Here is a 56,319-nt window from a genome sequence, read left to right as displayed (position 1 = left end):
GCGCGGCTCGAGGCGCACGATGCGGGCCAGCGCGTCGTCGCCCCCGCCGACGTCGCCGACCAGCGCCACGCGATCACCGACCGCGACGCCCTTGCGGCCGAGCTCGCGGGCCCGCATCGCGGTCACCTCCGTGCCGGCGCGGTCGTCGAGCACGCAGGTGTAGCGGCCGCGGTCGACCTGGGTGACGAAGGCGGCCGCGGCGCTCTCGTGGCCGGGCCGGTCCTTGGTGCGCGGGCGCGACTTGCCGCGCCCCGGGCGCACCCGGACGTCGTCCTCGTCGAGCTCGCGCGGCACGCCTAGCGCCCGCCGCTCACGAGGCGGTCCCGCCCAGCGCGCTCGCCCACAGGCCAGCGAAGCCGGGGAGCGTCTTGCCGGTCGTCGCGATGTCCTCGACGAGGACGCCCGGCACGGCGAGGCCGAGCACCGCGCCGGCGGTGGCGATCCGGTGGTCGGCGTAGGTGGCGAACGTGCCGCCGTGCAGCGGCCGCGGCCGGATCTCCAGGCCGTCCTCGTCGTCACGGGCGTCGCCGCCGAGCGCGTTGATCTCGTGGGCCAGGGCCGCCAGCCGGTCGGTCTCGTGGCCGCGCAAGTGACCGATGCCGCGCAGCCGCGAGGGGGAGTCGGCCAGCGCCGCGAGGGCGGCGAGCACCGGGGTCAGCTCGCCGACGTCGTGCAGGTCGACGTCGATGCCGGAGATGCGGCCGGTGCCGCTGACGGAGAGGCCGTCGGGGGTGCGCTCGACGGTGCCGCCCATGGCGGTGAGCAGCTCGCGGAGGGCGTCGCCGGCCTGGGTCGTGCTGGCGGGCCAGCCCGGCACGGTGACCCGGCCGCCGGTGACCAGCGCGGCGGCGAGGAAGGGCGCGGCGTTCGACAGGTCGGGCTCGACCTCGACGACGCCGCCCTCGAGCGGCCCGGGGGACACCACCCACCGGTCGGGCGTGCTGTCGTCGACCTCGGCCCCGCGCTGGCGCAGCATGGCGACGCTCATCGCGATGTGCGGCTGCGAGGGCACGGGGCGCCCGACGTGGCGGACGACGACGCCGCGCTCGAAGCGGGCGGCCGACAGCAGCAGCCCGCTGACGAACTGGCTCGAGGCGCTGGCGTCGACGGTGACCTCGCCACCGCGCAGCGCCCCGGTGCCCCGCACCGTGAAGGGCAGGGCGCCGCGCCCGTCGTCGTCGACCTGCGCGCCGAGCGCCCGGAGCGCGTCGAGCACGGTGGCCATGGGGCGCACCCGCGCGTGCGGATCCCCGTCGAAGCGCACGTCCCCGTCGGCCAGGGTCGCCACCGGCGGCAGGAAGCGCATGACCGTGCCCGCGAGGCCGCAGTCGATGTCAGTGGGTCCGTGCAGGATGCCGGGCATGACCTCCCAGCCACCGCCCGGCCCGTCGGCGACGCCTGTCCCGAGCGCGCGCAGGGCCCCGGCCATCAGCTCGGTGTCGCGCGCCCGCAGGGGCCGCAGGACCCGGGTGGGGGAGCCGGCCAGCGCCGCGAGCACCAGCGCGCGGTTGGTCACCGACTTCGACCCGGGCAGCTCGACGCGGGCGTCGACCGGCCGGTCGGCGACAGGGGCCGGCCACAGGTCCGGGGGTGCGGTGCGCGTGCTCACGGCGGACAACATTAGAGCCCGGGCCCGCGGCCGGAGCCCCCGCTCAGGCGACGGCCTTGAGCACCCGGGTCGGGGCTGCGGCGGTCGCGCGGCGGGCGCTGCGCGTGGCGCGCGAGACGTCCTTCGCCGCGTGCTTGGCGCGCCAGGCCAGCGACGGGTCGCCGGCGGTGTCGACGGCCGCGAGCAGCAGGCCCCCCAGGATCGAGAGGTTCTTGAGGAACTGCGTGCGCTGCGCTGCGCGCGTGGCGCCGTCCGGGGCCGACCAGAAGGCGTGGCCGGCGGCGGTGGTGGGCACCAGCGAGGCGGCGAGGGCCAGCGCCGAGAGGCGGGGCAGCTTCCCGAGCGCGAGCAGGGCGCCGGCGCCCACCTGCACCGCGCCGTTGACGCGCACCAGGGTCTCGGTGTCCTCGGGCAGCCACGGCAGCGCCTTGGTGATCGGCTGCGCCACCGGGTCGGCCTTCTCGGACTTGGTCTGCGGGGCGCGGAGCTGGTCGAGCCCCCCGCTGATGAAGATGCCGGCGATGCAGGGGCGCGCGAGGCGTCGTACCAGGGTCATGATCGCCCTCTTCCCGCGCTCCGCCGGTTTATCCGCTTGCGGGCGGCGGTGACGCTCTGCCACACTGCGGGTGTACGACACCGTTTCGTTTCGATGACAACCGCTGCGAGGAGGACGACGACCGTGGAGCCCGTGGCGTCGGTCGAGCCGGAGCGCGAGGCGTCCGAGCCGGAGCGCGAGGCGTCGGTGGCGAGCGAGCCGGTGCGGTCCGAGGGGTCCCGGGACGACGCCATCTGCGACGCGGCGCTCTCCCTGCTCGCCGAGGTCGGCTACGACAACATGAGCATGGACGCGATCGCTTCCCGAGCGCGTGCCAGCAAGGCGACGATCTACCGGCACTGGTCGGGCAAGCGCGAGCTGGTCGTCGAGGCCATGCGCCGCCGGGGTCCTGCCTGCATCGAGGTGCCCGACACCGGCACCCTGCGCGGCGACGCCCTCGCCACGCTGCGACAGGCCGGCAAGGGGCTGCTCGGCACCGAGCAGGAGGTCATCACCGCCGTCCTGCGCGAGCTGCGCGCGTGCCCGGAGATCGCCGACTACGTGCGCGGCGAGATGCACGAGAGCAAGCGGGCCGTGTCCCGCACGCTGACCGAGCGGGCCGTCGCCCGCGGCGAGCTGCCGCCCGACGCCGACCCCGACCTGTTCTTCGAGATCGCCCCCGCCCTCATCTTCTTCCGCGCCACGGTGCTGGCGGAGCCCATCGACGAGGCCTTCCTCACCCACGTCGTCGACGACGTGATCCTCCCGCTGATGCAGCGGCCCAAGACCCCCGCGACCGGGGAACCCATGAAGGAGTCCGCGTGACCAGCAACACCACGTCCGTGGCGCCGGCCCAGACGGCCGACGCACCCGACCCACGCAGGTGGATCGCGCTGGGGGTCATCGCTGTCGCCCAGCTGATGGTCGTCCTCGACGCGTCCATCGTGAACATCGCCCTGCCGAGCGCCCAGAAGGACCTCGGGATCACCGACGCCAACCGCCAGTGGGTCATCACGGCCTACACCCTGGCGTTCGGCGGCCTGCTCCTGCTCGGCGGGCGCATCGCCGACTACGCCGGCCGCAAGCGCGCCTTCATCGTCGGGCTGCTCGGCTTCGCCGGCGCCTCGGCCATCGGCGGCGTGGCCGCCAACCAGGGCATGCTGTTCGCCGCCCGCGGCCTGCAGGGCGCCTTCGCCGCCGTGCTCGCCCCCGCGGCGCTGTCCCTGCTCACGGTGACCTTCACCGAGCCGAAGGAGCGGGCCAAGGCCTTCGGCGTCTTCGGCGCGATCTCCGGTGGCGGCGCGGCCATCGGCCTGATCGTCGGCGGTGTGCTCACCGAGTACGCCTCGTGGCGCTGGTGCCTCGGCGTGAACGTCCCGATCGCCATCGCGACCGCGCTCGCGGCGGTGCCGCTGGTCCACGAGAGCAAGGCGCACGGCGACACCCGCTACGACATCCCCGGCGCCATCCTCGCGACCGCGGGCCTGGTCTCGCTGGTCTACGGCTTCACCGAGGCGGCCAAGCCCGACACCGGCTGGTCCGGCGGCACGACGCTGGCCTTCCTGGGCGCGGCGGTCGTCCTGCTCGCCGCGTTCGTCATCTACGAGAGCCGCATCCAGAACCCGCTGCTCCCGATGCGCATCCTGCTCGACCGCAACCGCGGCGGCTCCTACCTCGTGTTCCTGCTCGTGGGCGCAGGGCTCTTCGCGATGTTCCTCTTCCTCACCTACTACTTCCAGGCCACGCTGGGCTACACCCCGCTGAAGTCCGGCGTCGCGTTCCTGCCCTTCAGCGCCGGCATCATCGTCACGGCGGGCATCGCCGCGCAGCTGCTGCCGCGGGTGGGCCCCCGCCCGCTGCTCATCGTCGGTCTCGTCATGGCGATCGCCGGCATGTTCTGGCTGCTGACGATCGACGCCGACACGGCCTACTGGGCGCACGTCCTGCCCTCCGAGGTCGTCATGAGCGCCGGACTCGCGCTGGTGTTCATCCCTGCCTCCAGCACCGCGCTGGTCGGCGTGGGCGGCCACGACGCCGGCATCGCCTCCGCGGTGCTCAACACCTCGCAGCAGATCGGCGGCTCGCTCGGCACCGCGCTGCTCAACACGCTGTACGCCTCGGCGGTGACCGCCTACATCACCGACCACGCCACCAAGAGCGGGGTGACCGACGCGGTCAAGGGTGCGAGCCTGATCCACGGCTACCACGTCGCGTTCTTCTGGGGCGGGATCCTGCTCCTCGGCGGGCTCGTCTCCGCGGTCCTGTTCATCAACGCCAAGCGCGAGGACGTGCCCACCGAGGGCGCCATGGCCGTCTGAGGCCAGCCTCGCCGCACGTCCCGACCGGGCCGGACCTCCTCGTGGGGTCCGGCCCGGCGCCGTAGGGTGGGTGACCGTGTGTGGGAGGTACGCCGCGAGCCGCGACCCGGACGACCTCGTCGAGGAGTTCGAGGTCGAGCTCGTGCCCGGGCAGCTCCCGCCGCCCAGCTGGAACGTCGCCCCGACCGACGAGGTGTCCGCCGTGCTGGTCCGGCGGCCGCGAGACGGCGGCGGCCCGGCGCAGCGCCTGCTCCGCCCGGTGCGCTGGGGCCTGGTGCCCTCGTGGGCGCGCGACGCCAAGGGCGGTGCCAGGCTCATCAACGCCCGCGCCGAGACCGTGGCCCAGAAGCCGGCGTTCCGCGCCGCCTTCGCCGCGCGGCGCTGCCTGCTGCCGGCCGACGGCTACTTCGAGTGGTACGCCACCGAGACCGGCGGGCGGCAGCCCTACTACATCAGCCGCCCCGACGGTGCGCCCCTCGCGATGGCGGGGCTCTACGAGCTGTGGCGCGACCCGGCCGGCGGTCCCGAGGCGCCGCTCGTCTGGTCGGCCACCGTCATCACCACCACTGCGACCGACGAGCTCGGCCACATCCACGACCGCTCGCCCGTGCTGCTCGAGCGCGCCGACTGGGCCCGCTGGCTCGACCCCGGCGCGGGGGCCGACCCCGGGCTGACCGGCCTGCTCGTGCCGCCGGGCCCGGGCGTCCTGCGCGCGTGGCCGGTCGACGCGGCCGTGGGCAACGTCCGCAACAACCGGCCCGAGCTCGTCGAGCCGCTCGTCCACGATGCCGCCACGCTCTTCTGAGCTCGAGCGCGTGGTCGTCGAGACCTCGCTCGGCACCGCGTACGCGTGGGTGCACCCCGCGCGCCGCCGGCGCGCGACCCTGGTGCTCGGCCACGGCGCCGGGCGGGGGAGCGACACCGCCGACCTGCTCGGCCTGGCCGCCGCGCTGCCCGCGCACGGCGTCGAGGTGGTCCGCGTCGACCAGCCGTGGGTCGTCGCCGGCAGGCGGCTGGCGCCGGCCCCCGCGACGCTCGACCGCGCCTGGCTGGAGGTCGTCGGAGCGCTCCCCGCCGCGCGGCGGCTGCTCCTCGGAGGGCGCTCGGCCGGCGCCCGGGTCGCCTGCCGCACCGGCGCCGGGCTGCGGGCCGCCGGCACCCTGGCGCTCGCGTTCCCGCTGCACCGGCCGGGGCGCCCCGAGCGCTCGCGGGCCGGCGAGCTGGGCCTGGCCGTGGCGCCGCTGCTGGTCGTGCAGGGCGAGCGCGACGCCTTCGGGCGGCCGGACGAGCTGCGGGCGGCGCTCCCCGCCGGCGCCGCGCTGGCAGCCGTGGCGGGCGCCGACCACGCCCTGCGAGCCGGGCTGCCGGCCGAGGTCGTCGAGCGCGTCGCGGTGTGGGCCCGGGGGTGAGCCGGACGTCCCGGACCTCGTGCCCGGGTCGTGGGGAATCGTCGTCACCCTCCCGGGTGTTCACCTGACGCGCCAGCAACGCGAGGCGCGCACCACCCCGACGTCGCCCCGCGCGACACGTCCCAGGAGGCCGGATGCTCGCCGCGAGCTCCCTACGACAGGGCGAGCTGCCCGTGCTCTCGTGGGCCGAGTGGCCGCTGGGCGGCTTGTCGTCGCCCGCGCCGCTAGGCTCGTCCTCGATGAGCCAGGACGTGTCACCCCAGTCAGAGCCGCAGCGCGCAGAGCCGGAGCAGGCCGCGGAGACGGCGGCAGAGCGCACCGCGCGCTTCGAGCGCGACGCGCTGCCCTTCGTCGACCAGCTCTACTCGGCGGCGCTGCGCATGACGCGCAACCCCAGCGACGCCGAGGACCTGGTCCAGGAGACCTTCGCCAAGGCGTACTCCAGCTTCCACCAGTTCCAGGTCGGCACCAACCTCAAGGCCTGGCTCTACCGGATCCTGACCAACACGTTCATCAACACCTACCGCAAGAAGCAGCGCGAGCCCCAGCAGGCCGACAGCCAGGAGATCGAGGACTGGCAGATCGCGGCCGCGGGCGAGCACACCTCGGCCGGGCTCAAGTCGGCCGAGGCGGAGGCGCTCGAGCACCTGCCCGACAGCGACGTCAAGGACGCGCTGCAGTCGATCCCCGAGGACTTCCGCATCGCGGTCTACCTCGCCGACGTCGAGGGGTTCGCCTACAAGGAGATCGCCGACATCATGGGCACGCCGATCGGCACCGTGATGTCCCGCCTGCACCGCGGCCGGCGCCAGCTGCGCAGCCTGCTCGAGGACTACGCCCGCGAGCGCGGGCTCGTCTCGGCCGCCGTCACGTCCGCGTCCGCCGAGGAGGGGTCCGAATGAGCTGCGGCAACCACCACGAGACCCCGTGCGTCGAGGTCCTGGCCCGCGTCTACACCTACATCGACGGCGAGCTGGCCACCGCTGACTGCGCGAGCATCCAGCACCACCTCGAGGAGTGCGGGCCCTGCCTGCGCGAGTTCGGCATCGAGGAGGAGGTCAAGGTGCTGGTCAAGCGCTCGTGCACCGACCCGGCTCCCGCCGCCCTGCGCTCCAAGGTGCTCACCCGCATCCAGCAGATCCAGGTCACGATGGTGGAGACCGAGCGCTAGCTCCTGCGCCGCAGCGCACCGCCCGACCTGAGCGCGCTGAGCAGGAACGCCGCGGCGCCGGCCGCCACCAGCACGTCCCCGGCGCTGACGACCTCCCGCCGCGGCGGGAACGCGAGGGGCAGCGTGTCCGAGAGGACCCGCAGCCTCGTGCCGGAGCCCGCCTCCTCCCGGCCCGGGTCGGCGCCCAGCCCGAGGGCTCGCTCGCTGATCCCGGCCCGGTGGGCCGCGTCGAGCGAGACCGGCATCGCGCCGTTGGCGGCGACGACCGCGGCGTTGAGCAGCAGCCCGGCGCCGATCAGCCAGACCCCGGCCAGTCCGCGGTTCACGACGACGACCACGAGCGCCGCGAGCACCGAGAGCGCGACGAGCGCAGCGCGTACGCCGTCGCCCGCCGGCGCCAGCAGCGCTCCCGCCTGAGCGGCCACGCCCAGCGCCAGCACGGGCAGGCCGAGCACGCGCACGCTCGCGAGCGCCCGCAGTGAGCCGCCGGTCGCCAGGCCCACCAGCACCGCGCCGACCGCGGCGAGCAGGACGAGCCCCATGGCCCCAGTGTGGCTCAGCCCGGGCGCACTGCTGCCGATGGTCCCGCGTGAGCACCCCGCTGTCGGTCGTCCCCTTCCTGCGCGCGCTGTGCGAGCTGCGCGGGTCAGACCTGCACTGCAAGGTCGGCTCGCCGCCGCGGGTACGCATCGACGGTCGCCTGCGCCGCCTCCAGGCACCGAGCCTCGGACCCGACGACACCGAGGCGATGCTCGGCGAGGTGCTGCGCGCCGACCTGCTCGAGTCCTTCGCCCGCACGCAGGAGGCCGACTTCGCCTACTCCGTGCCGGGCTTCGGCCGCTTCCGCGTCAACGCCTTCCGCGCCCGCGGCTCGGTCGGCCTGGTCTTCCGCCGCGTCAGCGTCGGGGCCGTGCCGCTCTCGGAGCTCGGCCTGCCGCCGGTGCTCGAGACGCTCGCGGCCGAGCCGCGCGGCCTGGTGCTGGTGACGGGCCCGACCGGTTCGGGCAAGACCACGACGCTGGCCGGGATGATCGACCACATCAACTCCACGCGCGAGTCGCACATCGTCACCATCGAGGACCCGATCGAGGTCCTGCACACCGACAAGCTCGGCATGGTCAACCAGCGCGAGGTCCACGTCGACACCGAGAGCTTCGCCTCCGCCCTGCGCGGCGCGCTGCGCCAGGATCCCGACGTCATCCTGATCGGCGAGATGCGCGACGCCGAGACGGTGCGCGCGGCGATCTCCGCCGCCGAGACCGGCCACATGGTGCTCTCGACCCTGCACACGACCGACGCGCAGGAGACGGTCAACCGCGTGATCGACGTCTTCCCGCCCCACGAGCGCCAGCAGGTGCGCCACTCGCTGGCGGGGGCCCTCAAGGGCGTCGTGTGCCAGCGGCTCGCGCCGCGCGCCGACGGGCAGGGCCGCTGCGTCGTCATGGAGGTCGCCGTCGGCACTGGGCGGATCCTCGAGGCGATCGTCGACCCCGAGAAGACCGGCTCGATCCGCGACATCATCACCGAGAGCGGCTTCTACGGCATGCAGACCTTCGACCAGCACCTCGTCGCGCTGCTCCGCGACGGCGTCGTGACGCTCGAGGACGCGCTCGCCGTGTCCACCAGCCCGCACGACCTCCAGGTCGAGCTGCGCCGGGTGGGGCTGGTCGCCGCCTAGCCACGACGTCGTGGTCCCTGGTCGCCCTGTGGCGCCCACGGGGACCCACGACGTCGTGGTGCCTGGTCGCCCTGCGCAGCGACTACGCTGCGGAGGTGGACGTCGTGCGCTCGTTCGAGCGCCGCGTACGTCTCGTGCTCCTCGCGACCGTCCGCTCGCTGCGCGGGCACGACCTCGCGCTGACCGGGGCGGGCCTCACCTTCTACGCCGGCATCGCGATCGTCCCGTCGCTGCTGTTCGGCACGTGGACCGCGCGGCTCGTGCTGGGCCGCGACCGGGTGCTCCGGCTGGCCGACTCGGTCGGTGCCGCGCTGCCCGACAGCCTCGGCGCGCCCTCGACCGCCCACCAGCTCGTCGTCGCCGGCGCAGGCCTGGGCGGGCTAGGGGCGCTGGTTGCGCTGTTCCCCGCCTCGGTCTACGGCGAGGGGCTGCGCCGCGCCTTCCTCGCGCTCGAGCGCGACACCGAGCGGATGGCCGGCTGGCGCGGACGGCTGCGGGTGCTGCCCGTGCTCGCGCTCACGCCGATCCTGGTGCCGGCGGTGCTGCTGGTCAGCCCGTGGCTCGCCCAGCTGTTCGACACCGGTCGCGCCGGGCCCACCGCTCTCGGCGTGTTCGTCGCGCTGGTCGTCGACTGGCTGGTGCTGGCCCTGCCGCTGACCTGGACCTACCGGGTCGTGGGGCCCTCGCTCGGATCGTGGGCGGCGGCGGCGTGGGCCGGCTTCACCGCCGCGTCGTTCGTGAGCGGGTTCCTGCAGGGCTTCGTGCTGTTCCTCGCCCTGCCCATCGACCTGGCGGCGCCCTTCGGCGGGCTGCCCGTGGTGGGCGCCGTGGTGGCGCTGGGGCTGTGGCTGTGGGTGCTGCACCTGGTGGTTCTGGTGGGCTACGCCATCGCCCTCGAGGTCGACGCCCTGCTGCGCGCCGAGCTGCACGTCGCGCCCGCGCCGCAGGACTGACGCACGACGGCCTCCCGGGAGCACCCGGGAGGCGGTCGCAGAGCGCGTCGGGGGACTAGGCCGCCTTCTTGGTCTCCCAGAAGATGGCGTCGATCTCGGCGATCTTGTCGAGCAGCTTCTGCGCCTCGGCCGGGTCGACCGTGCCCTTGCCGCCCGCGGCACCGGCCATCTTGGTGGCCTCGTTGAACAGCTGGTGCAGGTTCGGGTACTTCTCGAAGTGCGGCGGCTTGAAGTAGTCGGTCCACAGCACCCAGAGGTGGTGCTTGACCAGGTCGGCCCGCTGCTCCTTGATGATCAGGGCCCGCGTGCGGAACACCGGGTCCTCGTTCTGCTGGTACTTCTCGCAGATCGCCTTGACCGACTCGGCCTCGATGCGAGCCTGGGCCGGGTCGTAGACCCCGCACGGCAGGTCGCAGTGGGCGGACACGCGAGTCTTGGGCGCGAACAGTCGTGCGAACATCGGCACGCAACCTTTCCGCTGCTTGAGGAACTTTCGTTGCGACCCTACCCCCGGCGTTTCCGCCTGCAACAGGGAGTGCGCCCGGTGCCGAGGCAGACGCGGTGGCCGTGGTTCCGGGCCGAGGTCACGGGCCGCTCGATGCTGCCGACGCTGGCACCCGGGCAGCGGATCTGGGTACGCCGCGGCGCCCGACCGCGCGCCGGTGACCTGGTCGTCGTGCGGCTGCCCGACCGGCCGCTCTCGGTGAAGCGCGCCGGCGTGCGCGACGCCGGGGGCTGGTGGGTCGAGAGCGACAACCCGGCCGAGGGCACCGACTCCTGGACGCTGGGCCGACCCGTACCCGACTGCGACGTCGTCGGCGTCGTCGTCAGTCGCCCGTGGGCTCGGCGCTCCTGAGGTGGTGTCCCGGGGCACTTCAGCGGAGGCGCGTACGGGTCGAACCAGGACGGGTGAGCACCACCCGACTGCGCCAAGCCCTCGCCGCCCTCCTCGCCCTGCTCGTCCTCGCCGGCGGTGCGGTCACCGTGCAGCGGGCGCTGACCTCCGCGGCCTTCGACGGGCTCGAGGCATCCCAGGTCGGCCAGGACGCCCAGCGCCTCGTGGTGGCCCTCGACTACGAGCGGCTGGTTCTCACGCGCACCGGCGCCGCCGACTCGCAGTGGGACGATGCCTACGACGACGTGGCCCACGCCGACACCGCGGCACTGGCTGAAGACCTCTCGCCTGACACGCTGCGGGAGTCCTCGGGCGTCGACGGCATCGTCGGGATCGACCTGCGCGGCCGGCTGGTCGGCGGGTCCGGCGGCAGCGACCACTACACCGCCCCGCCGGCCCCCTTCGCCGACCGCGCGCTGCTCGCCCGGATGTGGGACCCGCAGGCCTCGGGCGGCGAGGGGAGCTGCGGACTGCTCGGCGGCGCCACGACGTACATGTACTGCGGGTTCCCGGCCGTGCACAGCTCGGGCGACGGGCCGGCGTCGGGCGGCCTGGTGTTCTTCAAGGCGCTCGACCCCGCCATGCTCCAGTCGCTGGGCACGCACATCGGCATGCCGCTGACGATCGCGCCGGCGACGTGGCCGGGCGCCCGCGCCCAGGAGCAGATCGCGAGCACCTACGGCCCGGTCCAGGTGCACACCGCGACACCGGGCGCGCACCGCATGGTGCTCGACGCGTCCGTGCCCTCGCTGACCGGCGCGCCGGTCGTCTTCCGCGCCGAGCGCCCGCGCCCGATCCACGCTGCCGCAGGGTCGCTCGGCACGCGGATGCTGATCTTCATGGCGCTCGCCGGTCTGCTCGTGCTCGCCGCGCTGGTGGTGGTCGTGCGCCTGGCGATCCGCCGCTCGGTGCGCCCGCTGCGCGAGACCACCGAGCGGGTCATCGAGTCCGGCGACCGTACGCTGCGCGTCGGACGCCACGGCAGCAGCGACATCGGGTCGCTGGCAGCAGCCATCGACTCGATGCTCGACACGCTGGCCGAGCAGGAGGAGAGCCGCGCGCGCGAGGCGGCCGAGCGGCAGGCGGAGCAGGAGAGCGCGGCCGAGGCGGGCGCGCGACGAGCGGCTGGCTGCGGAGCGCGTGCGCGAGGTCGTCGAGAGCACCTCGCGCCTGGTCGGCGACGAGCTGGCGGGTGTCGTGGCGCAGTCGGCGCAGGTACGCGGCGCCGGCGCCGAGATCGTCGCGGGCGTGGGCGCGGTGGAGTCCGCGAGCCGCGGCTTCGTCGAGGACGCGCGCACCGCGGACTCGGCTGCCTCGGAGCTGACCGCGAGCCTGGTGCGCGTGCGCGAGGTGACCGGGCTGATCCGTGCCCTCGCCGAGCAGACGAACCTGCTGGCGCTCAACGCCTCGATCGAGGCGGCGCGGGCGGGGGAGGCGGGCCGCGGGTTCGCCGTCGTCGCCAACGAGGTCAAGTCGCTGGCGCAGGAGTCGGCGAGCTCCACCGAGGAGATCACCGCGACCGTGGCGAAGCTCGAGCGCCAGGCCGGTGCCGTCAGCTCGGTGATCGGCTCGATCGCGGGCGGGCTGGCCGGCATCGACGAGGCCACCGCGCACGTGCGCGCCGTCGTGGGCGACCAGGCGGCTGTCGTCGACGAGCTGGAGGCGAGCCTGACGACCGCGCTGGGCCAGGTGGCGGCGCTCGCCGAGCAGTAGGCGCCTCCCAGCAGGCTCAGGCGGTCGCGGCCAGCTCGGCGCTGTGGCGCATGGTGATGCTCATGCGCGGGCCGACGGCCCTGGCCTCCTTGGGCACCGTGTGCTCCCACTCGTGCTGGCAGGCGCCGCCCATGACGACCAGGTCGCCGAGGCCGGGGCGCAGCTCGTGGGCGGTGCGCCCGCCGCGCGGGCGCAGCAGGAACCGGCGCCGCGCCCCGAGCGAGACGGTGACCACCAGCGGGTTGGTGTGGGTGTGCCGGTTGCGGTCGCCGTGCCAGGCGACGCTGTCTCGGCCGTCGCGGTAGAGGTTGACCCACACGCGGTCGAAGGCGATGCCGTAGCGGGCCGAGACCGCGGCGGAGATGTCGCGCAGGGCGGCGGGCGCCTGGTCGGGCCCGGTGGCGGCGAGCTCAGGGTCGAAGGCGGCGGTGAGCCGCGGCTCTGGCAGCGTCGAGTCCCACATCTTGACGGTGCGCTGCGAGAAGCGGCCGGTCGCGACCATCGCGTCGAACAGCGCGTCGGACCCGCGCAGCCACCCCGGGCACACGTCGACCCAGCTGCGCTCGTCCAGCTGCAGCCGGCGCAGGCCCGAGAAGGCGAGGTCCGGGCCGGTCTCACCGCCGTCGAACAGCGAGCCCTGGAACGCCAGGTCTTCGATCACGCGTTCGAGCGTACGCCGCAGAGCCCCACGATGTCGTGGTGTCTGGTCGCCGGTATAGGGCGATGGGGCACCACGACGTCGTGGAGAGGGAGAGCTAGTCCTCGTCGTCGGCGCGGGCGAGCCAGGTGGCGAGCCGCTCGACGGGCACCTCGAACTCCGGGTTCAGGTCGACGAACAGGCGCAGCCGCTCGGCGAGCCACGCCAGGGTGACCTCCTCGTCACCCCGGCGGGTCTCGAGCTCCTCGAGCCCGCGGTCGCTCGCGTACACCTGCGGCTCAGCGCTCGAACGCCGCGGTGACCAGCGCGCGCTGCTCGGCCTCGTGCGCCCGGTGCGAGCCGACGGCGGGGGAGGCCGACGCGGCGCGGGAGACCCGGCGCAGCGGTCGCCCGCCCAGGTGGCCGGGCAGCGTGAGCAGGATGTGAGCCCACGCGCCCTGGTTCTGCGGCTCGTCCTGCACCCACACCAGCTCCGCGCCGGGGAACGCCGACACCGCGGCGACCATCTCGTCGACCGGCAGGGGAGCGAGCTGCTCGAGCCGGACGATGGCGGTGCGGGTGTCCTCGCGCTTGGTGCGCTCGGCGAGGAGGTCCCAGTAGACCTTGCCCGAGCAGAGCAGGATCCGGTCGACCGAACCCGGGTCGAGCGGCTGCTCCTCGGGGATGACCGGCCGGAACGAGCCGCTGGTCAGGTCGTCGGGGTGCGAGACCGCGGCGCGCAGGCGCAGCATCGACTTCGGCGTCGCGACCACGAGCGGGCGGCGCGGCTCGTGGTAGGCCTGCCAGCGCAGCAGGTGGAAGTAGCTCGCCGGGGTCGAGGGCTGCGCGACCGTCATGTTGTCCTCGGCGCACAGCTGGAGGAACCGCTCGATGCGCGCGGAGGAGTGGTCGGGGCCCTGGCCCTCGTAGCCGTGCGGCAGCAGCAACACGACCGAGGAGCGCTGGCCCCACTTCTGCTCCGAGGACGAGATGAACTCGTCGACGATGGTCTGGGCGCCGTTGACGAAGTCGCCGAACTGCGCCTCCCACAGCACCAGCGCCTCGGGCCGGGCCACCGAGTAGCCGTACTCGAAGCCCATCGCCGCGAACTCCGAGAGCAGCGAGTCGTAGACGAAGAAGCGGCCCTGGCCCTCGCCGAGGTTGGCCAGCGGGGTCCACTCGTCGCCGGTCACCTTGTCGGTGAGCACCGCGTGGCGCTGGACGAAGGTGCCGCGGCGGCTGTCCTGGCCGGCCAGGCGCACGGGCACGCCCTCGAGCAGGAGCGAGCCGAACGCGTAGAGCTCGCCCATGCCCCAGTCGATGCCGCCGTCGGTCGCCATCGCGGCGCGCTTCTCGAGCAGCGACTTGAGCTTCGGGTGCACGGTGAAGCCGTCGGGGATGTTGACGTGGGCGTCGGACACCCGCTTGACGACCTCGGTGGAGACCGCGGTCGCGCGCGGCGCCTCGTGGCTCGGGCGGTGCTGCTCGTCGGGGGCCTCGAGCGCGGCCGGGGTCGAGGACGCCTCGCGGGTCTCGACGAACACGCGCTCGAGCTGCTCCTGGTAGTCGCGCAGCGACTGCTCGGCGTCCTCGACGCTGATGTCGCCGCGCCCGATGAGCGCCTCGGTGTACAGCTTGCGCACCGAGCGCTTCTGCTCGATGAGGGAGTACATCAGCGGCTGGGTCATCGAGGGGTCGTCGCCCTCGTTGTGGCCGCGGCGGCGGTAGCAGACCATGTCGATGACGACGTCCTTGCGGAACTGCTGCCGGAACTCGAACGCGAGCCGGGCGACGCGTACGCACGCCTCCGGGTCGTCGCCGTTGACGTGGAAGATCGGCGCCTGGATCATGCGTGCCACGTCGGTGGAGTAGAACGACGAGCGCGAGGACGCGGGCGAGGTCGTGAAACCGACCTGGTTGTTGACGATCACGTGGATCGAGCCGCCGGTGCGGTAGCCGCGCAGCTGCGAGAGGTTGAGCGTCTCGGCCACGACGCCCTGGCCGGCGAACGCCGCGTCGCCGTGCACGAGCACCGGCAGCACGCTGTAGCCGGCGTCGCCGCCGCCCTTGTTGAGCCGGTCCTGCTTGGCACGGGCGATGCCCTCGACCACCGGGTCGACCGCCTCGAGGTGCGAGGGGTTCGCCGCGAGGTAGACCCCGCACTGCTTGCCGCTGGCGCCGGTGAAGGTGCCCTGGGTGCCCAAGTGGTACTTCACGTCGCCGGAGCCCTGGACGGAGCGGGGGTCCTGGTTGCCCTCGAACTCGCGGAAGATCTGGGCGTAGCTCTTGCCCGCGATGTTGGCGAGCATGTTGAGCCGGCCGCGGTGGGCCATGCCGATGACGGCCTCGTCGATGCCGGCCTCGGCCGCCTCGTCGAGCACGGCGTCGACCAGCGGGATCAGCGACTCGCCGCCCTCGAGCGAGAAGCGCTTCTGGCCCACGAACTTGGTCTGCAGGAACGTCTCGAACGCCTCAGCAGCGTTGAGCCGGCGCAGGATGCGCAGCTGCTCCTCGCGGTCGGGCTTGTCCTGGACGTGCTCGACCTTGGCCTGGATCCAGCGGCGCTGCTCGGGGTCCTGGATGTGCATGTACTCGAGCCCGACGCGCCGGCAGTAGGCGTCGCGCAGGGCGCCGAGGATGTCGCGCAGCGGCGCCATCGGCTTGCCGCCGAAGCCGCCCGTGGCGAACTCGCGGTCGAGGTCCCAGAGCGTGAGCCCGTGGTTGACGACGTCGAGGTCGGGGTGGCTGCGCTGGCGGAACTCCAGCGGGTCGGTGTCGGCCATGAGGTGGCCGCGCACGCGGTAGGCGTGGATCAGCTCCTGGACCCGGGCCTGCTTGGTGATGTCGTCCTCGTGCGAGGCGGGGACGTCCTTGGCCCAGCGGACCGGCTCGTAGGGTATGCGCAGCGCGCGGAAGATCTCGTCGTAGAAGCCGTCCTCGCCCAGCAGCAGGGCGTGGACCCGGCGCAGGAACTCGCCCGAGAGCGCGCCCTGGATGATGCGGTGGTCGTAGGTGCTGGTGAGCGTGAGCACCTTGCTGACCGCGAGGCGCGCCATCGTCTCGGTCGACGCGCCTTGGTACTCGGCCGGGTAGTCCATCGCGCCGACGCCGACGATCGCGCCCTGGTTCTTCATCAGGCGCGGCACGGAGTGCACGGTGCCGATGGTGCCGGGGTTGGTCAGGCTGATCGTCGTGCCGGCGAAGTCGTCGGCCGTCAGCTTGTTGGCGCGCGCCCGGCGCACCACGTCCTCGTAGGCCGCCCAGAACTGCGAGAAGTCCATGGTGCCGGCGTTCTTGATCGCCGGGACGAGCAGCTGGCGGGTGCCGTCGGGCTTGGGCATGTCGATCGCCAGCCCGAGCCCGATCTGGCCGGGGCGGGAGACGGCCGGCTTGCCGTCGACCTCGGTGTAGGCGGCGTTCATGTCGGGCATCGCGGCGACCGCGCGCACGACGGCGAAGCCGATCAGGTGGGTGAAGGAGACCTTGCCGCCGCGGCCGCGCTTGAGGTGGTTGTTGATGACGATGCGGTTGTCGATGAGCAGCTTGGCCGGCACGGCGCGCACGCTGGTCGCGGTGGGGACCTCGAGCGAGGCCTCCATGTTGGTGACGACCCGCGCGCTCGGACCGCGCAGCGGCGTGACCGACGGCTCGACCTTGGCGGGCGCTGCGGGCGCGGGGTCGGCGCCGGGGGTCGCCGGGGTCGGCGAGACGACGGTGGAGACCTGCGCGGGGACCGCCTGCGGGCGGGGTGCCGGTGCCTTCACGGCCTCCGGGGCGGGCGCCTGCGCGGCGGGTACGGCTGCGGCGGCCGCAGGAGCGGCCGGCGGCTGGGCGGCGGGTGCAGGAGCGGCGGGTGCCGGAGCGGCGGGTGCCGGAGCAGCGGGTGCCGGAGCGGCGGGTGCCGGAGCAGCAGGTGCCGGGGCGGCGGGTGCGGCAGCGGGTGCAGGAGCGGGCGAGGCGGCGCCGTCAGCGCCCTTGCCGTAGCCGGCGAAGAAGTCCCACCACGCCTTGTCGACCTTGTTGGGGTCCTGGAGGTACTGCTGGTACATCTCTTCGACCAGCCACTCGTTGGGACCGAAGTCCGCGAGGGGTCCTTGTGAGGACGTGGGCTGTGACACGGCGACGTTCGCCTACTTCCGCAACGATTCGACACGACCGGGTTGACCGGCCCAGGGCAGCCGTGCTCCAGGCTATCCGCACCTCTCGCGCCGCGGGCAGTCGGCACGCGACCAGCACGTGCCGACCCCGCGACGCGCACGGCGAGGGGCGGGGCAGAGGTCCCTCGAGGGGCTCACTCGCCGGGGTCGAGGGCCCGGCGCAGCAGCTCGTCCCACACCTGCGGGTCGCCGCCGGCCCCGGGGTTGAACACCGAGGTCCCGTCGGCCAGGCGCACGTGCGGGCTGCCCTCGATGCCGAGCTCGGGCACCAGCGCCCAGTCGGCGTCGACCGCGGCCGCACCGCGCTCGAGCAGGCCGGCGAGCTCGTCGGCGTCCACGCCCGGCACCGCGCCCGCCGCCTCGAGGACGGCCTCGCGCGAGGTCGCGTCGACGCCCTGGCGCAGCGCCCAGTCGAGCTCCTCGCCGGCCTCGAGCCCGTAGCGCTCCGACGCCGCGCGCACCGCCGCGAGCCCCACCCGGGTCTCGGGGTGGCCCGGCGAGGCGGTCTCCAGCGGGAAGGCCCGGTGCTCGAGGTGGACGTCGAGCTCGAGGCCCAGCGCGGCGCGCGTCTCGCGCAGCGCGGCGACCGCCTCCGTCGCGTAGGGGCACGACAGGTCGCTCCAGACCTGCACCGTGCCGGGCGCCACCGGCGCCGGGTGCGGGGTGCTCACGAGGTCGACGCGTCGGCGTAGCGCAGCAGGGCACCGACCCCGTCGCGGAGGTCCAGCCTGCCGCCGGGCACCACGACCACGCCGGCGTCGCTGCCGACCGCCGCGCGCAGCAGGGCGGCGTCAGCGCGCACCTCGCGCACCTGCTCGACGCCCATGTCCTGCAGCGCCTGCTGCGAGGAGGCCACCTGCACCGGGTCCGGGCCGACCCAGAGAGGCGACTCGTCCTCGAACCCGGCCGTCACGAGCAGGGTGTCGACCTGCGCCTTCTGCAGCGCCTCGACCACGGCCGCGCGGCCGCTGAGCGCCGCGCCGTGGCCGGCACCGGTCTGCTGGCGGTAGCGGGACACCGGGTCCTCGGCGTCGCGCACGACGTGGGCAGCGAGCACCCGCCCGAGCTCCTCCTGCAGCGCCTGCTCGTCGGTGCCCTCGGCGCGCCCGCCGGTCCCGAGCGCCACGAACGCGCGCTGCCCGTGCTGGCCCAGGGAGTCGCGGAAGCGCTCCGCCGCCTTGACGTCGCCCGCGACGGCCAGCACCTCGATGCCGGTGCGGGCGAGGATCGCGTCCACCTCGTGGGCCACGCGTGCGGCGTTGGCGTCCCAGAGGTTGTCGGTGCGGTGCTCGTACTTCAGCGCCGCCCAGTCGCCGGCCCCGGTCTTGTGCAGGTTCTCCTCGCCGCCGGAGACCGTCTCGTGCTCGCGGGTCTCGCCCGTGGGCCCGACCACGTCGATGTCGGCACCCTCGCGGTCGATGCGCACCAGCACGTACGGTGCGGTGCGTCCCAGCGCCACGACCAGCGGCGCGAGGTCGGGGAGGGCGCCGAAGGCGGCCCGCTCGGGCGCCCGCACCGGCAGCACAGAGGTGTAGCGCAGCCCCTGCTCGTCGGCGACCAGCACGAGCGTCGCGTCGCCGGCCAGGCGCGTCGGCGCGAGCGCCACCGGCTCCATCGCCTCGAGGGCACCGGCGGGGGCGCCGGCCGCGCGCAGCTGGTCCTTGATCGCGGCCCAGCGCAGCTCGACCTCGTGAGCCCCGGTCTCGGTGCTGCGGGTCGCGTCGAGGTAGGCGGTGGCGAAGGGCCCCTCCGCCTCGTAGAGCGGGCGCAGTTGGGACAGCCGGGTCATGCGGTCTCCTCATAGGTGTCGGGTACGTGCTCGAGGTGGGGTGCCGCGACGGTGCCGGTCCCCGACGCGCCGTCGGTGATGCCGAGGCCGTCGGTGAGCACCAGGAAGGCGCGGGCGTAGGGCGACGCGGCGGTCGCCGAGACGACGCGGTCCCAGTCGACCTGCTCGCGCAGAGCGCGCGAGACGGCCAGCATCGGGGCGAAGTCGCAGTGGTGGGCGGAGAAGGCGAGCAGCTTGCCGATGACGATGTCGCTCGCGTCGAGCACCGGCATGCGCACGGAGCCGACCTCGACCTCGTCGGCGCGCTCGAGCATCTCGAGGTCGACCGGGCGTCCGTTCATCTGGTGGATGAGGTCCACCAGCCGCGAGTCGTGGAAGACCTTGACCAGCCAGTCCTCGGGGCACTCCTCGTGGCTGAGCCCGGCCTCGGTGAGGGCGGCGACCGCGCGGCTGACGTCCTCCTCGCGCAGGAAGAAGTCGGTGTCGTGGACGCTCGGCGGCCCGCCACGCGCGTAGACGGCGTAGCCGCCCGCCAGGGCGAACGGGATGCCCGCCTTCTTCAGCGTCACCGCGACGAGCTTGGTCGTCTCGATGAGGTCCGGCTCCACCTCGCTCATGGCACGGTCCCTACCCGCGTCGCCCGTCGGGACACCCGGGTGGTCAGCGCAGCAGGCACGTCGTGGTCTGCTCGCCGGGCGCGACCGTGGCGGCGTACCTCTCGGAGTCGAGGATGGGCGCGTAGCCCAGGTCGTGGCGCGCGTTGCCGGCGTCGAAGTGCTGCCGGGTGTTCGCCGAGACGCCGAAGTAGACGCCGAAGTGCACCTGCGTCTCCAGGGAGCGGCGCACCAGCTGCTGCAGGTCGCTCGGGCCCAGCCACGCGGCGAGCTGGCCGGCGTGCACCGGCTCTGGCCGGGTGGCGCCGAGGCGCAGTCCGATGGTGCTGAGCCCGGCGCGCCGCGAGTAGACGCGGGCGAGCGCCTCGTCGAACGCCTTGGTGGCGCCGTAGGCGCAGCACGGGGCCGGCGGCCACAACGGGTTGACCGGCACCTGGCCGTCGCTCTCGTACTGGCCCATCGCGTGGATGGAGCTCGCGTAGACCACGCGGCCGACGTGCGCGCGGCGGGCTCCCTCCAGCAGTGAGCGGAAGGTGTCCACGTTGCTGTGCTCGAGGGAGTCCCACGGCGCGTCGGGCCGCGGGTCGCCCGCGAGGTGGACCACGGCGTGCACGCCGTCCACGGCCTCCTCGAGGACCTCGGGGTCACCGAGGTCGCCGACGACCAGCGGGCCGGGCAGGGCGCGTCCCGTCGGCACCTCGCGGTCGGTCAGCCGCAGGTCGTAGTGGTGGGCGAGGCCGGGGAGCAGCTGGCCGGCGACCGAGCCGCCGGCGCCGGTGACGAGGACGGTGCGCGCGCTCATGGCGAGCGGATGCCCGGAGGGCGGGCTCCCAACCACGCGCCGCGACGGGCCCGCGGGGGGGGGGTTGGGCCGTGGCGGCGGGTGGGTACTCGCTCGGGCATGAGCATCGAACGCGGAAGCGACAAGCACGGCGCCATGCGCGACGACGCCCTCGCCGGCGAGGTCGAGGGCCTGGTGCGCAGCGGGCACTCCACGCACGCCGAGGAGTGGCGCGACCCCGAGCCCTCGGGCGAGGACCAGCGTGGCACCGGCGTGGCGCCCGACGAGGCGCTCACCGGCGGCGTGCCCGACGGCATCACGCCCGACGAGGTCGAGCAGCGCAGCACGCTCGCGCAGTACCTCGGCAAGGAGGTGTGGCCTGCCGCCGCCGCCGACCTGCGCGCCCTCGCGGAGGAGCGCAGCGCACCCGACTCGGTGCTGGCGCAGCTGCGCCGGCTGCCCGACGGCCAGGACTACGAGAACGTCGAGCAGGTCTGGCAGGCGCTGGGCGGCGGGCGCGAGTCCCGCTCCTGACCCCTGACCTCCGCTCCGGGCGGCTTCGTATGCAGTTGCCCGGGGCAGGCGGAGGCTGGGAGACTCGTCGGCTGCACGCCACATCGAGGAGGACGGGCTGATGACAGCCACCGCCGCATCGCACAACCCCTCAGCACCGGGCGGTGAGCGCGGCGGCTTCTCGCACCGCGAGATCGTCACCATCATCGTCGGCCTGATGCTGGGCATGTTCCTCGCCGCGCTCGACCAGACCATCGTGTCGACGGCGATCCGCACCATCGCCGACGACCTGCACGGCTTCTCGATCCAGGCGTGGGCGACCACTGCCTACCTCATCACCTCGACGATCTCGACGCCGCTCTACGGCAAGCTGTCGGACATCTACGGGCGCAAGCAGTTCTTCCTGCTGGCCATCATCGTCTTCATCGTCGGGTCGGCGCTGTGCGGGCTCGCGCAGGACATGTACCAGCTGGCCGGGTTCCGCGCCCTGCAGGGCCTCGGCGCCGGCGGCCTCTTCTCGCTCGCCCTCGCGATCGTCGGCGACATCGTGCCGCCCCGCGAGCGCGCGAAGTACCAGGGCTACTTCCTCGCCGTCTTCGGCACCTCCAGCGTCCTCGGCCCGCTGCTCGGCGGCTTCTTCGCCGGCCAGGGCTCGGTGCTCGGCATCACCGGCTGGCGCTGGGTCTTCTGGATCAACGTGCCGATCGGCCTGGTGGCGACCGCCGTCGTGATCCGCGTCCTGCACCTGCCGGTGCAGCGCAGCACCCACCGCATCGACTGGCCGGGTGCGACCGCGCTCGTCGTCAGCCTCGTCCCGCTGCTCACCGTCGCCGAGCAGGGCCGCACGTGGGGGTGGGGTTCCGGCCGGGCGCTGCTCTGCTACGCGATCGGCGTCGTGGGCCTGGTCGCCTTCCTGCTCGCGGAGCGGGCCTACGGTGACGAGGCGCTGCTGCCGCTGAGGCTGTTCCGCAGCCGCACCTTCTCCGTCGCGAGCCTCAGCAGCGCGATCCTCGGCATGGCGATGTTCGGCGGGCTGCTCGTCCTGCCGCTCTACCTGCAGGTCGTCAAGGGCTCGTCGCCGACCAGGGCGGGTCTCCAGACGCTGCCGCTGGTGCTCGGCATCATGGCGGGCTCGGTGCTCTCCGGCCAGCTGATCGCCCGCACGGGCCGCTACCGCGTCTTCCCGATCGTGGGCAGCGCCCTGATGGTGCTCGCGCTGTTCCTCTTCTCCTTCGTCGGCGCCGACACGCCGATGTGGCGGATCATGCTCGTCATGGTCGTGATGGGCCTCGGCCTGGGCGGCAACATGCAGCCCGTCATCACCGCGGTGCAGAACGCCTCGTCGCCGCGCGAGATCGGCGTCTCGACCTCGGCCGTGACGTTCTTCCGCCAGATGGGCGGCACCGCCGGCGCCGCGATCTTCCTCTCGGTGCTGTTCAGCACCGTGGGCGGCAAGATCGGCTCCGCGCTGAGCAAGGCCCAGCAGACGCCGGCGTTCACGGCGGCGCTGCGCGACCACCCCGACCAGGCGAAGATCCTCAGGCAGAGCGCCGGGGGCGGTTCCTCGCTCGACGACACCTCGTTCCTCAAGCGGCTCGGCACGACGCTCGCCCACCCGTTCAAGACCGGCTTCGCCGACGCGATGGACAACGTCTTCCTGGCTGCCAGCGGCATCATGCTGGTCGGGCTCGTCGTGGTCTGGTTCCTGCCGGAGCTGCCGCTGCGCAACCGCTCCGGCGTGCAGGCCCGCGAGGAGGACGCGGCCGTCGCCGCCGGTCCGGCCTAGCCCGCGACCGCCTCCTCGGCCCTTCGCTGCGCGGTCAGCAGCCCATCTAGCTCGTCCTGCGGGACCGCCGCGCCGAGGTGCGGGCCCTGCGCGGCGTTGAACCCGAGCTCGCGCGCGGCCGCGAACGACGCGGCGTCCTCGACGCCGCCGAGCACCAGCGGCTTGCCGAGGGCGTGCGCGAGCTCGACGACCGCGCCGACCAGGCGCCGGGTCGCGGGCTCGTGCGCCAGCCCCGCCGAGATCGCCGGGTCGAGCTTGATGGCGTCGAACGGCAGCGTCCGCAGCTCCACCAGCGACAACGTGCCGGTGCCGAAGCAGTCGACGGCGACGCGTACGCCTCGGCGCCGCAGCTCCTCGAGCGCTGAGACCGTGCGCGGGTCGCCCAGGGCGTTCTCCGGGAGCTCGAGCACGAGCTCCTGGCCGGGCCGCGCGCCGCGCGCCACGGCCTCGGCGACCACGCCGCGCGCCACGCTGGCCGGCGAGACGTCGATGCCGAGCGGGAGCACCTGCCCGGCGGCCTCCGAGAGCCGGGGAGCTGCCGCGGTCGCGGTCGCCAGCACCCACCGGGTGAGCTCGTCGACCAGGCCGGTCTCCTCGGCCAGCGGCACGAACGCCTCGGGCTCGAGCAGGCCGAGCTGCGGGTGCGCCCAGCGCACGTGGGCCTCGACACCGGCGAGCCGGCCGCTGACCACGCCGACGACCGGCTGGTAGTGGAGCACGAGCTCGCCGCGCGCAGCGGCCCCGCGCAGCTGGTCGCCGAGGACCTGGCGCGAGACCTGCCGGGCGTAGATCTCGGGCGTGCAGACGACCCACTGCGACTTGCCGGCCGACTTGGCTGCGTACATCGCGATGTCGGCCTGGCGGACGAGCTCGGCGGCCGGCGTGCCGTCCGCCGGCTCGGCCACGCCGACGCTGACGCCGACGTGGGCGTCGACCTGCCCGATCGGCACCGACGGGCGAAGGGCGTCGAGGATGCGGGCGGCGACCGCCTCGGCCTCGGCGCGGTCGACCCCCGGCAGCACGACGGCGAACTCGTCGCCGCCCATGCGGCCGAGCGAGTCGTCGGGCCGCAGGCAGCCGCGCAGGCGCCCGGCGACCGTGCGCAGCACCTCGTCGCCGGCGTCGTGGCCCAGCGTGTCGTTGACCTCCTTGAACCCGTCGAGGTCGCAGTAGAGCACGGCCGGGCGGCTCGGCAGCGCGAGCTCCAGGGCGGCCCGGAAGCTGCGGGCGTTCAGCAGCCCGGTGAGCGTGTCGTGGCCGGCGAGCTGCTCGAGCTCGCTGACCTGGCCGACGCGGCGCAGCGACTCGGCGGCCAGCGAGGCCAGCAGGTCGAGGGTGTGGGCGTCGTCAGCGGTGTAGGGCTCGCGGCTGCGCCGCTCACCTGCCACCAGGCTGCCGGCGCCCCCGGCCTCGGGCGCCGGCAGCAGCGCGACCAGTCCGCCGGGGGGCGCTCCGGCCGGCCGGCCGGCGGCCGCGCCCGGCAGGACCAGGCTCACGTCGTGCGTGCGCAGCGCGCCGCGGCCGGCCTCGAGGACGGCCGCGTGGACGTCCTCCGCGGTGCGAGCGCCCTGCAGGCTCGCGGCCCCGTCGAACAGCGCGCGCACGCGCAGCCGCTCCTCGTGCGTACGCGCGTAGGCGTAGCCGGCGAAGACGACCGTCGCGATCGGGACGGTGACGAGCGGGAACGCCCACGGCTCGTGGCGGAGCACCACCGCGCCGAGGTAGCCGAGGGCGGCGACGCCGCCGGCGCAGGCAGCGACCAGGCCGGCCGTCTCGTCCCAGAACGCCTCGCGCAGCGAGACGCGCCCGAGCAGCACCACGCCGAGCGCGGAGCCGGCGTAGTCGGCGGCGAAGTAGGCGAGCCCGGCCAGCGCGGCAGCGGCGACGCCGAGCGGGCCGGCCTCCCGCGAGTGGGGCACCAGCTCGACCGCGGCCAGGGCGCTCGTGCCCGCGACCAGGCAGAGCCCGACGTTGATGACGCGCACGGCGACCGGCCGCCCGGTGACCCAGACCTGCGCCAGCACCGAGCCGAGCGCCCACACGGGCAGGGCGGCGCCGGGTGCGGCGAAGCCGAGGAAGAGCAGCACGACGGAGTCGAGCTGGATGTCGATGCCCGCGGACTGGCGCAGGATCGTCAGCGGGAAGCGCGCGAGCACCGGCACGACGACGACCCCGAGCAGCACCCACAGCGAGGCGAACCGCGGCGGGTGCACGACGAGGGCAGCGGCGCCGACGCCGAGCAGCAGCGCGGCGTAGAGGTGCGCCACCCAGGGCGTGCGGGCGGGCGAGCCGGTGCGCGTCATCGCCCGGGCTCCGGCAGGCGCAGCTCCACGAGGGGCGCGCTCTCGTTGGCGGCGAGCAGCGTCTCGGGCGCGACACCGGTCATCCAGTCGAGCAGCTCGAGCTGCGGCGTGCTCAGCACCCGCTGCGCCACGGCGGCCTCGAGCAGGCGGCCGGGCGAGTACCTCGCCCACTCGGTGACGAAGCGCCCCTCCAGCACGCGGTAGGCCGGCGGCTCGAGCAGGCCCACCACGTAGGCCGCGAGCGCGTCGCCCAGGTGCAGGGTCGCGACCTCGACGACGCCGCTGGCGACCAGCCCGGTCAGGCGCGCGCGCCAGAGGGCGAGGCCGGCGGGGTCGTCGAGGACGCTGCGGAGACCGTGCTGGTGGTCGCGGTCGCGGTAGGCCGCCTCCATCTGCGGGAGGAGCGCCTCGATCGCCGCGGGAGAGGTCTCGAAGGCCGTGCGCACCGCGAGGCCGTCGGAGTCCGCCCGGTTGGCCGACTTGCGCAGCGTCTTGCGCAGCCCGTGCGAGAGGTAGTCGCGCAGGTCGTTGCTCGCGTCCCGGCGCAGCGCGGGCACGGGGTCCACGGCGGTGAGCGGTACGCCGGTGGCGCGCGACAGCTCGCGGGCCACCTCGTCGTCGGTGACGGGTCCGAGCACGACCTCGCCGCCGGCGGCGGCGCGCAGCAGCAGCTCGGGCGCCAGCGCGTCCGCGAGCAGGGCTGCGCTGGGCCCGTCCACGGCCGGCAGGCCGGCGCGGTGGCCGTCGCCGCCGCTGGCCAGGACGGTGCGGGTGCCCTCGGAGGTCGCGCGGTCGAGCAGCACGGCGGCGGCGTCGAGGCGGCCGGTCGCACCGCGTACGACCACGGCCCACGGCTCCTGCGGCTCGGCGGTGAGCACTGCCGCGCGGACCCAGGCACCGCTCGCGCTGGCGGGCAGGTCGCACGCGGTGCGCAGGGCCTCCAGCTCGGCGGCCAGGGCGCTGACGTCGGCCGCGCCGGCGACCAGCCGGACCTCCGACTCGCGCGCGAGCAGCGACCCGGTCGGCTCCAGCGTGGCGGTCACGGGCGCACCGCGGCGGCGGCGTCGGCGGCGGGGGCCGCGACCGCGCCGGAGTAGCCCGCGAGCCAGGTCTCCAGCTCGGCGGCGGGCAGGGCCTTGGCGTAGAGCCAGCCCTGCTCGACGTCGCAGCCGGCTGCGGCCAGCTCGTCGGAGGTCTCGACGTCCTCGACGCCCTCGGCGACCAGCCGCAGGCCGAGCGAGTGGGCCAGCCCGATGGTCGAGCGCACGATGGCGAGGGAGCGCTCGTCGACGACCATGCCCGAGACGAACGAGCGGTCGAGCTTGAGCTCGTCGATCGGCAGCTCCTTGAGGTAGGCCAGGGAGGAGTAGCCCGTGCCGAAGTCGTCGACCGAGATGCGGATGCCGCGGCTGCGCAGCCCGGCGAGGATGAGCTGGGCCCGCGCCCGGTCGGCCATGAGGAAGTCCTCGGTGATCTCGATCTCGAGCAGGGCCGCCGGCAGGTCGCGCTCGGCGAGCATGTCGCCGATGCGCGAGGGCAGGCGGCGGTCGACGAGGCTGGAGGCCGAGAGGTTGACGGCCGCTGCGAGCCGCAGCCCCTGGGCGTGCCACGCCGCGACCTGGTCGAGGGCGAGCGAGAGCACGCAGCCGGTCAGCTGCTCCATGAGGCCGGCGTCCTCGACGAGGGGCAGGAACGCGTCGGGGTAGAGCAGGCCCTTGGTCGGGTGCTGCCAGCGCACCAGGGCCTCGACGCTCGTGACCTGGCGGGTCAGGGTGTCGACCTTGGGCTGGTAGTGCAGGACGATGCCGCCGTCGACGAGCGCCGAGCGCAGCGCCTCGACCATCTCCAGGCGGTCGACGGCGAACTGGTCCTGCTCGGCGGCGTAGGCGAACGCGCCCAGCCGGCGGGTCTTGGCGTGGTACATCGCGACGTCGGCCTGGCGCAGCAGCGTCGGCAGCTCCGCGTCGGCGGCCGGCAGGCTGGCGATGCCGATGCTGGCCTCGACCCGCACGGTGATGCCGTCGAGCACGAGCGGCTCCTTGAGCGCGTCGCGCACCGCGCCGGCGACCTGCTCGGCGTCGTCGGCGGCCGGCCCCACGAGCAGGAAGGCGAACTCGTCGCCACCGAGGCGCACGACGTACTCCGCCTTGTGCCCGAGCACCCGGCGCAGGCGCGCGGCGACGTCGCGCAGCATCGCGTCACCCGCTTGGTGGCCGAGCGAGTCGTTGACCTCCTTGAAGCGGTCGAGGTCGAGCAGCAGCAGGGCGACGCCGGTCGTCCCGGGCAGGGCGCGCAGCCGCGCCGGGGCGCCGTCGTAGAGCGCACGCCGGTTGCCGAGGCCGGTGAGCTCGTCGGTGAGGGCGAGCTCGCGGCTGTTGGCCAGCGAGGCGACCTCGCGGAAGGTGACGACGAGGCGCAGCAGCGCGAGGACGACCGTCGCCGCAGCCAGCACGAAGGCGACGGGGTGCAGCGGGTGCACGTGGTCGAGCACCAGCAGGCTCAGCGCGGTGGTCGTCGCCAGCAGCGGCACCGACAGCAGCGCCCAGGTGGGCAGCCGCAGGCCGGTGGGGCGCGACGGCCACGCGGGCGAGGCGCCCATGACGACCGTCGCGAGCACCCACACGCCGTCGCCGAGGTGGCCGGACTCGTAGGTGCCGTTCGCGGTCGCGAACAGGTACTGCACGTCGGCGAGGACGAACAGCAGCATCCCCGCCGTGAGCAGCCAGAGGCCGAGCGGCGGGCGCCAGCGGTAGACCGACAGGGTCGAGACGATGACGAGCAGGAGGAGCAGGTCGAGCAGGGGGTACGCGGCGGTGGTCGCCACCGCGGCCCAGCTGCCGCCGGAGGTGGAGACGATCGGCCCGACGACGACGGCGGCCGTGACGGCGCCGACGGCCAGGCCGCCGACCAGCCCGTCGAGCCAGAGGCTCGCCGAACGGCGCTCGTCACCGCGGCGCAGCAGCAGCGTCAGGGCGGCGAAGGCGAGCGGGTAGAACGCGAGGAAGCAGGCGTCGGCCACCGACGGGAACGGCTGGTCGGCCAGGGGCCGCAGGAAGATCGTCCAGTAGACGTTGCCGGACCCGTAGACCGCGAGCCCGACGGTGATCAGGTGCGAGAGGCGGCGGCGGCCCGGCAGCTCGCGTCGCGAGCGCAGCCAGCTGATGACCGGCGCCATCGCGTAGGCGACGTTGTTGAGCAGGCCGTCGAGCAGCAGGCTGTAGCCACCGTGCGGGCGGACGCCGGGCACGGTGGACACGACGAAGGCGACCACCGGCAGCAGCGCCAGCAGCGTGGCGCGCCGCTCCCACCGCGTGGCTGCGCGCGGCTGGACGGCTCCCCGGCTTCCCGGCATGTGGCACCTCTCCTCGACTCCCCGGTCTCATCGGCTCCGGCCGCCGCCGTCGGATCAGCCGATCGGGGGACAGGGGCAGGGGAAAGGGCCGCGCCTCAGGCGCTCGCGCCGCCCAGCGCGATGCAGACGGCCGCGACGACCACGACGAGCACGCCGCCCGACTGCGGGCGGGAGAGCCGCTCTCGGTGCACCTGGCGGGCCAGCAGCACGGTGACGGCGGGGTAGAGCGAGGCGAGCACCGCGACCAGGCTCACCAGGCCGCGGCCGGCGGCCACCGCGTACGTCGCGGTGGCGGCGAGGTCGATGAGCCCCAGTCCCGAGAGGGTGAGCAGCGAGCGGGCGTCGAGCCGCAGCGGCCCCTCCTGCGCGGGGCGCGGGCGCACGCGCAGCGCGACGAGGACCGCGCCGAGCGCGGCGGCGCGCATGCCCAGCAGGCTCAGCAGCACCGAGTGCTGCGACGCCTGCGCCAGCCAGGTGATCTCGAGCCCGAACATGGCGGCGGCCAGCAGTGCGAGCAGCAGCGGGAGGCGGGCGCCGGCGCGCTCGCCGCCGAGGTCGGGCCCGGCCGCGCCCACGACCCCGGCCAGCGCGGCGACGACGCCGACCAGCTGGAGCAGCGTGGGTCGCTCGCCGGTGACCAGGGCCACGACGACGGGCACGACCATGCCGCAGGAGGCGACGGGCGCGACGACGCCCATGGTGCCGGTCGCCAGCGCGCGGTAGAACGCGGCCATGGCCAGCGCCCAGGCGAGCCCGGCGAGCAGCGACTCGGGCAGCCAGGCGAGCGAGCCCGCGTGCGGTGCGGACAGCAGTACGCAGGCGACGACGACGGCGGTCGCGGCGGCCTGCCCGACCGCGAGCACGACCAGCGTCGGCACGCGGCGGCTCAGCGTGCCGCCGAGGAAGTCGGAGGTGCCCCAGAGCAGGCTGGACAGCAGGGCGAGCAGGGCGACCATGGGGAGGGTGTCGACGCGCCGGGCCGCCGGCTGGAGCGTCCGGTCCGGATCCCTGCGGGCTGGATCCCTGCGGGCTGGATCCCTGCGGGCTGGATCCCTGCGGGCTGGATCCCTGCGGTCCGGACGGGAGGTGCGTGTGTGCCCCCGGCAGGATTCGAACCTGCGCTTTCGCCTCCGGAGGGCGACGCTCTATCCCCTGAGCTACGGGGGCTCGGGGCGCAGACGAGACTAGCAGCCCGCCTGCGCCCCTCAGACCTGCGTCGAGGTCAGCGCTGCCGTGCTCAGACCGCGTCGAGGGTCGCGAGCTCCTCGGCGCTGAGCACCAGGTCGACGGCCTTCACCGAGTCCTGGATCGTCTCGGGGCGGCTCGAGCCGGGGATCGGGATCACGACCGGCGACTTGGCCAGCTCCCAGGCCAGGCAGACCTGCTGGGCGCTGACGCCGTGCGCCTCGGCGACCTGCTGGAACGCGGCGAACTTGGAGCCGAGGTCGCCCGCGCCGCCGATCCCGCCGAGCGGGCTCCACGGCAGGAACGCGATGCCGAGCTCGTCGCAGAGCTGCAGCTCGGGCTCGCTCGAGCGGAAGGCGGGGGAGTACTGGTTCTGCACCGAGACCAGCCGGCCCCCGAGCAGCTCCTGCGCCTGGCGGATCTGGTCGGGGTTGGCGTTCGAGATGCCGGCGAGGCGGATCTTGCCCTCGTCGAGCAGCTCGCCGAGCACGCCGACCGGCTCGGAGTAGTCCACCTTCGGGTCGGGCCGGTGGTACTGGTAGAGCCCGATCGCGTCGACCCCGAGGCGCTCGAGCGACGCCTCCACCGCCTCGCGGATGTGCTTCGCCGAGCCGTCGACGGTCCACGAGCCGTCGCCGGGGCGCAGGTGGCCGCCCTTGGTGGCGACGAGGACGCTGCTGCTGTCTCCCGACCACGAGGCCAGCGCCTCGGCGATCAGCGACTCGTTGTGGCCGACCTCGTCGGCGCCGATGTGGTAGGCGTCGGCCGTGTCGATGAGCGTCACGCCGGCGTCGAGCGCGGCGTGGATGGTGCGGATCGAGCGGTCGCGGTCGGGGCGTCCCTCGATGGACATGGGCATGCCGCCCAGTCCGATCGCGCTGACCTCGACCCCGCCGATGCGACGTTGCTGCATGTGTCTCCCTCGTGCGGCACCCGGCTTCCGGGGTGCATCGATGAACTGCGTACGACCGCCCCTTACCCACCCAGGCGCGGGGTCTAGCCTTCGGGCATGGCTCCTCATGGCGCTGGCGGCGCTCCGCGGGTGCTGGTGGTCGACGACAGCGCCACCGTGCGCGACCTGATCTCGATGAACCTCTCGCTCGAGGGCTTCGAGGTGGTGACGGCGACCAACGGGCGCGAGGCGCTGCAGAAGGTCCACGACGTCGAGCCGGCCGTCGTGACGCTCGACGTGACGATGCCCGACATGGACGGCTTCCTCACCGCCGAGCAGCTGCGCGCCGACCCGCGCACCGAGTCGCTGCCCATCGCGATCGTCAGCGCCTGCGCTCAGGAGGCCGACTTCCGGCGCGGGCGCGAGATCGGCGTCGACGCCTACGTCACCAAGCCCTTCGACCCCGACGAGCTGGTGCGCATCGTGAGCGATCTCGCCGAGAACGGTCGCGCCGACCACCCCCGGTAGCCTTGTCCGGTGACCCCCGCCGAGCTCGCTGATGCCGTCCTGTCCGCCGTCCGGCACGCCGTCGAGGCCGGTGACCTCGCGGTCGAGGTCCCGGCGACGGTGACGGTGGAGCGACCGCGCCAGAAGGAGCACGGCGACTACGCCACCAACGTCGCCCTGCAGCTCGCCAAGCAGGCCGGCCGTCCGCCGCGTGAGGTCGCCGAGCTGGTGGCCGCCCGGCTGCGCTCGGCCGCGGGCGTCGAGGCCGTCGAGGTCGCGGGGCCCGGGTTCCTCAACGTACGCCTGGAGCGGGCCGCCGCCGGCGAGACCGCCCGCACCGTGGTGCGGGCGGGAGCGGCCTACGGCCGCAACGGCTCCGAGGCGGGCCAGCGCGTGAACCTCGAGTTCGTCTCCGCCAACCCGACCGGCCCCCTGCACCTGGGCCACGTCCGGTGGGCGGCGGTGGGCGACTGCCTCGGCCGGATCATGAGCGCGTCGGGCGCCGAGGTCACCCGCGAGTTCTACATCAACGACGCGGGCTCGCAGATGGACAAGTTCGGCGCGTCGATCCGGGCGCGGGCGCTCGGCGAGCAGCCGCCCGAGGACGGCTACCAGGGCGCCTACGTCGCCGACCTGGCCGCCCTGGTGCTCGAGCAGGAGCCGGGCATCCTCGAGCTGCCCGCCGACGAGCAGGTGCCGGCGTTCCGGGAGGCCGGCTACCGCGTGCAGCTCGCGCTCCAGCAGCAGACGCTGCGCTCGTTCCGCACCGAGTTCGACGTGTGGTTCTCGGAGCGCACCCTGCACGCCGAGGGCGGGGTCGAGAAGGCGGTCGCGACCCTGCGCGAGCAGGGCCACGTCTACGACTCCGAGGGCGCGGTCTGGCTGCGCACCACCGACTTCGGCGACGACAAGGACCGCGTGCTGGTCCGCAGCGACGGCTCGCCGACCTACTTCGCGGCCGACTGCGCCTACTACCTCTCGAAGCGGGGTCGCGGCTTCGAGACCTGCATCATCATGCTGGGGGCCGACCACCACGGCTACGTCAACCGGCTCAAGGCGATCGCTGCCTGCGCGGGCGACGACCCGGCGCGGTTCGAGATGCTGATCGGGCAGTTCGTCAAGGTCGTGCAAGGCGGCGAGGACCTCAAGCTGAGCAAGCGCGCCGGCACGGTGGTGACGCTCGAGGACGTCGTCGACCTCGCGGGCGTCGACGCGGTGCGCTACGCGCTGGCCCGCTCGTCCACCGACTCGACCATGGTGCTCGACATCGACCTGCTCACCAAGCGGGCCAACGAGAACCCCGTCTTCTACGTGCAGTACGCCCACGCGCGCATCAGCGGCGTGCTGCGCAACGCCGCCGAGCTGGGCGTCGAGCGCGGCTCGGTCGACGACTTCGACCCCGCGCTGCTGGCCCACGAGCGCGAGGGCGACCTGCTCGGCGTGCTCGCCGAGTTCCCGGCGGTCGTGGCCACCGCCGCCGAGCTGCGCGAGGTGCACCGGGTGGCGCGCTACCTCGAGACGCTGGCCGGCACGTACCACCGCTTCTACGACGCCTGCCGGGTGCTGCCCATGGGCGACGAGGCGCCGACCGACCTCACGCGGGCCCGGCTGTGGCTCTGCGAGGCCACCCGCATCGTGCTCGCCAACGGCCTCGGCCTGCTCGGCGTCGACGCCCCCGAGCGGATGTAGGCGTGCGCGCCCACCCCGCCGGTGCCCTGCACGGCCAGGCCGGACCGCTCGGCCCGTCCTGGCTGCAGGAGCCGGCCGACGTCAACGCCCTCGTCCCCGAGCTGTGGTCGGCCGGTGTCTCGCGACGCGACGACGGCGTCCTGACCGTCGCCGGCGTCGACGTCGTCGAGATCGCGCAGCGCTACGGCACGCCCGCCTACGTCCTCGACGAGCTCGACCTGCGGGCGCGCGCGGCGGCGTTCCGCGACGCCTTCGCCCCCGCGACCGTCTACTACGCCGGCAAGTCCTTCCTCTGCACCGGCGTCGCGGCGTGGGTGGTCGAGGAGGGGCTCTGCATCGACGTCAGCACGGGCGGCGAGCTGGCGGTCGCGCTCGCGGCCGGCGTGCCCGGCGACCGGCTGCTCTTCCACGGCAACAACAAGTCGGTCGCCGAGCTGCGCCGCGCCGTCGACGCGGGCGTCGGCCGTGTCGTCGTCGACTCCTTCGAGGAGATCGCCCGTCTCGCGCAGGTCGCCGCCGACGCCGGTGTGGTGCAGCGGGTCCTCGTCCGGGTCACCGTGGGCGTCGAGGCCCACACCCACGAGTTCATCGCCACCGCCCACGAGGACCAGAAGTTCGGCTTCTCGGTCTCGGCGGGCGACGCGCTCGAGGCGGTGCGCCGGGTGCTCGCCGCTCCTGCCCTCGAGCTGGTCGGTCTCCACAGCCACATCGGCTCGCAGATCTTCGACACCTCCGGGTTCGAGATCTCCGCGCGCCGCGTGCTGGCGCTGCACGCCCGCATCGAGCGCGAGCTCGGCGTGGTCCTGCCCGAGGCAGACCTCGGCGGCGGCTTCGGCATCGCCTACACCAGCGCCGACGACCCGGCCACGCCCCACGACCTGGCCAAGGGCATGCGCGAGATCGTCGAGCGCGAGTGCGAGTCGCTCGGCATCGCCGTGCCCCACCTCGCCGTCGAGCCGGGCCGCGCGATCGTCGGCCCGACGACCTTCACCCTCTACGAGGTCGGCACCGTCAAGCAGGTCGCCCTCGACGCGGGCGCCCGCCGCCAGTACGTCGCCGTCGACGGCGGCATGAGCGACAACATCCGCACGTCCCTCTACGACGCGAGCTACTCCGCCACCCTGGCCTCGCGCGCGTCGAGCGCCCCTCCCGCGCTGTCCCGCGTCGTCGGGAAGCACTGCGAGAGCGGCGATGTCGTGGTCAAGGACGAGTTCCTGCCCTCCGACGTGACGGCCGGCGACCTGGTCGCCGTGCCGGGCACGGGCGCCTACTGCCGCTCGATGGCGAGCAACTACAACGCGGTCGCGCGGCCGCCGGTGCTCTCCGTGCGCGACGGTGCCGTACGCGTACTGCTCCGTCGCGAGACCGACGACGACCTGCTGCGGCTCGACCCGGGAGTGCCGAATGCCTGACCACGAACCGTTGCGCGTCGCACTGGTCGGATGTGGTTCGGTCGGCGCCTCCGTCGCCCGGCTCCTCGTCGAGAGCGCCGACGACCTCGCCGCGCGCGCCGGCCGTCCGCTCGAGCTCGCGGGCATCGCCGTACGCCGCCAGCGCCCCCGCCCCGAGGTGCCGGTCGACGCGTCGCTCTTCACCACCGACGCGGTCGAGCTCGTCTCCCGCCCCGAGGTCGACCTCGTGGTCGAGGTCATGGGTGGTATCGAGCCGGCCCGTTCGGTCGTGCTGGCGGCGCTGAAGAACGGCGCGTCGGTCGTGACCGCCAACAAGGCCCTGATGGCAGAGGACGGCTCGACCCTGCACGCCGCGGCCGAGGCCGCTGGTGTCGACCTCTACTACGAAGCCGCTGTCGCCGGGGCGATCCCCATCCTGCGCCCCTTGCGCGAGTCGCTCGTGGGCGACCGGGTGCAGCGCGTCCTCGGCATCGTCAACGGCACCACGAACTTCATCCTCTCGAAGATGTCCGAGTCGGGCGCCGGCTTCGCCGAAGCGCTCGACGAGGCGACCGAGCTCGGCTATGCCGAGGCCGACCCGACCGCCGACGTCGAAGGCTTCGACGCGGCTGCCAAGGCGGCGATCCTGGCCTCGCTGGCGTTCCACACCCGCGTGCCGCTCGGCGCGGTGCACCGCGAGGGCATCACCGAGGTGACCGCGGCCGATGTCGCGAGCGCCCGCGCGATGGGCCGGGTGGTCAAGCTGCTGGCCATCGCCGAGCGCGTCGACGGCGGCGTCTCCGTCCGGGTCCATCCGGCGATGATCCCGGCGGCGCACCCCCTCGCCTCGGTGCACGACGCCTTCAACGCGGTGTTCGTCCAGGCCGACGCTGCCGGCGAGCTGATGTTCTACGGCCGGGGTGCGGGCGGCGACCCGACGGCCTCGGCCGTGCTCGGCGACCTCGTCGCGGCGGCCCGCCACCGGGTCGGTGGCGTCAACGGCCCGGGGGAGTCGGCCTACGCCGACCTGCCCGTGCGGCCCATGGGCGAGACGACCACGCGCTACCACGTCAGCCTCGACGTCGACGACCGTCCCGGCGTCCTCGCCGCGGTGGCGCAGGCCTTCGCCGGCCACGGCGTCTCGATCCAGACGGTCCGGCAGGAGGGCCACGCCGACGACGCGGTGCTCGTCCTGGTCACCCACTCGGCCCCCGACGCGGCCCTGGCCGCCACCGTCCAGGAGCTCCGCGAGCTCGAGATCGTGCGCGACGTGTCGAGCGTCATGCGCGTCGAGGGCGGGTGAGGTCCTCCGGTCACGGCGGCACGGTCCCCGCGCGCCGCTAGGCTGGGCACCCCTACGCCCCGGAGGCAGCGTTGAGCTCGCGCAGCACCTGGCGGGGGGTCGTCGAGGAGTACCGCGACCGCCTGCCCGTCACCCCTGACACGCCCGTCGTCACGCTGCTCGAGGGCGCGACGCCGCTGGTGCCCGCGGCCGAGCTCTCGGCGCGCACCGGGTGCGAGGTCTGGCTGAAGGTCGAGGGCGCCAACCCCACCGGGTCCTTCAAGGACCGTGGCATGACCGTCGCCATGAGCGTCGCCGTCGGCGAGGGCGCCAAGGCGGTCATCTGCGCGTCCACCGGCAACACGAGCGCGAGCGCCGCGGCCTACGCCGCCCGCGCCGGCATCCGCAGCGCGGTCCTCGTGCCGCAGGGCAAGATCGCCACCGGCAAGCTGGCCCAGGCGGTCATCCACGGCGCGACGATCCTGCAGGTGACCGACGGCGGGTTCGACGAGTGCCTGGTGCTCGCCCGCGAGCTCTCCGACCGCTACCCCGTCGCGCTGGTCAACAGCGTCAACCCCGTCCGCCTGCACGGTCAGAAGACCGCCGCGTTCGAGATCGTCGAGTCGCTCGGCGACGCGCCCGACATCCACTGCCTGCCGGTCGGCAACGCCGGCAACGTCTCGGCCTACTGGATGGGCTACACCGAGGACGTCGCGGCGGGCAACGCGACGCGGCGCCCGCGCATGTGGGGCTTCCAGGCCGCCGGCGCCGCGCCGCTGGTCTCCGGTCGTCCTGTGCCCCACCCCGAGACGATCGCCAGCGCGATCCGCATCGGCAACCCGGCCTCGTGGGCCCTGGCGGTCGCCGCCCGCGACGACTCCGGCGGCGTCGTCGAGGCAGTGACCGACGACGAGATCCTGCGCGCCCAGCGCCTGCTCGCCGACCGCGAGGGCGTCTTCGTCGAGCCGGCGTCGGCCGCCGGCGTCGCCGGACTGCTCGCCAAGAGCGGGCGCGGCGAGCTCGACCCCGGCCAGCGGGTCGTCTGCACGGTCACCGGGCACGGCCTCAAGGACCCGCAGTGGGCGGTGCGCGACGGCGTCGAGCCGGTCGCCGTGCCCGTCGACGCGGTGGCCGCGGCCGCAGCCCTCGGGCTCGCCTGAGGTGGGGTCGGCAGACCCCGGCCCGCCGGCCGGCCGGGCCCGGCTGAGGGTCCCGGCCACCAGTGCCAACCTCGGGCCCGGCTTCGACTCGCTCGGGCTGGCGCTCTCGCTCGAGGACACCGTCGAGGCCGAGGTGCTGCCGGCCGGCTCCGCGCTCGAGGTGACGGCCGAGGGGGAGGGGGCCGCAGACGTACCCCTCGACGCGGGGCACCTGGTCGTGCGCGCGATGGCGCGCGGCTTCGACGCTCTCGGCGTCCCGGTGCCGCCGCCGGTGCGGCTGCACTGCACCAACCGCATCCCGCACGGGCGCGGGCTCGGCTCGTCGTCCGCCGCCATCGTCGCGGGCCTCCGGCTCGTCGAGGCGCTGTGCCCGGGCCGGGCCTACGCCGAGGGCGAGGCCCTCGAGCTGGCCAGCGAGCTGGAGGGGCACCCCGACAACGTGGCGCCCTGCCTGCTGGGCGGCTTCACCGTCGCGTGGACCGACGCCGGGCGCGCGCGGGCGGTGCGGCTCGAGCCGAGTTCTGCCGTGGCTGCAGTCGTTTTCGTCCCGACCGTGCCCGTCTCGACCCACTTCGCCCGGACCCTTCTGCCCGAGCGCGTGCCGCACGCCGACGCTGCCCGCAACGCCGGCCGCGCCGCCCTGCTGGTCGAGGCGCTGACCCGCCGGCCGGAGCTGCTGCTGCCGGCCACCGAGGACCGGCTGCACCAGGACTACCGCGAGCCGGCGATGCCGGCGAGCGCCGCACTCGTACGCCTGCTGCGCGCCGACGGAGTGGCCGCCGTGGTCTCGGGTGCCGGGCCGACCGTCCTGGCCCTCGTGCCGCACGGCTCGGCGGACGAGGTGGCCCGGCGGGCCCCGGACGGCTTCGCCGCCCGGGTGCTCGACCTGCAGGGCGAGGGCGCCGGACCGCTCTAGGTGCCGTGCCGCCGGAGGCGGAGTCGCGCGACACGCCCCGTGGGGAAGTTCACCCGGTCGGGAAGCATCTGGCGGGCCGGTGGGGTTATAGTTCGAGTGCACCGGACGCTCTCGCGAGCTCGGTGCCGTTCTGCACCCTGTGCCGTCCGGGCTCCGGGGGAGCATGGCCCCTTCCCGGCGCCACGCCTTCCGCGGAGACCAGGTCGTCCACGGCAGTCCCTCCCCAATGCAGTTCCTCACACCGCAGTCGCAACGCCGCTCGAGGCTCCCGCGGGCCGCGTGCACGGTCCGCCTGCACAGAGGTCTGCAGGGGTCTGCACGCCAGGGACGCAGGATCGCACTCGACGTCGCCGTCCGGCGACGGCGCATCCAGACGCCCCGCCACCGAGGCGGGCCCCCGACGACGCGTCGGGGCGCCGACGGGCTCCCTCCCTGCCGTGCATGGAGGGGCTGACCCGCCGAGCTCGTCAAGGGAAGGACCCTTCGTGAGCGACACCATCGACCTCCTCGAGCACCCTGCCGGTGCCGGGGAGTCCAGCGGGGACCCGGCCCAGTCGGCCGCCTCCGCTCCTGCCCGTGGGGCCCGCCGCCGCGGCGCAGGCCTCTCGGGCATGCTGCTGCCCGAGCTCCAGTCCCTCGCCTCCGAGATGGGCATCAGCGGCACGCGCGGCATGCGCAAGGGCCAGCTCGTCGAGGCGATCCAGGCTCGCCAGGGCGGCGCCGGTGGCGCTGCGAGCACCGCCAGCGCCAGCACCTCCAGCGCCAGCACCGCGAGCAGCGCGCCGGCCGACGCCGAGCCGACCCGCTCGCGCACCCCGCGCGCCCGCCGTCCCGAGCAGGAGGCGCTGCCGGTCGCCGGCGACGCCGGCCAGGACGACGCTGCTGCCGATGCGCCCCGCGGCGAGGCGCCCCGCGGCGAGGCGCCCCGGGCCGAGGTCCGCGACGGCGCGCCCGCGCAGGGCGAGCTCGGCGGCGACGCCTCGGGTCGCGCACCGCGTACCCGCCGTGAGCGCAGCTACGAGCCTCGCGAGCGCAGCTCCGAGACCCGCGAGCGCAGCTCCGAGCGCAGCGACGGCGCCGACGACGCCCAGCAGTCCCGCGACGGCTCGCAGGGCCGCGACGGCGAGCGCCCGGCCCGCGAGGGCGGCGAGCGGCCCAGCCGCCGCGAGCGCCTCGCCCGCCGCGACCGCGAGCGCGACGGCGAGCAGGCCGACGGGCCGGAGGCCCGCGACGGCGTCGACCGGGGGGAGCGGAACGACCGCGGTGGCCGCACCGACCGGGGCGAGCGCACCGACCGGGGCGAGCGCACCGAGCGCACAGACCGGGGCGAGCGCACCGACCGGGGCGAGCGCAACGACCGCAGCGACCGTGACGACCGTACGGACCGCGGCGACCGGAACGACCGCGGCCCCGCCGCGGACGACGACGACGACTTCGACGGTCGTGGCCGCCGCCGGCGCGGGCGCTACCGCGACCGCCAGGGCCGCCGTGGCCGTGGCCGTGACGGCGCCCCGCTGGCGCAGGACCAGGCCGAGCCGGAGATCAACGAGGACGACGTCCTGGTGCCGGTCGCCGGGGTGCTCGACATCCTCGACAACTACGCGTTCGTGCGCACGAGCGGCTACCTGCCGGGCAACAACGACGTCTACGTCTCGTTGGCCCAGGTCCGCAAGAACGGCCTGCGCAAGGGCGACGCGATCACCGGCGCCGTCAAGCAGCAGCGCGACGGCGAGGCGCGGCGGGAGAAGTTCAACGCGCTGGTGCGGCTCGACACGGTCAACGGCAGCGACCCCGAGACCGCGCGCAAGCGGCCGGACTTCGGCAAGCTGACCCCGCTCTACCCGCAGGAGCGGCTGCGCCTCGAGACCGACGCCACCAGCCTGGCGCCCCGCGTCATCGACCTGGTGGCGCCGATCGGCAAGGGCCAGCGCGGCCTGATCGTCTCGCCGCCGAAGGCCGGCAAGACGATCATCCTGCAGGCCATCGCCAACGCGATCGCGACCAACAACCCCGAGGTCCACCTCATGGTGGTGCTGGTCGACGAGCGGCCCGAAGAGGTCACCGACATGCAGCGCTCGGTGCGCGGCGAGGTCATCGCATCGACGTTCGACCGGCCTGCAGAGGACCACACCACGGTCGCGGAGCTCGCGATCGAGCGGGCCAAGCGCCTCGTCGAGCTCGGGCACGACGTCGTGATCCTGCTCGACTCGATCACCCGCCTGGGCCGTGCCTACAACCTGGCCGCCCCGGCGTCCGGGCGCATCCTGTCCGGCGGTGTCGACTCGGCGGCGCTCTACCCGCCGAAGCGGTTCTTCGGCGCGGCGCGCAACATCGAGAACGGCGGCTCGCTGACGATCCTCGCCACCGCGCTGGTCGAGACCGGCTCGCGCATGGACGAGGTGATCTTCGAGGAGTTCAAGGGCACCGGCAACATGGAGCTCAAGCTCGACCGCAAGCTCGCTGACAAGCGCATCTTCCCCGCGGTCGACGTCGACGCCTCGGGCACGCGGCGCGAGGAGATCCTCATGGCGCGCGAGGAGCTGCAGATCGTCTGGAAGCTGCGCCGCGTCCTCGGCGCCCTCGAGCAGCAGCAGGCGCTCGAGCTGGTCATCGGCAAGCTGCGCGACACCAAGTCCAACGCCGAGTTCCTGCTGCAGATCCAGAAGACGACGCCCGCCCCTCCGGGCAGCCCCGTCGCCGCGATGGACTAGCCCCGCTCCTGGGCGATGGTCATGAGGTTCTCGGCACACACGCCCGCGTGTCGCACTGAGAACCTCATGATCATCGCGAGCGGGGGAGGGCCGGAATGCTCGTACGCAGGTCGGCGTTCTCAGACATGGCACACTTGGTGCCACCACAGGTTCCGGTCCACGGCGCGCTCCCGGGCGCTGGCCGACCCGGCGACCGCCCCGATGAGAGGAACCCCTCGTGCGCGCTGACATCCACCCCGACTACCACGTGACGACCGTGACCTGCACCTGCGGCAACACGTTCGAGACGCGGTCCACGGCCAAGAACGGCGTCATCAGCGCCGACACGTGCAACGCCTGCCACCCGTTCTACACGGGCAAGCAGCGCATCCTCGACACCGGTGGCCGCGTGGCCAAGTTCGAGCAGCGCTACGCCAAGCTGCAGGCCGCCAAGAAGTAGCTCCGCCGCGGCGCCGGCTCCCGACCACGGTCGGGGGCCGGCGCCGTTCTGCTTCCCGGCGGCAGGCACCACCCCCACGAAGGACACGCGCAGATGAGCGAGCAGCCCAGCGGCCTCGACGCCCTCGTGGCCGAGCACACCGACCTCGAGCAGCGGCTCGCCGACCCCGCCGTCCACGCCGACCAGGGCGAGGCCCGGCGCCTCGGTCGCCGCTACGCGCAGATCACCCCCGTGGTCGACGCGGCCCGAGAGCTGGCGGCCATCGACGACGACCTCGCCACGGCCCGCGAGCTGAGCGCCGAGGACCCCGCGTTCGCCGACGAGGCGAGCGAGCTCGAGGCCCGCCGGGCGCAGGTCTCCGAGCGGCTCACCCACCTGCTGCTGCCGCGCGACCCCGACGACGACCGCGACGTGATCCTCGAGGTCAAGGCCGGCGAGGGCGGCGACGAGTCGGCGCTGTTCGCCGGCGACCTGCTGCGCATGTACCTCCGCTACGCCGAGCGCCGCGGCTGGAAGACCGAGATTCTCGACAGCGAACCCAGTGACCTCGGCGGCTACAAGGACGTCAAGGTCGCGGTAAAGTCGCGTCCCGGCACGGTCGAGGCCGGCGAGGGCGTCTGGGCCCGGCTCAAGTACGAAGCCGGTGTCCACCGCGTCCAGCGCGTGCCCGTCACCGAGTCGCAGGGCCGCATCCACACCTCCGCCGCGGGCGTGCTCGTCCTGCCCGAGGCCGAGGAGGTCGACCTCGCGATCGACCCCAACGACCTGCGCATCGACGTCTACCGCTCGTCGGGCCCCGGCGGCCAGAGCGTCAACACGACCGACAGCGCCGTGCGCATCACCCACCTCCCGACCGGCGTGGTCGCCAGCTGCCAGAACGAGAAGTCGCAGCTGCAGAACCGCGAGTCCGCGATGCGCATCCTGCGCGCGCGGCTGCTCGAGAAGGCCAAGGAGGAGGCCGACGCCGCGGCCAGCGCCGAGCGCAAGAGCCAGGTCCGCACGGTCGACCGCTCCGAGCGCGTACGCACCTACAACTTCCCCGAGAACCGGATCGCCGACCACCGGGTCGGCTTCAAGGCCCACAACCTCGACGCCGTGCTCGACGGCGACCTCGACGCGGTGCTGCAGGCGCTCATCGACGCCGACACCGCGGCCAAGCTCGCGGCCGCCGGGGCGTGACGAGCGTCCGCGCAGCCGTGGCCGAGGCCGCCCGCCGGCTGGCGGCCGCCGGGGTGCCCTCGCCGCGCGTCGACGCAGAGGAGCTCGCCGCCCACGTGCTCGGCGTCGAGCGCCGCGACCTCGCGCGGCCCGCGGTCGGCGACTGCGAGGTGCCCGACGCGTACGCCGTGCTGGTCGCCCAGCGCGAGGCCCGGGTGCCGCTCCAGCACCTGACGGGCGCCGCGTACTTCCGCTACCTCGTCCTGGCCGTCGGGCCGGGGGTCTTCGTGCCGCGCCCCGAGACCGAGGTCGTCGCGCAGGCGGCGATCGACGCCGCCCGTGCGCTGTCCGCCCCCCGCGTGGTCGACCTGGGCACCGGCTCGGGCGCCATCGCGGTCGCCGTGGCCACTGAAGTGCCGGGCAGCGAGGTCTTCGCCGTGGAAGCCGACCCGCTCGCCCACGCGTGGGCGGCGCGCAACGTCGAGGGCACCGGCGTCGAGCTGCGGCTCGGCGACTTCGCGACCGCCTTCCCCGACCTCGACGGCAGCGTCGACGTCGTCGTGAGCAACCCGCCCTACATCCCGCCCGACGCGGTGCCGCTCGACCCCGAGGTGCGCGAGCACGACCCCGAGCTGGCGCTCTACGGCGGCGGCGAGGACGGGCTCGCCGCGCTGCGGGTCGTCGAGCGCACGGCGCGCCGGCTGCTGCGCGCCGGGGGACTGCTCGTGGCCGAGCACGCCGACTCCCAGGGGGACTCCGCGCCGGCCGTCCTGCGGGCTGCGGCAGCATGGGACGACGTGGCCGACGTGCAGGACCTCGCCGGCCGCCCCAGGTACGTCACCGCCCGCCGACGTGGAGAGCAGCCGTGAGCAGGACCTTCGACCTCGACGACCCCGTCGACCGCGCCCAGGGCATCGAGGCGGCCGCCCGTGCCGTACGCGCCGGTGACCTCGTCGTGCTGCCCACCGACACCGTCTACGGCCTGGGCGCCGACGCCTTCGACGCCGACGCGATCGGCCGGCTGCTGGTGGCGAAGGGCCGCGGGCGCGACATGCCGGTGCCGGTGCTGGTCAGCGGTCCGCGGGCCCTCGACGGCATCGCGTTCGGGCTGACCCACACCGCGCGCGACCTCGTGCAGGCGTTCTGGCCCGGCGCGCTCACCCTCGTGTGCACCGCCCAGCCCTCGCTCACCTGGGACCTCGGCCGCACCAACGGCACGGTCGCGGTGCGCATGCCGCTGCACCCGGCGGCCCTGGAGCTGCTCGCCGAGACCGGGCCGATGGGCGTCAGCAGCGCCAACAAGACCGGGCACGCTCCCGCGCCGACGATCGCCGACGCGGTCGACCAGCTCGGCGGGCTCGTGTCGGTCTACCTCGACGGCGGTCCGAGCGGCGGGTCGGTGCCCAGCACGATCATCGACGTGACCGGCGCCGTGCCCAACGTCGTGCGGCTCGGTGCGCTCTCGCTCGACCAGCTGCGCGAGGTCGTCCCCGAGATCGTCGTGCCGGAGACGACGGCGGCCGAACGGTAGGGTTGGGGCCGCCGTACGAGGAGGCCACCATGACCACGCCCACTTCCGCCGAGACCCCGTTCTACGGCTCCGACTTCTCCGAGCTGCAGCAGACCGACCCCGAGATCGCCGGCATCGTGCTCGAGGAGCTCGACCGCCAGCGCGACGGGCTCCAGCTGATCGCCAGCGAGAACTTCACCTCGCCGGCGGTGCTGGCCGCGCTCGGCTCGACGCTCTCGAACAAGTACGCCGAGGGCTACCCGGGCAAGCGCTACTACGGCGGCTGCGACGTGGTCGACAAGGCCGAGACGATCGGCATCGAGCGGGCCAAGGCGCTGTTCGGCGCCGAGCACGCCAACCTCCAGCCCCACAGCGGCGCGCAGGCCAACTTCGCGGTCTACGCCGCGCTGCTCAAGCCGGGCGACAAGGTGCTGGCGATGAGCCTTCCGCACGGCGGCCACCTGACCCACGGCTCCAAGGTCAACTTCTCGGGCAAGTGGTTCGAGCCGGTGCCCTACCACGTGCAGAAGGACACCGAGCTCATCGACTACGACGAGGTCCGCGACCTCGCCCTCGAGCACCGCCCGCAGATGATCATCGCGGGGGCCACGGCGTACCCCCGCCTCATCGACTTCGCGCGCTTCCGCGAGATCGCCGACGAGGTCGGCGCGTGGCTGATGGTCGACGCGGCCCACTTCATCGGCCTGGTCGCCGGTGGCGCGATCCCCTCGCCGGTGCCCTACGCCGACGTGGTCTCCTTCACCACCCACAAGGTCCTGCGCGGCCCGCGCGGCGGCATGATCGTGTGCAAGGAGGAGCTCGCCCAGCGCATCGACAAGGCGGTGTTCCCGTTCGCGCAGGGCGGCCCGCTGATGCACGCGGTCGCCGCGAAGGCGGTCGCCCTGAAGGAGGCCGCGACCCCGGCCTACCAGGCCTACGCCCGCCAGGTCATCAGCAACAGCCAGACGCTCGCCGACGCGCTGGCCGCCGAGGGCATGCGCCCGACCAGCGGCGGCACCGACAACCACCTCGCCCTGGTCGACCTCACGGCCACCGGCGTCACCGGCGCCGACGCCGAGAAGCGCTGCAACGCCGCCGGCATCAGCCTCAACAAGAACGCCATCCCCTACGACCCGCGCCCGCCGATGGTCGCCTCCGGCATCCGCGTCGGCACCGCCGCGGTCACGACGCAGGGCCTGGTCGAGGACGACATGAAGGCGGTGGCCTCGCTCATCGGCCGCGCCGTCCGCGACGAGTCGGCGACCGCCGAGGTGCGCAGCGAGGTCTCGGCGCTGGTCGCCCGCCGCCCGGCCTACCCGCGCGGCTGAGCCGGCAGCCGGCGTCGGGGGCGGGGGAGCGGTAGCGCGTGCGCGCGTACCTCCTCACCGCCCTCGTCGCCGCGGCCGTCACCTACCTGCTCGTCGCCCCGGTGCGCCGCTTCGCGGTGCTGGCCGGGGCGATGACGCCGGTGCGCGACCGCGACGTCCACGCCGAGCCCGTGCCCCGCGGGGGCGGGCTCGCAATGCTCGGCGGGCTCGCCGCGGCGCTGCTGGTGGCCGAGCGGCTGCCGCTGGTCAGCTCGGTCTTCGACGAGAGCTCCGACCCGCGCGCGCTGCTCAGCGGGGCGGTGCTCATCTGCCTGCTCGGGCTGGCCGACGACAAGTGGAGCCTCGACCCGCTGACCAAGCTGGCCGGCCAGTGCCTGGCCGCGGGCGTCATGGTGCTGCAGGGGCTGCAGGTGCTGTGGCTGCCGCTGCCTGGGCAGACCTACGTGCTGAGCTCGCTCGAGGGCACGGTCCTGACCATCCTGGTCGTGCTGGTGATGATCAACGCTGTCAACTTCGTCGACGGGCTCGACGGGCTCGCGGCCGGCATCGTGCTCATCGCCGCCGGCGCCTTCTTCGCGAGCTCCTACCGGCTCTGGGTCGACGTCGGCGTCCCGCGCGCCGGCACCTCCACGCTCACGACCGCGATCCTGTTCGGCATGTGCGCGGGCTTCCTCCCGCACAACTTCCACCCGGCGCGGGTCTTCATGGGCGACAGCGGCTCGATGCTGCTGGGCCTCTCCCTCGCCGCCTCGGTCATCAGCCTCACGGGCCAGCTCGACCCCGGTGACGTCAGCGCGGCCCGGCTGGGCCCGGCGATCCTGCCCATCGTGCTGCCCGTGGTGGTGGTGCTCGTGCCGCTGCTCGACCTCGGGCTCGCGGTGGTGCGCCGCACGTGGGCGGGCCGCTCGCCGTTCGCGGCCGACAAGCAGCACCTGCACCACCGCCTGCTCGAGATCGGGCACTCCCACCGCCGCGCGGTGGTGGTGATGTACGCGTGGTCGGCCCTGGTCGCGTTCAGCGTGGTCGCGCTCTCGGTCCTCGACGGGCCCTGGCCCAAGGTGGGCGTCGGAGTGGCGCTGCTGGCCGCGCTCGCCGCGACCCTGGGCGTCGACCGCGGGCGCTGGATCAGACGCGAACCGGAGCGCAGGAGTTCCCGCCGTACGAGTGCGTAGCCTCACGCTCGCAGGCGGCCCTCGCGATGCTGGCCGGAGCGCGAAATCGTGTTAGGTTTCGGCGCGCGGGCACCCCACGGCTCCGTGGTTCGTTCACCGTCCCTCGCGGGACGGCGGCCGGATCTCCGAGAGCCCCCGCCAGCCAACGACGACCCGACGGGACGGTCCACTGCATGCACACCTACGACGCCGCGGTGCTCCGCGGCGCAGGCGTGCCTGCGGCGGGCGTCGCCGTCCTGGTCGTGGCCGGTGCCGCGGTCGCCGACGGCGGCTCGGGCGCACTGGGCGCCGGGCTCGCCGGTCTGCTCGTCCTCGCCGTGTTCGGCCTCACCGCCTGGCTCTGCTCGCTCACCCGCGGCACCTCGCCCGCGACCGCCATGGCGCTGGCCGTCTCGAGCTACGTCGCCAAGGTCGTCGTGCTCGGCGGCGTGCTCGCCGTCTTCGGCGGCTCCTCGGCGCTGTCGTCGGACGCGGTGCCCGTCGCGCTCGTCCTCGTCACGCTGGCGTGGATGGCCGGCGAGGTCCGGGCCTTCACCGTGCTGCGCACCCCCTACGTCGAGCCGACCGGCTGGTCGACGCCGTCGCCGGCGCCGTCGGGCCGGGCCTCCGCCCGGGTGGCCGCCCGCGCCTCCGTCGCGCGCGCCCCCGCGGGGCGGGCAGCGTCGTGAAGGTCGTGCGGCCGGCTGCTAGGGTCTCGCGCGAGATGGCGCAGACGTCCCCGTCCGACGACGGCTTCGGCGTCCTGTCGTACCTCCTGACCGGCGTCTTCCTCTTCGGCGGGCTGGGCTGGCTCGGCGACTGGCTGCTGGGGAGCAGGTTCCTGCTCCCCGTGGGCCTCGTCGCAGGGGCGGCCCTGGCCCTCTACACGATCTTCCTCCGCTACGGCCAGGACGCCAGCGCACCGGCACCGACCGGTGGGCAGGCGCCCGAGGCTCTCCCGCACCCACAGAGAGGGACGCGATGAGCGCGCAGCTGCTCGCCTCTGCCCCCGGCTTCGAGGCCCCCGGGGTCGAGGACTTCTGGCAGCCGTTCGCCGGCGACGGCGCCTGGGCGCTGACCCGCGCCAGCATCGTCATGGTGCTCAGCGTCGTGGTGCTCGTCGCCGTGCTCGTCGCCGTGACGCGCAAGCTGACCCTGGTGCCGAGCAGGACCCAGTTCATGGCCGAGGGCACCTACAGCCTGGTGCGCAACGGGCTGGGCCGCGAGATCATCGGCAGCCACGACTTCCTGCGCTTCGTGCCGCTGCTGTTCTCGCTGTTCACGATCATCCTGCTGAGCAACGTGCTGGCCATCGTGCCGTTCGTGCAGTTCCCGACGATGAGCCGCATCGGCTTCCCGGCGGCGCTCACGCTGGTGGTGTTCGTCGTCTACCACTTCGTGGGGATCAAGAACAAGGGCGTCGTCAACTACTTCAAGGGTCTCGTGCCCGCGGGCGTCACCGGCGCCCTCGTCGTGCCGATCTTCCTGCTGGAGCTGATCACCGACCTGTTCACCCGGCCGGTCACGCTCGCGCTGCGACTGTTCGGCAACATGTTCGCCGGCCACATCCTGCTGCTGCTGTTCGTCACCGGCGCCGACTACATGCTGCGCACCGCCGACTCCGGCGTGCTGCACGTGCTGTCGGTGGGCCCGTTCCTCGGTGCCTTCGTCATGACGGCCTTCGAGCTGCTCGTCGAGGTGCTGCAGGCCTACATCTTCACGCTGCTCGCAGCCCTCTACATCGCCGGCTCACTCGCCGACGAGCACTAGCCCCTCCGTCCCACCCACCGGCTACCCGCCCCCCGACCGCGCAGAAGCGCTGCGTCAGATCGAGAGGAACGCTCCATGGAAGGCAACATCGCGATTCTGGGCTACGGCCTGTCGGCCATCGGCCCCGGCGTGGGCGTCGGCCTGATCTTCGCCGCCTACATCAACGGCGTCGCGCGCCAGCCCGAGGCCCGCGGCCTCCTGCAGCCGATCGCCTTCCTGGGCTTCGCGCTCGCAGAGGCCCTGGCCATCTTCGGTCTCGCGCTCGCGTTCGTCTTCAAGTAAGCCGACCCCTTCACCCACCCCTGGAGGGACGCTCATGACCGGCATCGCCGCGTCACCGTGGTCGGACAAGGCGCCGATCATCCCGCACCCGGCGGAGTTCATCGTCGGGCTGCTCGCCTTCGCGGTCCTCTACTGGGCCGTGCAGAAGTGGGTCGTGCCGCAGTTCGAGAAGGTCTACGCCGAGCGCACCGCGGCCATCGAGGGCGGCATCGCCCGGGCGGAGCAGGCGCAGGCCGAGGCCGACGCGGCGCGGGAGCAGTACACCGCCTCGCTGGCCGAGGCACGCGGTGAGGCCGCCCGGATCCGGGCCGAGGCCCAGTCCGAGCGCAAGGCGATCGTCGACGGCGCGCGTGCCGAGGCCGAGGAGGCCGCGGCCCGCGTGCAGGAGCGCAGCGCCGCCCAGCTGGCCGCCGAGGTCGCGTCCGCGCGCGGGCAGCTCTCGCGCGAGGTCGGCCGGCTCTCGGTCGAGCTCGCCAGCCGGATCGTCGGCGAGAACCTCGCCGACACCGACGCGACGCGTCGCACGGTCGACCGCTTCCTGGCCGACCTCGAGGAGCGCGCCCCCGCGGGCGCCGAGCTCCCGGAGGGGCAGCACTGATGCAGGGCGCCAGCAGGGTCTCCCTGACCGCGCTGCGCGAGCGGCTCGCCGCCCGCGAGGTCGGCCACGGGAGCAGCGAGCAGGTCGAGCAGGAGTCGCGCGAGCTGTTCGCCGTCGCCGGGCTGCTGGGCCGCGAGGCCCAGCTGCGGTCGGCGCTGACCGACCCGTCCACCGAGCCCTCGACCAAGGCGCACGTCGCCGAGGCCGTGCTGCGCGGCCAGGTCTCCGAGCCCACGGCGCAGATCGTGGCCGAGGCGGCCCGGCTGCGCTGGTCGCGCCAGGGCGACCTCGCCGACGTGCTCGAGACGCTCGGCGCCGAGGCGGCGTTCGCGCTGGCCGACGCGGCCGGGGCGCTCGACCGCGTCGAGGAGGAGCTCTTCCGGGTCTCGCGCCTGGTCGAGGCCGACGCGGGCCTGCGCCACGCGCTCACCGACCCGGCCCTGCCCCTCGAGGGCCGCACCGCCCTGGTGGGCAACCTGCTCGCCGACCGCGCCGACGCGACCACCGTCCGGCTGGTCGCCCAGGTCGTAGGCTCGTTGCGGGGACGCCGCCTGGAGGAGGCGCTCGACACCCTCGTCGAGCTCGCCGCCGAGCGTCGTTCGGAGACCGTCGCCGAGGCCACCTCGGCGGTGGCCCTCACCCCCGAGCAGGAGCAGCGGCTCGCCGCGGTCCTCTCGCGGGTCTACGCGACGCCGGTGCGGCTCAACGTCGTGGTCGACCCGACGGTGATCGGCGGGGTGGTCGTGCGCATCGGCGACGAGGTCGTCGACGGCAGCGTCCTGCACCGCATCGAGCAGGCCCGCCAATCGTTCAGCCGCTGAGACCGCCGCCGGCGGGACCAGCACCCACGACAGGACTCCAGACGTTGACCCCCGTGGCAGCGCCGACCACCGTGACAGCCTCCTCGACGGAGGACTCACAAGCAGAGGAGCAGGACCGATGACGGAGCTGACGATCCGCCCGGACGAGATCCGCGACGCGATCGAGCGGACCCTCGCGCAGTACGCGCCGGAGACGACCCGCGAGGAGGTCGGCACGGTGCTCGAGGCCGGCGACGGCATCGCGCGCGTCGAGGGGCTGCCCTCGGTCATGGCCAACGAGCTGCTGCGCTTCGAGGACGGGACCCTGGGTCTCGCCCTCAACCTCGAGGAGCGCGAGATCGGCGTGATCGTGCTCGGCGAGTTCGCCGGCATCGAGGCGGGCCAGCCCGTGAAGCGCACCGGTGAGATCCTCTCGGTGCCCGTGGGCGACGCCTTCCTCGGCCGCGTGGTCGACCCGCTGGGCAACCCGATCGACGGCCTCGGCCCGATCGAGACCACCGAGCGCCGGGCCCTCGAGCTGCAGGCCGCCACGGTCGTGCAGCGCAAGGAGGTCAAGGAGCCGCTCCAGACCGGCATCAAGGCGATCGACGCCATGACCGCGATCGGCCGCGGCCAGCGCCAGCTGATCATCGGCGACCGCCAGACCGGCAAGACGGCCATCGCGCTCGACGCGATCATCAACCAGCGCGAGGCCTGGAAGGCCGGCGACGAGAAGCTGCGCGTCAAGTGCGTCTACGTCGCCATCGGCCAGAAGGGCTCGACGATCTCGCAGGTCCGCGCGGCCCTCGAGGAGGCCGGCGCGCTCGAGTACACCACCATCGTCGCGGCCCCGGCCTCCGACGCGGCGGGCTTCAAGTACCTCGCCCCCTACACCGGCTCGGCGATCGCGCAGCACTGGATGTACGCCGGTGACGCCTCGCTGATCGTCTTCGACGACCTCTCCAAGCAGGCCGACGCCTACCGCGCCGTCTCGCTCCTGCTGCGCCGCCCGCCGGGCCGCGAGGCCTACCCCGGCGACGTCTTCTACCTGCACTCGCGCCTGCTCGAGCGCTGCGCGAAGCTCTCCGACGAGCTCGGCGGCGGCTCGCTGACCGGTCTGCCGATCGTCGAGACCAAGGGCAACGACGTCTCGGCGTTCATCCCGACCAACGTCATCTCGATCACCGACGGCCAGTGCTTCCTCGAGACCGACCTGTTCAACCAGGGCGTCCGCCCGGCGATCAACGTCGGCATCTCGGTCTCGCGCGTCGGCGGCTCGGCCCAGATCCGCGCCATGAAGAAGATCGCCGGCCGCCTGCGCGTCGACCTGGCGCAGTACCGCGAGCTCGAGGCGTTCGCGGCCTTCGGCTCCGACCTCGACGCCGCGTCGAAGCAGCAGCTGGCCCGCGGCTCCCGCCTGGTCGAGCTGCTCAAGCAGCCGCAGTACTCCCCGTTCTCGGTCGAGCGCGAGGTCGTCTCGATCTGGGCCGGCACCCAGGGCAAGCTCGACGACGTGCCGGTCGAGGACGTACGCCGCTTCGAGGCCGAGTTCCTCGACCACGTCGGCCGCGAGCACCAGGCGGTCTACGACTCGATCGTCGCGACCAAGGACCTCAGCGACGACACGGTCTCGGTGCTCAACGACGCGGTCGACGCGTTCAAGAAGCAGTTCACGACCTCCTCGGGCGAGCAGCTGGTCAAGGACGAGCCGGTCGGCCCGCTCGACCGCGGCGACGTCACCCGCGAGGGCGTCCGTCGCCACGTCCGCACCGAGGACCAGGTCAAGCAGGCCTCCGGTCCGGTCGGGCGCAGCGGCGCCTCCGAGAACACGCCGGGCTGACGCCGTGCCCGTCCAGGTGCGCGTCCTGCGCCGGCGGATCCGCTCGGTGCAGGCGACGAAGAAGATCACGCGGGCGATGGAGCTCATCTCCGCCTCCCGCATCATCAAGGCCCAGCAGCGCGTCAACGAGAGCCGGCCCTACGCGACCGAGCTCACGCGTGCGCTGACCGCTGCGGCCTCGAAGGCGACGATCGACCACCCGCTGCTCACCGAGCACGAGTCGCCCACGCGCGCGGTCGCGATCCTGGTCACCTCCGACCGGGGGCTCGCCGGCGCGTACTCCTCCAACGTCCTGCGCGAGGGGGAGGCCCTCACCGGCCTGCTCCGCAGCGAGGGCAAGGAGGTCGTGCCGTTCCTCGTCGGCCGCAAGGCGGTGTCCTACTACCGCTTCCGCGGGCGGACCAACGGCGGCGAGTGGGCCGGGTTCACCGACCAGCCGACCTACGCCGACGCCAAGGAGATCGCCGACGCGGCGGTCGAGCTGTTCGGGCGCGAGCCCGGCAGCGCCGACGGTGCCGACGAGGTGCACATCGTCTACACCGAGTTCCGCAGCATGGTGAGCCAGGAGGTCGTGACCCACCGGATCCTGCCCCTGGTCGTCGAGGAGACGACCGAGGCGCCGGCCGAGGGCCCGCTCCCGCTGTACGAGTTCGAGCCCTCCGCGGAGCAGGTGCTCGACGCGCTGCTGCCCAAGTACGTCGTCAGCCGGGTCTACGACGCGCTGCTCCAGGCCGCGGCCTCGCAGCACGCGGCCCGTCGGCGGGCCATGAAGGCCGCCACGGACAACGCCGACGAGCTCATCAAGGCCTACACGCGCGAGGCGAACGCCGCGCGCCAGGCGGCCATCACCCAGGAGATCAGCGAGATCGTCGGTGGGGCGAACGCCCTGGCCGACGCCACAGCCGGCCAGTAGCGGCGGGGAAGGAACCACACACTCATGACCGCAACCCTCGACGAGAAGCAGGGCACCGGCAGCGCCGGCGCGACCGGCCGCGTCTCCCGCGTCATCGGCCCGGTGGTCGACGTGGAGTTCTCCGCCGACACCATGCCCGACATCTACAACGCGCTCCAGGTCCAGGTGGAGCTCGGCGAGCTGAGCAAGACCCTCACCCTCGAGGTGGCCGCCCACATCGGCGACAACCTCGTGCGCGCCATCTCGATGCAGCCGACCGACGGCCTGGTGCGCGGCGCGGCGGTCACCGACACCGGCGGTCCGATCAGCGTGCCCGTCGGCGACGTGACCAAGGGCCACGTCTTCAACGCGCTGGGCGAGTCGCTCGACGTGCCGACCGCGTCGCTGGAGATCACGGAGCGCTGGCCGATCCACCGCCAGCCGCCGCACTTCGACCAGCTCGAGTCCAAGACCGAGATGTTCGAGACCGGCATCAAGGTCATCGACCTGCTCACCCCCTACGTCCAGGGCGGCAAGATCGGCCTGTTCGGCGGTGCGGGCGTCGGCAAGACGGTGCTCATCCAGGAGATGATCTACCGCGTCGCCAACAACCACTCGGGCGTCTCGGTGTTCGCCGGCGTCGGCGAGCGCACCCGCGAGGGCAACGACCTCATCGCCGAGATGACCGAGACCGGTGTCATCAACCAGACCGCGCTGGTCTTCGGCCAGATGGACGAGCCGCCGGGCACCCGCCTGCGCGTCGCGCTCTCGGCGCTGACCATGGCCGAGTACTTCCGCGACGTCCAGGGCCAGGACGTGCTGCTGTTCATCGACAACATCTTCCGCTTCACCCAGGCGGGCTCGGAGGTCTCGACGCTGCTGGGCCGCATGCCCAGCGCCGTCGGCTACCAGCCGACCCTCGCCGACGAGATGGGCGTGCTGCAGGAGCGCATCACCTCGACGCGCGGTCACTCGATCACCTCGATGCAGGCGATCTACGTGCCGGCCGACGACATCACCGACCCGGCGCCGCACACGACGTTCGCGCACCTCGACGCGACGACGGTGCTCTCGCGCCCGATCTCGGAGCTGGGCATCTACCCGGCCGTCGACCCGCTCGACTCGACCAGCCGGATCCTCGACCCGCGCTACGTCGGCGACGAGCACTACCAGACCGCGCAGCGCGTCAAGGAGATCCTGCAGCGATACAAGGACCTCCAGGACATCATCGCGATCCTCGGCATCGACGAGCTCTCCGAGGAGGACCGGCTGCTCGTCAACCGGGCCCGGCGCATCCAGCGCTTCCTCTCGCAGAACACCTTCGTGGCCAAGGCGTTCACCGGCCTGGAGGGCTCGTTCGTCCCGCTGTCGGAGACGATCGAGGCGTTCACGAAGATCGCCGACGGCGACTACGACGACGTGCCGGAGCAGGCGTTCTTCCTGTGCGGCGGGCTCGAGGACCTCGAGCGCAACGCCGCGGAGCTCAAGAAGTCCTGACGCGTCGCGAGCCTCCCGTCCGCAGCCCGGCCCCTCCTCCCGCAGGGGCCGGGCTGTGGCCTACGGAGGCTCGGTCGCAGCCGGCCGGCGGTGCGAGTAGTCTGACGCGCACCGACCGCCGGGATCCCCTTGCCCCGTGCTCTCGGAAGGAGCAGAAGTGCCGCTGAACGTCGAGCTGGTCTCCCCGGATCGCTCGCTGTGGTCCGGTGAGGCCTCCATGGTCGTCGCCAAGACCATCGAGGGCGACATCGGCGTCCTGCCGGGCCACACCCCCGTCCTGGCCGTGCTGGCCAACGGCGTCGTGCGCATCGACGCGACCGAGGGCGAGCAGGTCCGGGCCCTGGTGCTCGGCGGCTTCCTGAGCATCGCCGACGACCGCGTCTCCATCCTGGCCGAGTTCACCGAGCCTGCCGACGAGATCGACACCGCCGCCGCCGAGGCCGCCCTCCGGGAGGCCGAGCAGGCCGGCGACGACGACGCCGCCGACCTGGCGCGGGCCCGCCTGGCCGCCGCCTCGAGCGCCTCCTAGCCCAGGCGCGCGGGCAGGAGGTCGGTTCCCGTGGACGTGCTCGTCGCGCTCGACGCGCTGGGCATCGTCCTGCTGCTCGTGGTCGTCGCCCTCGTGGTCGTCACCGTGCGGCGCCGCGTCCTCCAGCGCGGGCGCGGCACCTTCGACTGCAGCCTGCGCAACAGAGCACGCCCGTTCCCGAAGGGCTGGATGCTCGGCATCGCCCGCTACGAGCGCGACCTCGTCGAGTGGTACCGCGTCTTCAGCTTCTCCCCGCGCCCGCGAGAGCGCGTCGTCCGGCGCGACCTCGAGGTCGTCGAGCGCCGCTCGCCCACAGGTGCCGAGGCGCTGGCGCTGCTGCCCGGCGCGGTCGTGCTGGTCTGCGAGGTCGAGGGCCGGCGCATCGAGCTCGGCATGGGCGCGGACGCCATGACCGGCTTCCTCGCCTGGCTCGAGTCGGCTCCGCCGGGCCAGCACAGCATCGTCGCGTGACGCTGCTCCTCGCAGCGCCGCCGCGTACGCGCCTGCGCAGTCGCCGGGCCGGGTTCACCGGCCGGCGGTAGCCCGATCGCTGCCGTTCGCCCGTCGTCGCTACCGCTCGCCCGTCGTACCTCTCGGCATGGACGCCGCCGCCTGCCTGAGCGGCGCGCGGCGCGGCTCGGCGGCGACAACCGACCGTTCGACGGCGGGGAGGCGGCTTCTCCAACCTCAGCGGTAGCAACGGTGGCCCGGCGGTAGCGCAGGAGCTACCGCTCGCCCGTCGTTGCTACCGCTCGCCCTTCGGCATGGACGCCGCGGCCTGCCTGAGCGGCGCTCGGCGCGGCTCGGCGGCGACAACCGCCCGTCTTGACGGCCGGGACGGTGCTCCGGAGGCGGCTTCTCGAACCTCAGCGGTAGCAACGGTGGCCCGGCGGTAGCCCAGGAGCTACCGCTCGCCCGTCGTTGCTACCGCTCGACGGGCACGTGCGCCGTGGGCAGCACGCGTACGCCGCTCGCCACCGCGTACGCAGTCCGGGTCCGACCTCAGCCGCCAGGGGTCCACAGGACGTCGCCGGTGCCGGTGTTGGCGGCGCGGGCGAGGATGAAGAGCAGGTCGGAGAGGCGGTTGAGGTACTCCGCCGCGAGCCGGTTCACCCCGTCGCCGTAGGCCTCGCGCGCCGCCCAGGTCGAGCGCTCGGCCCGCCGGGCCACGGTGCGCGCGACGTGGAGCAGGGCCGCGCCGGCGGTTCCGCCGGGCAGCACGAACGAGCGCAGCGCCGGCAGGTCGGCGTTGAAGACGTCGCAGTGCGACTCGAGGCGCTCGACGTAGGCAGCGCTGACCCGCAGCGGTGCCCGCGGCTCGCCCGCTGCCGGCTCGTCGGCAGCCACCGGTCGGCACAGGTCGGCGCCGACGTCGAACAGGTCGTTCTGGACGCTGGTGAGCACGTCGACGACCGAGCGGTCGAGCCCGCCGAGCGCGATGGCCACGCCGATGGCGCTGTTGGCCTCGTCGACGTCGGCGAACGCCGCGAGCCGCGCGTCGGTCTTGGCCACCCGCGATCCGTCGCCCAGGGCGGTCGTGCCGTCGTCGCCGGTGCGGGTGTAGATGCGCGTCAGGTGGACCACGTCGGTCAGCCTACGATGCATGGTGATGGAGCGCTTTCGGGTTGTGGGCGGCGGACGGCTGTCGGGCGACGTACGCGTCACGGGTGCCAAGAACAGCGTTCTCAAGCTCATGGCGGCGGCGCTGCTCGCCGAGGGCACCACCGTCCTCGAGGACGTGCCCGACATCCTCGACACCGCGATCATGGCCGAGCTGCTGCGGCGGCTGGGCTGCACGGTCGAGCACGACCGCGGGCGCAGCTCGGTGTCGATCACGGTGCCGGCGATGCCAGGTCACGAGGCCGACTACGACCTCGTGCGCCGCATGCGTGCGTCGATCTGCGTGCTCGGGCCGCTGCTCGCCCGCTGCGGGCAGGTCAGCGTGGCCCGCCCCGGCGGCGACAACATCGGCTCGCGCCCGCTCGACATGCACATCAGCGGACTGCAGCGCCTGGGCGCGACCATCGAGACCGAGCACGGCAACATCCTGGCGAGCGCGCCGCAGGGCCTCGCCGGTGCCACGATCTGGCTCGACTTCCCCAGCGTCGGTGCGACCGAGAACATCCTGATGGCCGCGGTGCTCGCCAAGGGCCTGACGGTGATCGACAACGCGGCCCGCGAGCCCGAGATCGTCGACCTGTGCGAGATGCTCGCCTCGATGGGCGCCAGCATCTCCGGCGCGGGCACGTCGACCCTCGAGGTCGAGGGCGTCGAGAGCCTGCGGCCGACCCGGCACGTCAGCGTGCCCGACCGCATCGTGGCGGGCACGTGGGCGTACGCCGCGGCGATGACCCGCGGCGACGTGACGGTCCGCAACGGCCGCCCGGAGCACCTCGAGATCGCGCTCGACAAGCTGGTCACCGCCGGTGCGCAGGTCGAGCGGGTGCTGGCCACCGACGAGGCCGAGGGCGGGTTCCGCGTCGTCATGGACCGCCGGCCGAAGGCCGTCGACGTCGTCACGCTGCCGTTCCCCGGCTTCGCGACCGACCTGCTGCCGATGGTCCTGGCGATCAACAGCG

56 protein-coding genes, 1 tRNA gene and 1 pseudogene (2 of these 58 only partly in view) are annotated in these 56,319 nt (G+C 74.0%); 38 read left to right on the top strand and 20 right to left on the bottom strand.

Features of this window, described 5'->3' with window-relative positions:
* The 3 genes in view from rsgA to CLV35_RS15835 are tightly spaced (at most 31 nt apart) and all read right to left on the bottom strand, a layout consistent with a single transcriptional unit that may run on beyond the window.
* Positions 1-294, bottom strand: partial view of a ribosome small subunit-dependent GTPase A gene (gene rsgA / locus CLV35_RS15845; RefSeq protein WP_121194475.1) — the beginning only. It extends 699 nt beyond the left edge of the window; only the first 294 of its 993 coding nucleotides appear in the window; its start codon is at positions 292-294; the stop codon falls past the left edge of the window.
* A gap of 16 nt (positions 295-310) precedes the next feature.
* Positions 311-1,621 (bottom strand): 3-phosphoshikimate 1-carboxyvinyltransferase, encoded by a 1,311-nt coding sequence (gene aroA / locus CLV35_RS15840; protein ID WP_183062028.1) that lies wholly within the window; start codon positions 1,619-1,621, stop codon positions 311-313.
* 31 nt (positions 1,622-1,652) lie between these two features.
* Positions 1,653-2,165: a DoxX family protein gene (locus CLV35_RS15835; RefSeq protein ID WP_121194473.1), complete on the bottom strand. Its 513-nt coding sequence runs from the start codon at positions 2,163-2,165 to the stop codon at positions 1,653-1,655.
* A gap of 123 nt (positions 2,166-2,288) precedes the next feature.
* Between CLV35_RS15835 and CLV35_RS15830 the strand changes: the two genes are divergently transcribed.
* The 6 genes from CLV35_RS15830 (at position 2,289) to rsrA (ending at position 7,042) form a co-directional block, all read left to right on the top strand.
* On the top strand, positions 2,289-2,969 hold the full coding sequence (locus CLV35_RS15830; RefSeq protein ID WP_183062027.1) for a TetR/AcrR family transcriptional regulator: 681 nt from the start codon (positions 2,289-2,291) through the stop codon (positions 2,967-2,969).
* The gene (locus CLV35_RS15825) at positions 2,966-4,462 is read left to right on the top strand and encodes an MFS transporter (RefSeq protein ID WP_231121923.1); all 1,497 of its coding nucleotides are present in this window, start codon (positions 2,966-2,968) and stop codon (positions 4,460-4,462) included. The genes CLV35_RS15830 and CLV35_RS15825 overlap by 4 nt, the downstream gene beginning before the upstream one ends.
* 76 nt (positions 4,463-4,538) lie before the next feature.
* Entirely contained in the window at positions 4,539-5,267 is a 729-nt protein-coding gene (locus CLV35_RS15820) for an SOS response-associated peptidase (RefSeq protein ID WP_121194598.1), read from the top strand.
* Positions 5,268-5,277: 10 nt separating this feature from the next.
* Positions 5,278-5,871, top strand: coding sequence for an alpha/beta hydrolase family protein (locus tag CLV35_RS15815; protein WP_121194471.1), 594 nt, complete (start codon positions 5,278-5,280; stop codon positions 5,869-5,871).
* Positions 5,872-6,110: 239 nt separating this feature from the next.
* Positions 6,111-6,773 carry a sigma-70 family RNA polymerase sigma factor gene (locus tag CLV35_RS15810; RefSeq protein WP_121194597.1) on the top strand — a complete coding sequence of 221 codons (663 nt, stop codon included), beginning with the start codon at positions 6,111-6,113 and terminating at the stop codon, positions 6,771-6,773.
* Positions 6,770-7,042: a mycothiol system anti-sigma-R factor gene (rsrA, locus tag CLV35_RS15805; protein ID WP_121194470.1), complete on the top strand. Its 273-nt coding sequence runs from the start codon at positions 6,770-6,772 to the stop codon at positions 7,040-7,042. The genes CLV35_RS15810 and rsrA overlap by 4 nt, the downstream gene beginning before the upstream one ends.
* Here the strand turns inward: rsrA and CLV35_RS15800 are convergent.
* Positions 7,039-7,584, bottom strand: a complete 546-nt coding sequence (locus CLV35_RS15800) for a DUF5317 family protein (RefSeq protein ID WP_121194469.1) — start codon at positions 7,582-7,584, stop codon at positions 7,039-7,041. The genes rsrA and CLV35_RS15800 overlap by 4 nt on opposite strands.
* Before the next feature lie 47 nt (positions 7,585-7,631).
* Here CLV35_RS15800 and CLV35_RS15795 point away from each other — a divergent pair, with 47 nt between their 5' ends.
* Both CLV35_RS15795 and CLV35_RS15790 read left to right on the top strand, forming a co-directional pair.
* A complete protein-coding gene (locus CLV35_RS15795) occupies positions 7,632-8,720 on the top strand; it encodes a type IV pilus twitching motility protein PilT (RefSeq protein ID WP_121194468.1) in 1,089 nt (362 codons plus the stop codon).
* A 95-nt stretch (positions 8,721-8,815) separates the two neighbouring features.
* Positions 8,816-9,673 (top strand): YhjD/YihY/BrkB family envelope integrity protein, encoded by an 858-nt coding sequence (locus tag CLV35_RS15790; protein WP_231121916.1) that lies wholly within the window; start codon positions 8,816-8,818, stop codon positions 9,671-9,673.
* 55 nt (positions 9,674-9,728) lie between these two features.
* On the opposite strand, the gene sodN is transcribed toward CLV35_RS15790, so the two are convergent.
* On the bottom strand, positions 9,729-10,133 hold the full coding sequence (gene sodN / locus CLV35_RS15785) for a superoxide dismutase, Ni (protein WP_121194467.1): 405 nt from the start codon (positions 10,131-10,133) through the stop codon (positions 9,729-9,731).
* Between the two features lie 84 nt (positions 10,134-10,217).
* Between sodN and CLV35_RS15780 the strand changes: the two genes are divergently transcribed.
* Positions 10,218-10,529, top strand: coding sequence for a S24/S26 family peptidase (locus CLV35_RS15780; protein ID WP_231121915.1), 312 nt, complete (start codon positions 10,218-10,220; stop codon positions 10,527-10,529).
* Positions 10,412-11,134 (top strand): annotated as a pseudogene (locus CLV35_RS21015) (CHASE4 domain-containing protein); the annotation flags it as partial. The gene CLV35_RS15780 and the pseudogene CLV35_RS21015, both read left to right, overlap by 118 nt.
* Before the next feature lie 110 nt (positions 11,135-11,244).
* Here the strand turns inward: CLV35_RS21015 and CLV35_RS20600 are convergent.
* Entirely contained in the window at positions 11,245-11,583 is a 339-nt protein-coding gene (locus tag CLV35_RS20600) for a hypothetical protein (protein WP_147431992.1), read from the bottom strand.
* 125 nt (positions 11,584-11,708) lie between these two features.
* Between CLV35_RS20600 and CLV35_RS20845 the strand changes: the two genes are divergently transcribed.
* The gene (locus CLV35_RS20845; RefSeq protein WP_269203923.1) at positions 11,709-12,281 is read left to right on the top strand and encodes a methyl-accepting chemotaxis protein; all 573 of its coding nucleotides are present in this window, start codon (positions 11,709-11,711) and stop codon (positions 12,279-12,281) included.
* Between the two features lie 16 nt (positions 12,282-12,297).
* On the opposite strand, the gene CLV35_RS15760 is transcribed toward CLV35_RS20845, so the two are convergent.
* From CLV35_RS15760 to CLV35_RS15735, 7 genes are all read right to left on the bottom strand, one after another.
* A complete protein-coding gene (locus CLV35_RS15760) occupies positions 12,298-12,942 on the bottom strand; it encodes an alpha-ketoglutarate-dependent dioxygenase AlkB (protein WP_121194464.1) in 645 nt (214 codons plus the stop codon).
* Positions 12,943-13,036: 94 nt separating this feature from the next.
* Entirely contained in the window at positions 13,037-13,210 is a 174-nt protein-coding gene (locus tag CLV35_RS20190) for a DUF6104 family protein (RefSeq protein ID WP_183062025.1), read from the bottom strand.
* A 7-nt stretch (positions 13,211-13,217) separates the two neighbouring features.
* Positions 13,218-17,036, bottom strand: a complete 3,819-nt coding sequence (locus CLV35_RS15755; RefSeq protein ID WP_121194463.1) for a multifunctional oxoglutarate decarboxylase/oxoglutarate dehydrogenase thiamine pyrophosphate-binding subunit/dihydrolipoyllysine-residue succinyltransferase subunit — start codon at positions 17,034-17,036, stop codon at positions 13,218-13,220.
* Between the two features lie 173 nt (positions 17,037-17,209).
* Positions 17,210-17,746 carry a DsbA family oxidoreductase gene (locus CLV35_RS15750; RefSeq protein WP_121194462.1) on the bottom strand — a complete coding sequence of 179 codons (537 nt, stop codon included), beginning with the start codon at positions 17,744-17,746 and terminating at the stop codon, positions 17,210-17,212.
* Positions 17,743-18,864, bottom strand: a complete 1,122-nt coding sequence (locus tag CLV35_RS15745) for a baeRF2 domain-containing protein (RefSeq protein WP_121194461.1) — start codon at positions 18,862-18,864, stop codon at positions 17,743-17,745. The genes CLV35_RS15750 and CLV35_RS15745 overlap by 4 nt, the downstream gene beginning before the upstream one ends.
* Complete coding sequence (locus tag CLV35_RS15740; protein ID WP_121194460.1) at positions 18,861-19,481, bottom strand: nucleotidyltransferase; 621 nt, start codon at positions 19,479-19,481, stop codon at positions 18,861-18,863. Before CLV35_RS15740 ends, CLV35_RS15745 begins: the two co-directional genes overlap by 4 nt.
* Before the next feature lie 43 nt (positions 19,482-19,524).
* A complete protein-coding gene (locus CLV35_RS15735; protein WP_121194459.1) occupies positions 19,525-20,280 on the bottom strand; it encodes an NAD-dependent epimerase/dehydratase family protein in 756 nt (251 codons plus the stop codon).
* 99 nt (positions 20,281-20,379) lie between these two features.
* Here CLV35_RS15735 and CLV35_RS15730 point away from each other — a divergent pair, with 99 nt between their 5' ends.
* Complete coding sequence (locus tag CLV35_RS15730; RefSeq protein ID WP_121194458.1) at positions 20,380-20,793, top strand: DUF2795 domain-containing protein; 414 nt, start codon at positions 20,380-20,382, stop codon at positions 20,791-20,793.
* 100 nt (positions 20,794-20,893) lie between these two features.
* Positions 20,894-22,558, top strand: coding sequence for an MDR family MFS transporter (locus CLV35_RS15725; RefSeq protein WP_121194457.1), 1,665 nt, complete (start codon positions 20,894-20,896; stop codon positions 22,556-22,558).
* On the opposite strand, the gene CLV35_RS15720 is transcribed toward CLV35_RS15725, so the two are convergent.
* The 6 genes from CLV35_RS15720 to CLV35_RS15695 all read right to left on the bottom strand — a co-directional run bounded on the left by CLV35_RS15720 (position 22,555) and on the right by CLV35_RS15695 (position 30,311).
* Complete coding sequence (locus CLV35_RS15720; protein WP_121194456.1) at positions 22,555-24,861, bottom strand: putative bifunctional diguanylate cyclase/phosphodiesterase; 2,307 nt, start codon at positions 24,859-24,861, stop codon at positions 22,555-22,557. The two genes, CLV35_RS15725 and CLV35_RS15720, sit on opposite strands and share 4 nt — an antisense overlap.
* Positions 24,858-25,904, bottom strand: a complete 1,047-nt coding sequence (locus CLV35_RS15715; protein ID WP_121194455.1) for a GNAT family N-acetyltransferase — start codon at positions 25,902-25,904, stop codon at positions 24,858-24,860. Before CLV35_RS15715 ends, CLV35_RS15720 begins: the two co-directional genes overlap by 4 nt.
* The gene (locus tag CLV35_RS15710; protein ID WP_121194454.1) at positions 25,901-28,213 is read right to left on the bottom strand and encodes a putative bifunctional diguanylate cyclase/phosphodiesterase; all 2,313 of its coding nucleotides are present in this window, start codon (positions 28,211-28,213) and stop codon (positions 25,901-25,903) included. Before CLV35_RS15710 ends, CLV35_RS15715 begins: the two co-directional genes overlap by 4 nt.
* A gap of 95 nt (positions 28,214-28,308) precedes the next feature.
* Positions 28,309-29,169, bottom strand: coding sequence for an EamA family transporter (locus tag CLV35_RS15705; RefSeq protein WP_121194453.1), 861 nt, complete (start codon positions 29,167-29,169; stop codon positions 28,309-28,311).
* A 139-nt stretch (positions 29,170-29,308) separates the two neighbouring features.
* Positions 29,309-29,380 (bottom strand) — tRNA-Arg (locus tag CLV35_RS15700).
* Positions 29,381-29,450: 70 nt separating this feature from the next.
* On the bottom strand, positions 29,451-30,311 hold the full coding sequence (locus CLV35_RS15695) for an aldo/keto reductase (protein ID WP_121194452.1): 861 nt from the start codon (positions 30,309-30,311) through the stop codon (positions 29,451-29,453).
* A gap of 96 nt (positions 30,312-30,407) precedes the next feature.
* Here CLV35_RS15695 and CLV35_RS15690 point away from each other — a divergent pair, with 96 nt between their 5' ends.
* The 24 genes from CLV35_RS15690 (at position 30,408) to CLV35_RS15575 (ending at position 54,211) form a co-directional block, all read left to right on the top strand.
* A complete protein-coding gene (locus tag CLV35_RS15690; RefSeq protein WP_121194451.1) occupies positions 30,408-30,818 on the top strand; it encodes a response regulator in 411 nt (136 codons plus the stop codon).
* A gap of 9 nt (positions 30,819-30,827) precedes the next feature.
* Positions 30,828-32,486, top strand: coding sequence for an arginine--tRNA ligase (gene argS, locus CLV35_RS15685; protein ID WP_121194450.1), 1,659 nt, complete (start codon positions 30,828-30,830; stop codon positions 32,484-32,486).
* Between the two features lie 2 nt (positions 32,487-32,488).
* On the top strand, positions 32,489-33,898 hold the full coding sequence (gene lysA, locus CLV35_RS15680; protein WP_121194449.1) for a diaminopimelate decarboxylase: 1,410 nt from the start codon (positions 32,489-32,491) through the stop codon (positions 33,896-33,898).
* Complete coding sequence (locus CLV35_RS15675) at positions 33,891-35,180, top strand: homoserine dehydrogenase (protein WP_121194448.1); 1,290 nt, start codon at positions 33,891-33,893, stop codon at positions 35,178-35,180. The genes lysA and CLV35_RS15675 overlap by 8 nt, the downstream gene beginning before the upstream one ends.
* 71 nt (positions 35,181-35,251) lie before the next feature.
* Positions 35,252-36,319 carry a threonine synthase gene (gene thrC / locus CLV35_RS15670; RefSeq protein ID WP_121194447.1) on the top strand — a complete coding sequence of 356 codons (1,068 nt, stop codon included), beginning with the start codon at positions 35,252-35,254 and terminating at the stop codon, positions 36,317-36,319.
* A 1-nt stretch (position 36,320) separates the two neighbouring features.
* Positions 36,321-37,235 (top strand): homoserine kinase, encoded by a 915-nt coding sequence (gene thrB, locus CLV35_RS15665; protein WP_121194446.1) that lies wholly within the window; start codon positions 36,321-36,323, stop codon positions 37,233-37,235.
* A 485-nt stretch (positions 37,236-37,720) separates the two neighbouring features.
* Complete coding sequence (gene rho, locus CLV35_RS15660; RefSeq protein WP_121194445.1) at positions 37,721-39,946, top strand: transcription termination factor Rho; 2,226 nt, start codon at positions 37,721-37,723, stop codon at positions 39,944-39,946.
* A gap of 217 nt (positions 39,947-40,163) precedes the next feature.
* On the top strand, positions 40,164-40,385 hold the full coding sequence (gene rpmE / locus CLV35_RS15655) for a 50S ribosomal protein L31 (protein WP_121194444.1): 222 nt from the start codon (positions 40,164-40,166) through the stop codon (positions 40,383-40,385).
* A 93-nt stretch (positions 40,386-40,478) separates the two neighbouring features.
* Positions 40,479-41,564: a peptide chain release factor 1 gene (gene prfA / locus CLV35_RS15650; protein WP_121194443.1), complete on the top strand. Its 1,086-nt coding sequence runs from the start codon at positions 40,479-40,481 to the stop codon at positions 41,562-41,564.
* A complete protein-coding gene (gene prmC / locus CLV35_RS15645; RefSeq protein WP_121194442.1) occupies positions 41,561-42,412 on the top strand; it encodes a peptide chain release factor N(5)-glutamine methyltransferase in 852 nt (283 codons plus the stop codon). Before prfA ends, prmC begins: the two co-directional genes overlap by 4 nt.
* Positions 42,409-43,074 (top strand): L-threonylcarbamoyladenylate synthase, encoded by a 666-nt coding sequence (locus tag CLV35_RS15640; protein WP_121194441.1) that lies wholly within the window; start codon positions 42,409-42,411, stop codon positions 43,072-43,074. The genes prmC and CLV35_RS15640 overlap by 4 nt, the downstream gene beginning before the upstream one ends.
* 29 nt (positions 43,075-43,103) lie before the next feature.
* Positions 43,104-44,381 carry a serine hydroxymethyltransferase gene (locus tag CLV35_RS15635; RefSeq protein WP_121194440.1) on the top strand — a complete coding sequence of 426 codons (1,278 nt, stop codon included), beginning with the start codon at positions 43,104-43,106 and terminating at the stop codon, positions 44,379-44,381.
* A 38-nt stretch (positions 44,382-44,419) separates the two neighbouring features.
* Positions 44,420-45,553 (top strand): MraY family glycosyltransferase, encoded by a 1,134-nt coding sequence (locus CLV35_RS15630; protein ID WP_121194439.1) that lies wholly within the window; start codon positions 44,420-44,422, stop codon positions 45,551-45,553.
* A 173-nt stretch (positions 45,554-45,726) separates the two neighbouring features.
* A complete protein-coding gene (locus CLV35_RS15625; RefSeq protein ID WP_121194438.1) occupies positions 45,727-46,221 on the top strand; it encodes a hypothetical protein in 495 nt (164 codons plus the stop codon).
* A 35-nt stretch (positions 46,222-46,256) separates the two neighbouring features.
* Complete coding sequence (locus CLV35_RS15620; protein ID WP_183062024.1) at positions 46,257-46,517, top strand: TMEM199/VMA12 family protein; 261 nt, start codon at positions 46,257-46,259, stop codon at positions 46,515-46,517.
* On the top strand, positions 46,514-47,302 hold the full coding sequence (gene atpB, locus CLV35_RS15615; RefSeq protein WP_121194437.1) for a F0F1 ATP synthase subunit A: 789 nt from the start codon (positions 46,514-46,516) through the stop codon (positions 47,300-47,302). Before CLV35_RS15620 ends, atpB begins: the two co-directional genes overlap by 4 nt.
* 75 nt (positions 47,303-47,377) lie before the next feature.
* Positions 47,378-47,584: an ATP synthase F0 subunit C gene (atpE, locus tag CLV35_RS15610; RefSeq protein ID WP_121194436.1), complete on the top strand. Its 207-nt coding sequence runs from the start codon at positions 47,378-47,380 to the stop codon at positions 47,582-47,584.
* A gap of 34 nt (positions 47,585-47,618) precedes the next feature.
* The gene (locus CLV35_RS15605) at positions 47,619-48,182 is read left to right on the top strand and encodes a F0F1 ATP synthase subunit B (protein ID WP_121194435.1); all 564 of its coding nucleotides are present in this window, start codon (positions 47,619-47,621) and stop codon (positions 48,180-48,182) included.
* Positions 48,182-49,003, top strand: a complete 822-nt coding sequence (locus tag CLV35_RS15600; protein WP_121194434.1) for a F0F1 ATP synthase subunit delta — start codon at positions 48,182-48,184, stop codon at positions 49,001-49,003. The genes CLV35_RS15605 and CLV35_RS15600 overlap by 1 nt, the downstream gene beginning before the upstream one ends.
* Positions 49,004-49,121: 118 nt before the next feature.
* Complete coding sequence (gene atpA / locus CLV35_RS15595) at positions 49,122-50,822, top strand: F0F1 ATP synthase subunit alpha (RefSeq protein ID WP_121194433.1); 1,701 nt, start codon at positions 49,122-49,124, stop codon at positions 50,820-50,822.
* Between the two features lie 4 nt (positions 50,823-50,826).
* A complete protein-coding gene (locus tag CLV35_RS15590) occupies positions 50,827-51,735 on the top strand; it encodes a F0F1 ATP synthase subunit gamma (protein ID WP_121194432.1) in 909 nt (302 codons plus the stop codon).
* Positions 51,736-51,759: 24 nt separating this feature from the next.
* Positions 51,760-53,211: a F0F1 ATP synthase subunit beta gene (gene atpD, locus CLV35_RS15585; protein WP_121194431.1), complete on the top strand. Its 1,452-nt coding sequence runs from the start codon at positions 51,760-51,762 to the stop codon at positions 53,209-53,211.
* A gap of 217 nt (positions 53,212-53,428) precedes the next feature.
* Positions 53,429-53,740: a F0F1 ATP synthase subunit epsilon gene (locus CLV35_RS15580; RefSeq protein ID WP_407938219.1), complete on the top strand. Its 312-nt coding sequence runs from the start codon at positions 53,429-53,431 to the stop codon at positions 53,738-53,740.
* Between the two features lie 36 nt (positions 53,741-53,776).
* On the top strand, positions 53,777-54,211 hold the full coding sequence (locus CLV35_RS15575) for a DUF2550 domain-containing protein (RefSeq protein ID WP_121194594.1): 435 nt from the start codon (positions 53,777-53,779) through the stop codon (positions 54,209-54,211).
* A gap of 531 nt (positions 54,212-54,742) precedes the next feature.
* Here CLV35_RS15575 and CLV35_RS15570 read toward each other — a convergent pair.
* A complete protein-coding gene (locus CLV35_RS15570; protein WP_121194429.1) occupies positions 54,743-55,324 on the bottom strand; it encodes a cob(I)yrinic acid a,c-diamide adenosyltransferase in 582 nt (193 codons plus the stop codon).
* A gap of 25 nt (positions 55,325-55,349) precedes the next feature.
* Between CLV35_RS15570 and murA the strand changes: the two genes are divergently transcribed.
* Positions 55,350-56,319, top strand: the 5' portion of a protein-coding gene (gene murA / locus CLV35_RS15565; RefSeq protein WP_121194593.1) for a UDP-N-acetylglucosamine 1-carboxyvinyltransferase. The gene runs 335 nt beyond the window's last position; only the first 970 of its 1,305 coding nucleotides appear in the window; the start codon lies at positions 55,350-55,352; its stop codon lies beyond the right edge, outside the window.

Source organism: Motilibacter peucedani, assembly GCF_003634695.1.
GTDB lineage: Bacteria > Actinomycetota > Actinomycetes > Motilibacterales > Motilibacteraceae > Motilibacter > Motilibacter peucedani.
Note: the sequence above shows the minus strand (reverse complement) of the source record. Positions and strands in the feature narration are given on the sequence as shown.

Excerpts from the sequence above, each read along its gene's own strand:
- aroA (WP_183062028.1), bottom strand. The coding sequence starts at position 1,621 with ATGTTGTCCGCCGTGAGCACGCGCACCGCACCCCCGGACCTGTGGCCG.
- CLV35_RS15835 (WP_121194473.1), bottom strand. The coding sequence starts at position 2,165 with ATGACCCTGGTACGACGCCTCGCGCGCCCCTGCATCGCCGGCATCTTC.
- CLV35_RS15810 (WP_121194597.1), top strand. The coding sequence starts at position 6,111 with ATGAGCCAGGACGTGTCACCCCAGTCAGAGCCGCAGCGCGCAGAGCCG.
- rsrA (WP_121194470.1), top strand. The coding sequence starts at position 6,770 with ATGAGCTGCGGCAACCACCACGAGACCCCGTGCGTCGAGGTCCTGGCC.
- CLV35_RS15800 (WP_121194469.1), bottom strand. The coding sequence starts at position 7,584 with ATGGGGCTCGTCCTGCTCGCCGCGGTCGGCGCGGTGCTGGTGGGCCTG.
- sodN (WP_121194467.1), bottom strand. The coding sequence starts at position 10,133 with ATGTTCGCACGACTGTTCGCGCCCAAGACTCGCGTGTCCGCCCACTGC.
- CLV35_RS20600 (WP_147431992.1), bottom strand. The coding sequence starts at position 11,583 with ATGGCTGCTGCCAGCGACCCGATGTCGCTGCTGCCGTGGCGTCCGACG.
- CLV35_RS15745 (WP_121194461.1), bottom strand. The coding sequence starts at position 18,864 with ATGACCCGGCTGTCCCAACTGCGCCCGCTCTACGAGGCGGAGGGGCCC.
- CLV35_RS15740 (WP_121194460.1), bottom strand. The coding sequence starts at position 19,481 with ATGAGCGAGGTGGAGCCGGACCTCATCGAGACGACCAAGCTCGTCGCG.
- CLV35_RS15735 (WP_121194459.1), bottom strand. The coding sequence starts at position 20,280 with ATGAGCGCGCGCACCGTCCTCGTCACCGGCGCCGGCGGCTCGGTCGCC.
- CLV35_RS15730 (WP_121194458.1), top strand. The coding sequence starts at position 20,380 with ATGAGCATCGAACGCGGAAGCGACAAGCACGGCGCCATGCGCGACGAC.
- CLV35_RS15725 (WP_121194457.1), top strand. The coding sequence starts at position 20,894 with ATGACAGCCACCGCCGCATCGCACAACCCCTCAGCACCGGGCGGTGAG.
- CLV35_RS15720 (WP_121194456.1), bottom strand. The coding sequence starts at position 24,861 with ATGACGCGCACCGGCTCGCCCGCCCGCACGCCCTGGGTGGCGCACCTC.
- CLV35_RS15710 (WP_121194454.1), bottom strand. The coding sequence starts at position 28,213 with ATGCCGGGAAGCCGGGGAGCCGTCCAGCCGCGCGCAGCCACGCGGTGG.
- CLV35_RS15705 (WP_121194453.1), bottom strand. The coding sequence starts at position 29,169 with ATGGTCGCCCTGCTCGCCCTGCTGTCCAGCCTGCTCTGGGGCACCTCC.
- CLV35_RS15695 (WP_121194452.1), bottom strand. The coding sequence starts at position 30,311 with ATGCAGCAACGTCGCATCGGCGGGGTCGAGGTCAGCGCGATCGGACTG.
- CLV35_RS15690 (WP_121194451.1), top strand. The coding sequence starts at position 30,408 with ATGGCTCCTCATGGCGCTGGCGGCGCTCCGCGGGTGCTGGTGGTCGAC.
- CLV35_RS15675 (WP_121194448.1), top strand. The coding sequence starts at position 33,891 with ATGCCTGACCACGAACCGTTGCGCGTCGCACTGGTCGGATGTGGTTCG.
- prfA (WP_121194443.1), top strand. The coding sequence starts at position 40,479 with ATGAGCGAGCAGCCCAGCGGCCTCGACGCCCTCGTGGCCGAGCACACC.
- CLV35_RS15635 (WP_121194440.1), top strand. The coding sequence starts at position 43,104 with ATGACCACGCCCACTTCCGCCGAGACCCCGTTCTACGGCTCCGACTTC.
- CLV35_RS15625 (WP_121194438.1), top strand. The coding sequence starts at position 45,727 with ATGCACACCTACGACGCCGCGGTGCTCCGCGGCGCAGGCGTGCCTGCG.
- CLV35_RS15620 (WP_183062024.1), top strand. The coding sequence starts at position 46,257 with ATGGCGCAGACGTCCCCGTCCGACGACGGCTTCGGCGTCCTGTCGTAC.
- atpB (WP_121194437.1), top strand. The coding sequence starts at position 46,514 with ATGAGCGCGCAGCTGCTCGCCTCTGCCCCCGGCTTCGAGGCCCCCGGG.
- atpE (WP_121194436.1), top strand. The coding sequence starts at position 47,378 with ATGGAAGGCAACATCGCGATTCTGGGCTACGGCCTGTCGGCCATCGGC.
- CLV35_RS15605 (WP_121194435.1), top strand. The coding sequence starts at position 47,619 with ATGACCGGCATCGCCGCGTCACCGTGGTCGGACAAGGCGCCGATCATC.
- CLV35_RS15600 (WP_121194434.1), top strand. The coding sequence starts at position 48,182 with ATGCAGGGCGCCAGCAGGGTCTCCCTGACCGCGCTGCGCGAGCGGCTC.
- atpA (WP_121194433.1), top strand. The coding sequence starts at position 49,122 with ATGACGGAGCTGACGATCCGCCCGGACGAGATCCGCGACGCGATCGAG.
- atpD (WP_121194431.1), top strand. The coding sequence starts at position 51,760 with ATGACCGCAACCCTCGACGAGAAGCAGGGCACCGGCAGCGCCGGCGCG.
- CLV35_RS15580 (WP_407938219.1), top strand. The coding sequence starts at position 53,429 with ATGGTCGTCGCCAAGACCATCGAGGGCGACATCGGCGTCCTGCCGGGC.